Annotated in this window: 61 protein-coding genes, 2 tRNA genes and 1 pseudogene (2 of these 64 cut by a window edge); 35 read left to right on the top strand and 29 right to left on the bottom strand. The window is 38.8% G+C overall.

Annotated features, from left to right (window positions below):
• The 15 genes from H7O61_RS01590 to H7O61_RS01520 form a co-directional block, all read left to right on the top strand.
• A protein-coding gene (locus H7O61_RS01590; protein WP_187874934.1) for an N-6 DNA methylase crosses the window boundary here: on the top strand, positions 1–827 show its 3' portion. The gene continues 805 nt to the left of window position 1, outside the view; 827 of the gene's 1,632 nt are visible here — the last part of the coding sequence; its start codon lies off the left edge, out of view; its stop codon occupies positions 825–827.
• Positions 820–1,917, top strand: coding sequence for a restriction endonuclease subunit S (locus H7O61_RS01585; protein WP_187874933.1), 1,098 nt, complete (start codon positions 820–822; stop codon positions 1,915–1,917). Before H7O61_RS01590 ends, H7O61_RS01585 begins: the two co-directional genes overlap by 8 nt.
• 264 nt (positions 1,918–2,181) lie before the next feature.
• Positions 2,182–2,259, top strand: a tRNA-Pro gene (locus H7O61_RS01580).
• Between the two features lie 92 nt (positions 2,260–2,351).
• Positions 2,352–4,379 (top strand): RNA degradosome polyphosphate kinase, encoded by a 2,028-nt coding sequence (locus H7O61_RS01575; protein WP_187874932.1) that lies wholly within the window; start codon positions 2,352–2,354, stop codon positions 4,377–4,379.
• Positions 4,380–4,415: 36 nt separating this feature from the next.
• Complete coding sequence (locus tag H7O61_RS01570) at positions 4,416–5,471, top strand: quinone-dependent dihydroorotate dehydrogenase (RefSeq protein WP_187874931.1); 1,056 nt, start codon at positions 4,416–4,418, stop codon at positions 5,469–5,471.
• Positions 5,468–6,802 (top strand): zinc protease PqqE, encoded by a 1,335-nt coding sequence (pqqE, locus tag H7O61_RS01565; protein WP_187874930.1) that lies wholly within the window; start codon positions 5,468–5,470, stop codon positions 6,800–6,802. The genes H7O61_RS01570 and pqqE overlap by 4 nt, the downstream gene beginning before the upstream one ends.
• Positions 6,803–6,816: 14 nt before the next feature.
• The gene (dapA, locus tag H7O61_RS01560; protein ID WP_187874929.1) at positions 6,817–7,719 is read left to right on the top strand and encodes a 4-hydroxy-tetrahydrodipicolinate synthase; all 903 of its coding nucleotides are present in this window, start codon (positions 6,817–6,819) and stop codon (positions 7,717–7,719) included.
• Positions 7,716–8,504 (top strand): enoyl-ACP reductase, encoded by a 789-nt coding sequence (locus H7O61_RS01555; protein WP_021302254.1) that lies wholly within the window; start codon positions 7,716–7,718, stop codon positions 8,502–8,504. Before dapA ends, H7O61_RS01555 begins: the two co-directional genes overlap by 4 nt.
• Before the next feature lie 9 nt (positions 8,505–8,513).
• Positions 8,514–9,122, top strand: coding sequence for a hypothetical protein (locus H7O61_RS01550; RefSeq protein WP_187874928.1), 609 nt, complete (start codon positions 8,514–8,516; stop codon positions 9,120–9,122).
• Entirely contained in the window at positions 9,119–9,658 is a 540-nt protein-coding gene (gene pgsA / locus H7O61_RS01545) for a CDP-diacylglycerol--glycerol-3-phosphate 3-phosphatidyltransferase (protein ID WP_162966364.1), read from the top strand. Before H7O61_RS01550 ends, pgsA begins: the two co-directional genes overlap by 4 nt.
• Before the next feature lie 255 nt (positions 9,659–9,913).
• A complete protein-coding gene (locus H7O61_RS01540) occupies positions 9,914–11,356 on the top strand; it encodes an amino acid permease (protein WP_187874927.1) in 1,443 nt (480 codons plus the stop codon).
• A gap of 44 nt (positions 11,357–11,400) precedes the next feature.
• Positions 11,401–12,831: a Do family serine endopeptidase gene (locus H7O61_RS01535; RefSeq protein WP_033744920.1), complete on the top strand. Its 1,431-nt coding sequence runs from the start codon at positions 11,401–11,403 to the stop codon at positions 12,829–12,831.
• Between the two features lie 21 nt (positions 12,832–12,852).
• On the top strand, positions 12,853–14,073 hold the full coding sequence (locus tag H7O61_RS01530) for a bifunctional 2-C-methyl-D-erythritol 4-phosphate cytidylyltransferase/2-C-methyl-D-erythritol 2,4-cyclodiphosphate synthase (protein ID WP_187874926.1): 1,221 nt from the start codon (positions 12,853–12,855) through the stop codon (positions 14,071–14,073).
• A gap of 22 nt (positions 14,074–14,095) precedes the next feature.
• Positions 14,096–14,992: an OriC activity response regulator gene (locus H7O61_RS01525; RefSeq protein ID WP_000697563.1), complete on the top strand. Its 897-nt coding sequence runs from the start codon at positions 14,096–14,098 to the stop codon at positions 14,990–14,992.
• 234 nt (positions 14,993–15,226) lie between these two features.
• Complete coding sequence (locus H7O61_RS01520) at positions 15,227–16,093, top strand: 5'-3' exonuclease (protein ID WP_187874957.1); 867 nt, start codon at positions 15,227–15,229, stop codon at positions 16,091–16,093.
• Positions 16,094–16,147: 54 nt separating this feature from the next.
• Here the strand turns inward: H7O61_RS01520 and H7O61_RS01515 are convergent, their stop codons facing one another.
• The gene (locus H7O61_RS01515) at positions 16,148–17,398 is read right to left on the bottom strand and encodes a hypothetical protein (RefSeq protein WP_187874925.1); all 1,251 of its coding nucleotides are present in this window, start codon (positions 17,396–17,398) and stop codon (positions 16,148–16,150) included.
• 167 nt (positions 17,399–17,565) lie between these two features.
• Here H7O61_RS01515 and H7O61_RS01510 point away from each other — a divergent pair, with 167 nt between their 5' ends.
• The 4 genes from H7O61_RS01510 (at position 17,566) to fur (ending at position 20,606) form a co-directional block, all read left to right on the top strand.
• On the top strand, positions 17,566–18,441 hold the full coding sequence (locus tag H7O61_RS01510; protein WP_187874924.1) for a DnaJ C-terminal domain-containing protein: 876 nt from the start codon (positions 17,566–17,568) through the stop codon (positions 18,439–18,441).
• Between the two features lie 9 nt (positions 18,442–18,450).
• Positions 18,451–18,822, top strand: a complete 372-nt coding sequence (locus H7O61_RS01505) for a heat shock protein transcriptional repressor HspR (protein WP_000332997.1) — start codon at positions 18,451–18,453, stop codon at positions 18,820–18,822.
• A complete protein-coding gene (locus H7O61_RS01500) occupies positions 18,819–19,994 on the top strand; it encodes a replication-associated recombination protein A (protein ID WP_187874923.1) in 1,176 nt (391 codons plus the stop codon). The genes H7O61_RS01505 and H7O61_RS01500 overlap by 4 nt, the downstream gene beginning before the upstream one ends.
• Positions 19,995–20,153: 159 nt before the next feature.
• Positions 20,154–20,606 (top strand): ferric iron uptake transcriptional regulator, encoded by a 453-nt coding sequence (fur, locus tag H7O61_RS01495; protein ID WP_001253271.1) that lies wholly within the window; start codon positions 20,154–20,156, stop codon positions 20,604–20,606.
• A gap of 20 nt (positions 20,607–20,626) precedes the next feature.
• Here fur and H7O61_RS01490 read toward each other — a convergent pair whose 3' ends face one another.
• From H7O61_RS01490 to rpsO, 13 genes are all read right to left on the bottom strand, one after another.
• Complete coding sequence (locus tag H7O61_RS01490) at positions 20,627–21,124, bottom strand: DUF2147 domain-containing protein (RefSeq protein ID WP_000780296.1); 498 nt, start codon at positions 21,122–21,124, stop codon at positions 20,627–20,629.
• On the bottom strand, positions 21,121–21,657 hold the full coding sequence (locus tag H7O61_RS01485) for a YhcH/YjgK/YiaL family protein (protein ID WP_001930343.1): 537 nt from the start codon (positions 21,655–21,657) through the stop codon (positions 21,121–21,123). Before H7O61_RS01485 ends, H7O61_RS01490 begins: the two co-directional genes overlap by 4 nt.
• 29 nt (positions 21,658–21,686) lie before the next feature.
• Positions 21,687–22,544, bottom strand: coding sequence for a flagellar motor switch protein FliY (gene fliY, locus H7O61_RS01480; RefSeq protein WP_078252213.1), 858 nt, complete (start codon positions 22,542–22,544; stop codon positions 21,687–21,689).
• 3 nt (positions 22,545–22,547) lie between these two features.
• A complete protein-coding gene (gene fliM / locus H7O61_RS01475) occupies positions 22,548–23,612 on the bottom strand; it encodes a flagellar motor switch protein FliM (protein ID WP_000763588.1) in 1,065 nt (354 codons plus the stop codon).
• Positions 23,605–24,372 carry an RNA polymerase sigma factor FliA gene (locus tag H7O61_RS01470; RefSeq protein ID WP_079343167.1) on the bottom strand — a complete coding sequence of 256 codons (768 nt, stop codon included), beginning with the start codon at positions 24,370–24,372 and terminating at the stop codon, positions 23,605–23,607. Before H7O61_RS01470 ends, fliM begins: the two co-directional genes overlap by 8 nt.
• Positions 24,350–24,664, bottom strand: a complete 315-nt coding sequence (locus H7O61_RS01465; RefSeq protein WP_000868001.1) for a hypothetical protein — start codon at positions 24,662–24,664, stop codon at positions 24,350–24,352. Before H7O61_RS01465 ends, H7O61_RS01470 begins: the two co-directional genes overlap by 23 nt.
• Before the next feature lie 4 nt (positions 24,665–24,668).
• A complete protein-coding gene (gene ylxH, locus H7O61_RS01460; RefSeq protein WP_187874922.1) occupies positions 24,669–25,553 on the bottom strand; it encodes a flagellum site-determining protein YlxH in 885 nt (294 codons plus the stop codon).
• Positions 25,550–26,920, bottom strand: a complete 1,371-nt coding sequence (flhF, locus tag H7O61_RS01455; protein ID WP_187874956.1) for a flagellar biosynthesis protein FlhF — start codon at positions 26,918–26,920, stop codon at positions 25,550–25,552. The genes ylxH and flhF overlap by 4 nt, the downstream gene beginning before the upstream one ends.
• Complete coding sequence (gene folK, locus H7O61_RS01450) at positions 26,917–27,405, bottom strand: 2-amino-4-hydroxy-6-hydroxymethyldihydropteridine diphosphokinase (protein ID WP_165508613.1); 489 nt, start codon at positions 27,403–27,405, stop codon at positions 26,917–26,919. The genes flhF and folK overlap by 4 nt, the downstream gene beginning before the upstream one ends.
• Entirely contained in the window at positions 27,405–28,478 is a 1,074-nt protein-coding gene (locus H7O61_RS01445) for an aminopeptidase (RefSeq protein ID WP_187874921.1), read from the bottom strand. The genes folK and H7O61_RS01445 overlap by 1 nt, the downstream gene beginning before the upstream one ends.
• 13 nt (positions 28,479–28,491) lie before the next feature.
• Entirely contained in the window at positions 28,492–29,004 is a 513-nt protein-coding gene (gene aroQ, locus H7O61_RS01440; protein WP_000699286.1) for a type II 3-dehydroquinate dehydratase, read from the bottom strand.
• Positions 29,005–29,114: 110 nt separating this feature from the next.
• Entirely contained in the window at positions 29,115–30,419 is a 1,305-nt protein-coding gene (locus H7O61_RS01435) for an O-antigen ligase family protein (RefSeq protein WP_187874920.1), read from the bottom strand.
• Positions 30,420–30,448: 29 nt separating this feature from the next.
• Positions 30,449–30,721: a 30S ribosomal protein S15 gene (gene rpsO, locus H7O61_RS01430; RefSeq protein WP_053577092.1), complete on the bottom strand. Its 273-nt coding sequence runs from the start codon at positions 30,719–30,721 to the stop codon at positions 30,449–30,451.
• Positions 30,722–30,856: 135 nt separating this feature from the next.
• Between rpsO and flhA the strand changes: the two genes are divergently transcribed.
• The 3 genes and pseudogenes from flhA (at position 30,857) to H7O61_RS08020 (ending at position 34,723) form a co-directional block, all read left to right on the top strand.
• Positions 30,857–33,058 (top strand): flagellar biosynthesis protein FlhA, encoded by a 2,202-nt coding sequence (flhA, locus tag H7O61_RS01425; RefSeq protein ID WP_180415352.1) that lies wholly within the window; start codon positions 30,857–30,859, stop codon positions 33,056–33,058.
• 30 nt (positions 33,059–33,088) lie between these two features.
• Complete coding sequence (locus H7O61_RS01420) at positions 33,089–34,132, top strand: 3',5'-cyclic-nucleotide phosphodiesterase (RefSeq protein WP_187874955.1); 1,044 nt, start codon at positions 33,089–33,091, stop codon at positions 34,130–34,132.
• Between the two features lie 331 nt (positions 34,133–34,463).
• Positions 34,464–34,723, top strand: a pseudogene (locus tag H7O61_RS08020) (hypothetical protein).
• A gap of 177 nt (positions 34,724–34,900) precedes the next feature.
• Here the strand turns inward: H7O61_RS08020 and hsrA are convergent.
• The 14 genes from hsrA to H7O61_RS01350 form a co-directional block, all read right to left on the bottom strand.
• Entirely contained in the window at positions 34,901–35,572 is a 672-nt protein-coding gene (gene hsrA, locus H7O61_RS01415) for a response regulator-like transcription factor HsrA (RefSeq protein ID WP_001264984.1), read from the bottom strand.
• A 357-nt stretch (positions 35,573–35,929) separates the two neighbouring features.
• A complete protein-coding gene (locus H7O61_RS01410) occupies positions 35,930–37,042 on the bottom strand; it encodes a metallophosphoesterase (RefSeq protein WP_187874919.1) in 1,113 nt (370 codons plus the stop codon).
• A gap of 161 nt (positions 37,043–37,203) precedes the next feature.
• Positions 37,204–37,644: a ribosome maturation factor RimP gene (locus tag H7O61_RS01405; protein ID WP_079339428.1), complete on the bottom strand. Its 441-nt coding sequence runs from the start codon at positions 37,642–37,644 to the stop codon at positions 37,204–37,206.
• The gene (gene rbfA, locus H7O61_RS01400) at positions 37,637–37,972 is read right to left on the bottom strand and encodes a 30S ribosome-binding factor RbfA (protein WP_000991153.1); all 336 of its coding nucleotides are present in this window, start codon (positions 37,970–37,972) and stop codon (positions 37,637–37,639) included. Before rbfA ends, H7O61_RS01405 begins: the two co-directional genes overlap by 8 nt.
• Entirely contained in the window at positions 37,972–40,803 is a 2,832-nt protein-coding gene (gene infB, locus H7O61_RS01395) for a translation initiation factor IF-2 (protein WP_187874918.1), read from the bottom strand. The genes rbfA and infB overlap by 1 nt, the downstream gene beginning before the upstream one ends.
• Complete coding sequence (locus H7O61_RS01390) at positions 40,800–41,054, bottom strand: DUF448 domain-containing protein (protein WP_187833681.1); 255 nt, start codon at positions 41,052–41,054, stop codon at positions 40,800–40,802. The genes infB and H7O61_RS01390 overlap by 4 nt, the downstream gene beginning before the upstream one ends.
• Positions 41,041–41,922: a homoserine kinase gene (gene thrB, locus H7O61_RS01385; RefSeq protein ID WP_079295135.1), complete on the bottom strand. Its 882-nt coding sequence runs from the start codon at positions 41,920–41,922 to the stop codon at positions 41,041–41,043. The genes H7O61_RS01390 and thrB overlap by 14 nt, the downstream gene beginning before the upstream one ends.
• Before the next feature lie 53 nt (positions 41,923–41,975).
• Positions 41,976–42,449, bottom strand: a complete 474-nt coding sequence (locus tag H7O61_RS01380) for a tRNA threonylcarbamoyladenosine biosynthesis protein TsaB (protein ID WP_187874917.1) — start codon at positions 42,447–42,449, stop codon at positions 41,976–41,978.
• A 21-nt stretch (positions 42,450–42,470) separates the two neighbouring features.
• Complete coding sequence (lpxC, locus tag H7O61_RS01375) at positions 42,471–43,358, bottom strand: UDP-3-O-acyl-N-acetylglucosamine deacetylase (protein WP_187874916.1); 888 nt, start codon at positions 43,356–43,358, stop codon at positions 42,471–42,473.
• On the bottom strand, positions 43,355–43,942 hold the full coding sequence (gene minC / locus H7O61_RS01370) for a septum site-determining protein MinC (RefSeq protein ID WP_187874915.1): 588 nt from the start codon (positions 43,940–43,942) through the stop codon (positions 43,355–43,357). Before minC ends, lpxC begins: the two co-directional genes overlap by 4 nt.
• A 2-nt stretch (positions 43,943–43,944) precedes the next feature.
• The gene (locus tag H7O61_RS01365) at positions 43,945–45,267 is read right to left on the bottom strand and encodes a M23 family metallopeptidase (protein ID WP_187874914.1); all 1,323 of its coding nucleotides are present in this window, start codon (positions 45,265–45,267) and stop codon (positions 43,945–43,947) included.
• Positions 45,268–45,276: 9 nt separating this feature from the next.
• Complete coding sequence (locus tag H7O61_RS01360) at positions 45,277–46,233, bottom strand: outer membrane beta-barrel protein (protein ID WP_187874913.1); 957 nt, start codon at positions 46,231–46,233, stop codon at positions 45,277–45,279.
• An 8-nt stretch (positions 46,234–46,241) separates the two neighbouring features.
• Positions 46,242–47,111: an outer membrane beta-barrel protein gene (locus tag H7O61_RS01355; protein WP_187874912.1), complete on the bottom strand. Its 870-nt coding sequence runs from the start codon at positions 47,109–47,111 to the stop codon at positions 46,242–46,244.
• A complete protein-coding gene (locus H7O61_RS01350; RefSeq protein ID WP_001876931.1) occupies positions 47,101–47,823 on the bottom strand; it encodes a hypothetical protein in 723 nt (240 codons plus the stop codon). The genes H7O61_RS01355 and H7O61_RS01350 overlap by 11 nt, the downstream gene beginning before the upstream one ends.
• Positions 47,824–47,970: 147 nt before the next feature.
• Here H7O61_RS01350 and panB point away from each other — a divergent pair, with 147 nt between their 5' ends.
• The 9 genes from panB to H7O61_RS01305 all read left to right on the top strand — a co-directional run bounded on the left by panB (position 47,971) and on the right by H7O61_RS01305 (position 53,406).
• Complete coding sequence (gene panB / locus H7O61_RS01345; protein WP_187874911.1) at positions 47,971–48,783, top strand: 3-methyl-2-oxobutanoate hydroxymethyltransferase; 813 nt, start codon at positions 47,971–47,973, stop codon at positions 48,781–48,783.
• Positions 48,784–49,794, top strand: coding sequence for a Holliday junction branch migration DNA helicase RuvB (gene ruvB / locus H7O61_RS01340; protein WP_187874910.1), 1,011 nt, complete (start codon positions 48,784–48,786; stop codon positions 49,792–49,794). It abuts the gene before it with no gap.
• Between the two features lie 67 nt (positions 49,795–49,861).
• Positions 49,862–50,344, top strand: a complete 483-nt coding sequence (tatB, locus tag H7O61_RS01335) for a Sec-independent protein translocase protein TatB (RefSeq protein ID WP_187874909.1) — start codon at positions 49,862–49,864, stop codon at positions 50,342–50,344.
• Positions 50,337–51,071, top strand: coding sequence for a twin-arginine translocase subunit TatC (gene tatC, locus H7O61_RS01330; protein WP_000461191.1), 735 nt, complete (start codon positions 50,337–50,339; stop codon positions 51,069–51,071). The genes tatB and tatC overlap by 8 nt, the downstream gene beginning before the upstream one ends.
• Positions 51,072–52,109 (top strand): tRNA preQ1(34) S-adenosylmethionine ribosyltransferase-isomerase QueA, encoded by a 1,038-nt coding sequence (gene queA, locus H7O61_RS01325; protein ID WP_187874908.1) that lies wholly within the window; start codon positions 51,072–51,074, stop codon positions 52,107–52,109.
• Positions 52,106–52,642, top strand: a complete 537-nt coding sequence (gene rsmG, locus H7O61_RS01320; protein WP_187874907.1) for a 16S rRNA (guanine(527)-N(7))-methyltransferase RsmG — start codon at positions 52,106–52,108, stop codon at positions 52,640–52,642. The genes queA and rsmG overlap by 4 nt, the downstream gene beginning before the upstream one ends.
• Positions 52,636–52,866: a PP0621 family protein gene (locus tag H7O61_RS01315; RefSeq protein WP_000944425.1), complete on the top strand. Its 231-nt coding sequence runs from the start codon at positions 52,636–52,638 to the stop codon at positions 52,864–52,866. Before rsmG ends, H7O61_RS01315 begins: the two co-directional genes overlap by 7 nt.
• Positions 52,867–52,868: 2 nt before the next feature.
• Positions 52,869–53,276, top strand: coding sequence for a hypothetical protein (locus tag H7O61_RS01310; protein WP_021175349.1), 408 nt, complete (start codon positions 52,869–52,871; stop codon positions 53,274–53,276).
• A gap of 42 nt (positions 53,277–53,318) precedes the next feature.
• Positions 53,319–53,406, top strand: a tRNA-Ser gene (locus H7O61_RS01305).
• Between the two features lies 1 nt (position 53,407).
• On the opposite strand, the gene H7O61_RS01300 is transcribed toward H7O61_RS01305, so the two are convergent.
• On the bottom strand, positions 53,408–54,010 hold the full coding sequence (locus H7O61_RS01300; RefSeq protein WP_000291621.1) for an outer membrane protein: 603 nt from the start codon (positions 54,008–54,010) through the stop codon (positions 53,408–53,410).
• Between the two features lie 288 nt (positions 54,011–54,298).
• On the opposite strand from H7O61_RS01300, the gene H7O61_RS01295 reads away from it, so the two are divergent.
• The 4 genes in view from H7O61_RS01295 to H7O61_RS01280 are tightly spaced (at most 12 nt apart) and all read left to right on the top strand, a layout consistent with a single transcriptional unit that may run on beyond the window.
• Positions 54,299–54,673: a chemotaxis response regulator CheY gene (locus H7O61_RS01295; RefSeq protein WP_000772151.1), complete on the top strand. Its 375-nt coding sequence runs from the start codon at positions 54,299–54,301 to the stop codon at positions 54,671–54,673.
• Between the two features lie 12 nt (positions 54,674–54,685).
• Positions 54,686–55,663 carry a 50S ribosomal protein L11 methyltransferase gene (gene prmA, locus H7O61_RS01290; RefSeq protein ID WP_187874954.1) on the top strand — a complete coding sequence of 326 codons (978 nt, stop codon included), beginning with the start codon at positions 54,686–54,688 and terminating at the stop codon, positions 55,661–55,663.
• An 8-nt stretch (positions 55,664–55,671) separates the two neighbouring features.
• Positions 55,672–57,570 carry an ATP-dependent zinc metalloprotease FtsH gene (ftsH, locus tag H7O61_RS01285; protein WP_187874906.1) on the top strand — a complete coding sequence of 633 codons (1,899 nt, stop codon included), beginning with the start codon at positions 55,672–55,674 and terminating at the stop codon, positions 57,568–57,570.
• Between the two features lie 2 nt (positions 57,571–57,572).
• Positions 57,573–57,671, top strand: partial view of a hypothetical protein gene (locus H7O61_RS01280; protein ID WP_000881890.1) — the 5' end (the start) only. Its footprint extends 156 nt past the window's final position; only the first 99 of its 255 coding nucleotides appear in the window; its start codon is at positions 57,573–57,575; its stop codon lies beyond the right edge, outside the window.

The following is a 57,671-nucleotide window of genomic DNA, read 5'->3' as shown; positions in this document are numbered from 1 at the left end:
AAATGCTCAAACTCAACCTCATTTTAAACGACTTGACCCACTCTTTAAAATACGCCATTGAGGGAAACACTTTAACCAACCCCTACCATTCTAAAGAATGCAAAGGGAAAATGGATTACATCGTGAGTAACCCCCCTTTCAAGCTAGATTTTTCCAACGAGCATGCCGAAATTTCGCAAAACAAAAACGATTTTTTCTTAGGCGTGCCTAATATCCCTAAAAACGATAAAAGCAAAATGCCCATTTACACGCTCTTTTTCCAGCATTGCTTGAACATGCTTAGCGATAAGGGTAAGGGGGCTATAGTCGTGCCAACCGGATTCATTAGCGCTAAAAGCGGGGTAGAAAATAAGATTGTCAGGCATTTAGTGGATAAAAAGCTCGTTTATGGGGTGATTTGCATGCCCAGTCAAGTTTTTGCCAACACCGGCACTAATGTGAGCATCATCTTTTTTAAAAAAACGCCAAGCGCAAATGAAGTGGTTTTGATTGACGCTTCCAAACTCGGCGAAGAATACACCGAAAACAAAAACAAAAAAACGCGCTTAAGAGGGAGCGATATTGATTTGATTTTAGAAACTTTTCAAAATAAAACCCAAAAAGCGGATTTTTGCGCTCTGGTTTCTTTTGATGAAATCACAGAAAAAAATTATTCTCTAAACCCCGGGCAGTATTTCACTATAGAAGACACAAGCGAGAAAATAAGCCAAGCAGAGTTTGAAAACTTAATGCAACAATATTCAAGCGAATTGACAAGCCTTTTTGATGAAAGCCAGAGCTTGCAACAAGAAATTTTAGAAACTTTAAAAGGGGTTAGGTTTGAGTGAGTGGCAAACATTTTGTTTAAAAGATTTAGGAAAAATAGTCGGTGGCGCTACCCCATCTACCAATAACCCCAAAAACTATGGCAATAAAATTGCTTGGATTACCCCTAAAGATTTATCCACTTTACAAGGGCGTTACATTAAAAAAGGCAGCCGTAGCATTTCACGCTTAGGATTTAAATCATGCTCTTGTGTATTACTCCCAAAACATGCCATTTTATTTTCTTCAAGAGCTCCCATAGGTTATGTGGCTATTGCCAAAAAAAGGCTATGCACCAATCAAGATTTTAAAAGCATTATCCCTAACAAAAAAATTTATTTTGAATTTTTATACTACTTACTAAAGTATCATAAAAACAATTTTATAAACATGGGTGAAGGAACTACTATTAAAGGAATTTATAATATTGCTTTAGGTCTGTTTAAAGTTAAGATACCCCCTACTTATTACGAACAACAAAAAATCGCCCGCACGCTTTCTATCCTAGATCAAAAAATTGAAAACAACCACAAAATCAATGAGCTTTTACACAACCTCGCTCATAAAGTCTATGAATATTATTTCAAATACAAACCTAAAAATGCAAAGCTAGAACAAATTATTATTGAAAATCCTAAATCTAGTATTATGGTTAAAAACGCCCAAAAAACCCAAGATAAATACCCCTTTTTTACAAGCGGAGATAATATCTTATCCTATCCTAAAGCGATCATTGATGGCAGAAATTGCTTTTTAAACACTGGAGGTAATGCTGGTATTAAATTTTATGTAGGCAAAGCTTCTTATTCAACGGATACTTGGTGTATTGGCGCTAACGAATTTAGCGACTATTTATATTTACTGCTTTCAAGCATAAAAACCTATATCAATCAAAGCTTTTTTCAAGGAACTAGCCTTAAACACTTACAAAAAAATTTGCTTAAAAAATATCCTATTTACATGCCGTCCGTGCATGAAATTAAAAAATTTAATCAAATTATTATGCCTCTACTCACGCTTATATCCATTAACACAAGAACTTCTAAAAAATTAGAACAAATCAGGGACTTTCTACTCCCCCTACTCTTAAAACAACAAGTCAAACCAAAATGAAAAATCTTATAGTAAAACTCATTTCCTTAAGGGGATAGGGGGTATTTTGCGATAATACCCCCTTAACCCCCTTAAGAAACCCCCTAACCCCCAAGACCGCTTTTTCAATAAGCTATCGCTTGACTAGCGTCAAGCTCTTTTATATTTTTATTTTAAAAAATGCTTTTAGCATTTTTTAGGTTTTTGTGTCTAACCCACAACAAATAAAAACCAAAAATAAGCAATAACTAAGAAAACTTATATTAAAATACCCCTTTTTGATTGCGGAGTATGGCGCAGCCTGATTAGCGCGCACCCTTGGGGTGGGTGAGGTCGTGGGTTTGAATCCCGCTACTCCGACCATGACTTTTTAAAAAAGCTTCAATCATTATCATTTCATTATATAATCACACCAAACAAACTGATTTTTAAACATGATGATTAAAGGATTTCTATTGAATCGTTTCTTTAACCGAGAGCTTTCATGGTTAGCTTTTAACACAAGGGTTTTAAACGAAGCCAAAGATGAGAGCTTGCCTTTATTAGAGCGCTTGAAATTTTTAGCCATTTATGACACGAATTTAGACGAATTTTACATGATAAGAGCGGCAGGGCTTAAACAACTCTATGAGCATAAAATCGCCTCTAAAGGCATTGATGGCGCAAGCCCTGAAGAACAATTAGAAAAAATCAAGCATTATTTAGCGCATGAAATTGAAGAAAGGGAGTTAGAATTCCAAAAAATCCAAGCCCTACTCTTCAAAAAAGGGCTTTGTATCACCCCCTATAATGAATTGAATTTGGAGCAAAAAGCTAAGGCTAAAACCTATTTTAAAGAGCAACTTTATGCGTTAGTTTTGCCTTTTAAGTTGGATTCTTCGCACACTTTCCCGCCTTTAGCGAATTTGACTTTCGCGCTTTTTGCCCGCATTAAAGACAAAGAAACCCAAACCATCTCCTATGCGCTCATCAAACTCCCCTCTTTTATCTTCCGTTTTGTAGAGCTAGAAAAAGGCTTGTTTGTGCTGGCTGAAGAAATCGTAGAAGCGCATTTAGAAGAATTGTTTTTAGAGCATGAGATTTTAGATTGCATGGCGTTTAGGGTAACTTGCGATGCGGATATTGCCATCACTGAAGATGAAGCGCATGATTATGCGGATTTGATGAGTAAGAGTTTAAGGAAACGCAATCAAGGCGAAATCGTGCGCTTGCAAACCCAAAAAGGGAGTCAAGAGCTTTTAAAAACCCTTTTAGCGTCTTTAAGGAGTTTTCAAACCCACTCTTACAAAAAGCACAAACTCACCGGCATGCATGCCTATAAAAGCGCGATCATGCTCAATTTAGGGGATTTGTGGGAATTGGTCAATCATAGCGATTTTAAAGCGCTTAAATCGCCCAATTTCACGCCCAAAATCCACCCTCATTTCAATGAAAACGATCTCTTTAAATCCATAGAAAAGCAAGATCTGTTGCTGTTCCACCCGTATGAAAGTTTTGAGCCTGTGATTGATCTAATAGAGCAAGCCGCTAGCGATCCCACCACCCTTTCTATCAAAATGACGCTTTATCGTGTGGGCAAGCATTCCCCCATTGTCAAAGCCTTAATTGAAGCGGCGAGTAAGATTCAAGTGAGCGTTTTAGTGGAATTAAAAGCGCGCTTTGATGAAGAGAGCAATCTGCATTGGGCAAAAGCTTTAGAAAGGGCGGGCGCGTTAGTCGTTTATGGCGTTTTCAAACTCAAAGTGCATGCTAAAATGCTAGTGATCACTAAAAAAACAGACAACCAATTACGCCATTTCACCCATTTAAGCACGGGCAATTACAACCCTTTGAGCGCTAAAATCTATACCGATGTGAGTTTTTTTAGCGCTAAAAATGAAATCGCTAACGACATTATCAAGCTTTTCCATTCCTTGCTCACTAGTAGCGCGACTAATAGCGCATTAGAAACGCTTTTTATGGCGCCCAAACAGATCAAGCCTAAAATCATTACACTCATTCAAAATGAAATGAATCGCCAACAAGAAGGCTATATCATTTTAAAAGCCAACGCCCTAGTAGATAGCGAAATCATTGAATGGCTCTATCAAGCCTCTCAAAAAGGGGTTAAAATTGATCTCATTATTAGAGGGATTTGCTGTTTAAAGCCCCAAGTCAAGGGATTGAGCGAAAATATCAGGGTGTATTCTATTGTGGGGAAATATTTAGAACATGCGCGCATTTATTATTTTAAACATGAGAATATCTATTTTTCTAGCGCGGATTTAATGCCCAGAAATTTAGAAAGGCGCGTGGAATTGCTTGTCCCGGCCACAAACCCAAAGATCGCTAATAAATTGTTGCATATTTTAGAAATCCAATTGAAAGACACCCTAAAACGCTATGAGTTAAATTCTAAAGGCCGTTATATTAAAGTTTCAAACCCTAACGATCCTTTAAATTCACAAGATTATTTTGAAAAACAAGCCCTTAAAACCTTTTAAGGGTTATTGTTCAAATCATAAAAGATAAGGATTTAAATGCTTTATTCGTTATTAAAAAAATATCTTTTTAGCCTAGACGCTGAAGACGCACATGAAAAAGTGTGTAAAATTTTAAGAATGCTTTCTTCATCGCCCTTTTTGTGTGGTTTGATTGATTCTCAATGGGGTTATAAAAACCCAAAGCTTGAAAATGAAATTTTAGGCTTGCATTTCCCTAACCCTTTAGGATTAGCCGCCGGTTTTGATAAAAATATCTCCATGCTCAGGGCTTTAATCGCTTTTGGGTTTGGCTATTTAGAAGCAGGCACTCTCACCAATGAAGCGCAAGTGGGGAATGAAAGGCCAAGGCTTTTTAGGCACATTGAAGAAGAGTCCTTGCAAAATGCGATGGGGTTTAATAATCATGGGGCAATTTTAGCAGCGAGATCGTTCAATCGCTTCGCCCCTTATAAAACCCCTATTGGCATCAATTTAGGCAAAAACAAACGCATAGAGCAAGCGCATGCCCTAAAAGATTACAAGGCGGTTTTAAATAAATGTTTAAACATTGGCGATTATTACACCTTCAACCTTTCTTCGCCCAACACCCCTAATTTAAGGGATTTGCAAAACAAAGCGTTTGTGAATGAGCTTTTTTGCATGGCGAAAGAAATGACCCATAAGCCTTTATTTTTAAAAATCGCCCCGGATTTAGAAATAGATGGCATGCTAGAAGTGGTCAATAGCGCTATTGAAGCAGGAGTGCATGGAATCATTGCGACTAACACCACGATTGATAAAAGCCTGGTGTTCGCTCCTAAAGAAATGGGGGGCTTGAGCGGGAAATGTTTGACTAAAAAAAGCCGTGAAATCTTTAAAGAACTGGCTAAAGCTTTTTTTAATAAAAGCGTTCTTGTTTCTGTGGGGGGGATTAGCGATGCCAAAGAAGCTTATGAAAGGATTAAAATGGGAGCGAGTCTGTTACAAATTTATAGCGCTTTTATTTACAATGGGCCAAATTTATGCCAAAATATTCTTAAAGATTTGGTAAAATTACTCCAAAAAGATGGATTTTTGAGCGTCAAAGAGGCTATAGGAGCGGATTTAAGATGAGATATTTTTCTGTTAAAAGACTTTTGAGGCTTAGTTCTGTCTTGTTAGTCACTTTAGGAGCGAGCATGCACGCACAATCTTACTTACCCAAACATGAGAGTATTACTTTAAAAAATGGGTTGCAAGTCGTAAGCGTCCCCCTAGAAAATAAAACCGGGGTTATAGAAGTGGATGTGCTTTATAAAGTCGGCTCTAGGAACGAAGTCATGGGCAAGAGCGGGATCGCTCACATGTTAGAGCATTTGAATTTTAAAAGCACCAAAAACCTTAAAGCCGGCGAATTTGATAAAATCGTTAAGCGTTTTGGGGGCGTGAGTAACGCTTCTACGAGCTTTGATATTACACGCTATTTCATTAAAACCAGTCAGGCTAACCTAGATAAATCTTTAGAATTGTTCGCTGAAACCATGGGTTCTTTGAATTTAAAAGAAGATGAGTTTTTACCTGAGCGTCAAGTGGTCGCTGAAGAAAGGCGATGGCGCACTGATAATTCCCCTATCGGCATGCTTTATTTCCGCTTTTTTAACACCGCTTATGTCTATCACCCCTACCATTGGACGCCCATTGGTTTTATGGACGATATTCAAAACTGGACTTTAAAAGACATTAAAAAATTCCATTCGCTCTATTATCAGCCTAAAAACGCTATCGTTTTAGTGGTGGGCGATGTCAATTCCCAAAAGGTTTTTGAATTGACTAAAAAGCATTTTGAATCCTTAAAAAACCTTGATGAAAAGGCTATCCCCACCCCTTACATGAAAGAGCCTAAGCAAGATGGGGCAAGAACGGCAGTCGTGCATAAAGATGGGGTCCATTTAGAATGGGTAGCGTTAGGGTATAAAGTGCCTGCTTTCAAGCATAAAGATCAAGTCGCCCTAGACGCGTTAAGCAAGCTTTTAGGCGAAGGCAAAAGCTCGTGGTTACAAAGCGAATTAGTGGATAAAAAACGCCTAGCCTCTCAAGCTTTCTCGCACAACATGCAATTACAAGATGAAAGCGTGTTTTTATTCATCGCTGGGGGTAATCCTAATATCAAAGCTGAAGCCTTACAAAAAGAAATCGTAGCGCTTTTAGAAAAGCTTAAAAAAGGTGAAATCACTCAAGCGGAATTAGACAAGATCAAAATCAATCAAAAAGCTGATTTTATTTCTAATTTAGAAAGTTCTAGCGATGTGGCGGGGCTTTTTGCGGACTATCTAGTGCAAAACGATCTTCAAGGCTTGACCGATTATCAGCAACAATTTTTGGATTTGAAAGTGAGCGATTTGGTGCGTGTGGCTAATGAATATTTTAAAGACGCCCAATCAACCACCGTGTTTTTGAAACCTTAAAAGAGCCTTATAACATGCAATTTCATTCATCTAGCGCGTTAATTACGCCTTTTAAAAAAGATTTGAGCGTTGATGAGGCCGCTTATGAAACCTTGATCAAGCGCCAAATTTTTCAAGGCATGGACGCATGCGTGCCTGTTGGCACGACAGGAGAATCCGCCACGCTCACCCACAAAGAGCATATGCGTTGCATTGAAATCGCCATAGAGACTTGCAAAAGCACTAAAACGCCTTCCAATTCACGCATGAAAGTGTTAGCCGGCGTGGGCAGTAACGCCACGAGCGAGTCGCTTTCTTTAGCAAAGTTCGCTCAAAAAATCGGCACGGATGCGATTTTATGCGTAAGCCCTTATTATAACCGCCCCACCCAGCAAGGCTTGTTTGAACATTATAAAACTATCGCTCAATCAGTGGAAATCCCTGTCATGCTTTATGATGTGCCAAGCCGCACAGGCGTGTCTATTGAAGTCCCAACCGCCCTCAAACTCTTTAGAGAAGTCCCTAACATTAAAGCCATTAAGGAAGCGTCTGGCTCTTTGAAAAGAGTAACAGAATTGCATTACTATGAAAAAGATTTTAAAATTTTTAGCGGGGAAGATTCGCTCAACCACTCTATCATGTTTTCAGGGGGGTGCGGCGTGATTTCAGTGACCGGTAATTTAATGCCCAATTTGATTTCGCAAATGGTCAATTGCGCGCTCAAATTTGAATACCAACAAGCCCTAGAAATCCAAAATAAGCTTTTCCATTTGCACCAAGCCCTTTTTGTAGAAACGAATCCTATCCCTATTAAAATGGCTATGCATTTAGCCGGCTTGATTGAAAACCCAAGCTACAGACTGCCTTTAGTGGCCCCAAGCAAGGAAACGATTCAACTTTTAGAAAAAACTTTACAACAATATGAGGTAATTGCATGAACAATTCCAATCACATGAAAAATAAAACCCTAGTGATCAGCGGCGCGACTAGAGGGATTGGCAAGGCGATACTGTATCGCTTCGCTCAAAGCGGCGTGAATATCGCTTTCACTTACAATAAAAATGTTGAAGAAGCCAACAAAATTATAGAAGATGTGGAGCAAAAATATTCCATTAAAGCCAAAGCCTACCCTCTCAATGTTTTAGAGCCTGAGCAATACACAGAGCTTTTCAAGCAAATTGACGCTGATTTTGACAGAGTGGATTTTTTTATTTCTAACGCTATTATTTACGGGCGTTCTGTCGTGGGCGGATTTGCACCGTTCATGCGATTAAAACCTAAGGGGTTGAACAATATTTATACAGCCACTGTGTTAGCGTTTGTGGTGGGGGCTCAAGAAGCGGCAAAACGCATGCAAAAAATAGGCGGTGGGGCGATCGTGAGCTTAAGCTCTACCGGGAATTTAGTCTATATGCCTAATTACGCCGGGCATGGCAATTCTAAAAACGCCGTAGAAACCATAGTCAAATACGCTGCCGTTGATTTAGGCGAGTTTAACATTAGAGTGAATGCAGTGAGTGGCGGGCCTATTGATACGGACGCTTTGAAAGCCTTCCCTGATTATGTGGAGATTAAAGAAAAAGTAGAAGAGCAATCGCCCCTAAAACGCATGGGCAATCCTAACGATCTAGCCGGAGCGGCTTATTTTTTATGCGATGAAACCCAAAGCGGTTGGCTTACAGGGCAAACAATCGTTGTAGATGGCGGGACTACTTTTAAATAAAGATTTTTCTTGCAAAACATTATCCACATCCACCAAAACAAAGAGTTGCAATTCATTAAAAAATGCTTGTTGTGCTATTTTTTCGCCCCTTTGTGTGGGGCTATCTTGCTAGCGCTTTTTCTTGTTTCAAGCGGGGCTAAATCGTTTCAAGTTTCTAATCTCTTTAATAACCAACTAACTTATATCGTTTTATTGTCTCTTTTTTTGTGCGTGCTTGGGTTTATTGCCGGAGCGATTGGTTTTTACAGGCTTTCTAAAATCACACGCCATCTGAGTTTTTTTGAAAATTTTGCTTTCAGTTTTTTAGCGCTGATTTTATGCGCCCTTTTAAGCTATCTTATCCCTAACGCCAGTAACGCTCTTTCGCTAATCGGTAATGGCGTTTCTATTTTCTATTTGCACAAACTCTATAGAGAATTGAGCCTTTACACGCAAGAAAGGTTTTTTTTAAGCGGGTTTAGGTTATTGCTTTTTAGTTTCATGTTGGCTCTTTTAGGGATTTTAGTGCAAGCGTTAGTTATCCTTTTTTTAACGATCGCTGTGGTTTTAATGTGTGTGGCGCTTGGGTTTTTAGGGCGCGCGTTTTTGAATTTTTCACAAGTCTTTTTGAAAGCATGAAAATTTTAAAACTCCTGCCTAATTTTTTGACGATTTTACGCATTGTCTTATCCTTATTTTTATTATTTTTATTGTTAAACACACGCACTTATTTTAGTTTTTTAACCCCCTTTCACATCAATATGATCTCTTCATTGGTTTTTTTGTTTGCCGCACTCACGGATTTATTGGACGGCTACATCGCTAGAAGCTATAAAGCCAAATCGCGCTTTGGGGAAATCTTTGACCCTTTAGCGGATAAAATCCTTATTTTGAGCGCGTTTTTAGGGTTAGTCCATTTGGATCGTGTGAATGCGTGGATCCCGTTTGTGATTTTAGGGCGTGAATTTTTTATTTCAGGGCTTAGAGTCTTAGCCGCTAATGAAAAAAAGGATATTCCTGTCAATGCACTAGGCAAGTATAAAACCGTGTCTCAAGTCGTGGCGATTGGCGCTTTATTAGCCAATTTAACTTACTCCTATGCACTTGTGGCCATAGCGGTTTTTTTAACCCTTTATTCGGGGATAGATTACACGATTAAATATTATAAATCTTAAGTTTTAGATTGATTTTATAATACTGATAATAAAAAACACAAAAGAATTGATGCCAGTCAAGTGATAGCTTTTTAAGAAAACGAGTTTAATAAAGTAACCAAAACCCCATTTTTTAAAAAATTAAAAATATTAAAATTTAATAAGGCTTATCCAATTTGATTAAAACAAATCCTTATTTTTATTTAAAAAAAATCATTTTATTTTATTTTTGTTATAATTCAAGCTATTTTTATTTTCAATCTAAGGAGGTGTCGCATGGACAATCAAAAGATAACGCATCAAAATACCACGCAAAAACAAGGCGAGCTTAAAAGAGACATGAAAATGCGCCATCTCTTGATGATTGCCTTTGGGGGAGCGATCGGCACAGGGCTTTTTGTAGGCACTGGGGGTAATATTGCGAGCGCTGGCCCTTTAGGGACCTTGATCGCTTATTGTTTTGGAGGGCTTGTGGTTTATTGCATCATGCTCTCTTTAGGCGAATTGGCTAGCGTTTATCCCACTACGGGAAGCTTTGGGGATTATGCGGCTAAATTCATAGGCCCTGGCACGGGCTATATGGTTTTTTGGATGTATTGGCTTGGCTGGGTGATCACGGTGGCGTTAGAATACATCGCTATAGGCATGCTCATGCAACGCTGGTTTGCAAGTATTCCTATCCATTATTGGGTGATCTTGTGCATTGCGTTGGTTTTTTTATTGAACTTTTTTTCGGTTAAAATTTTTGCTGAAGGCGAGTTTTTCTTCAGCCTGATTAAAGTTTTAGCGGTGATCGCTTTTATAGGCATTGGCGCGATTGGGATTATTTATCAAATCTATTTGCATGGGTTTAGTTCTATTTTTGATAATTTCCATTTTGGCGATAAGGGGTTTTTCCCTAATGGGAGCGCAGCGGTTTTTTCTGCTATGCTCGCTGTCATTTTTGCCTTCACTGGCACAGAAGTCATTGGGGTAGCTGTAGGCGAGACTAAAAACGCTAGCGAAGTGATGCCTAAAGCGATTAAAGCGACTTTGTGGCGGATCGTCTTTTTCTTTTTAGGCTCTGTGTTTGTCATTTCTGTTTTTTTACCCATGAATGATTCTTCTATCGCGCAAAGCCCCTTTGTGAGCGTTTTAGAGCGCATCAACTTGCCCTTTATTGGCATGGGTATCCCTTATGTGGCTGATATAATGAACGCTGTTATCATTACGGCGATGTTTTCTACCGCTAATTCAGGGCTTTATGGAGCGAGCCGCATGATTTATGGGCTGTCCAAACAAAAGATGTTTTTTAAGGTTTTTTCCCAGCTCAACCGACAAGGTACGCCCACTTATGCGATGTTTTTTTCCCTTTCTTTTTCCCTCATAGGGCTTTTAGTCCAAATTTATGCCAAAGAAAATGTCGTGGAAGCTTTGATTAATGTGATCAGTTTCACGGTGATTATCGTGTGGGTTAGCGTGTCCATTTCGCAATATTCTTTCCGCAAGCAATACTTAAAAGCCGGGCATTCTTTAGAGGATTTGCCTTATAAAGCCCCTTTCCTGCCCTTTTTGCAACTCATAGGGATCACTGGGTGTATTATCGGCGTGATCGGTTCGGCTATGGATAAGGATCAACGCATCGGGATGATTTTAACGATTATTTTTGCTGTTGTGTGTTACATTGGATACTATTTTACACAAAAAGCTAATGAAAATAACAAAAAAGATTTGATATAATCTTTTTTTAATTTTGAAGTTTAGCACATTTTAAGGAAGTAACCATGATGAAAAAAACCCTTTTTATCTCTTTGGCTTTAGCGTTAAGCTTGAATGCGGGCAATATCCAAATCCAAAACATGCCCAAAGTGAAAGAGCGAATAAGCGTCCCTTCTAAAGAGGATACGATCTATTCTTACCACGATTCTATTAAGGATTCTATTAAAGCGGTGGTGAATATCTCTACTGAAAAGAAGATTAAAAACAACTTTATAGGTGGCGGTGTGTTTAACGACCCCTTTTTCCAACAATTTTTCGGGGATTTGGGCGGTATGATCCCTAAAGAAAGAATGGAAAGGGCTTTAGGCAGCGGCGTCATCATCTCTAAAGATGGCTATATTGTGACGAATAACCATGTGATTGATGGCGCGGATAAGATTAAAGTGACCATTCCAGGGAGCAATAAAGAATATTCCGCCACTTTAGTAGGCACCGATTCTGAAAGCGATTTAGCGGTGATTCGCATCACTAAAGACAATTTACCCACGATCAAATTCTCTGATTCTAATGATATTTTAGTGGGCGATTTGGTTTTTGCGATCGGTAACCCTTTTGGCGTGGGTGAAAGCGTTACTCAAGGCATTGTTTCAGCACTCAATAAAAGCGGGATTGGGATCAACAGCTATGAAAATTTCATTCAAACAGACGCTTCTATCAATCCTGGAAATTCCGGCGGTGCTTTAATTGACAGCCGTGGAGGGTTAGTGGGGATCAATACCGCTATTATCTCTAAAACTGGGGGCAACCACGGCATTGGCTTTGCCATCCCCTCTAACATGGTTAAAGATATTGTAACCCAGCTCATTAAAACCGGTAAGATTGAGAGAGGTTACTTGGGCGTGGGCTTGCAAGATTTGAGTGGCGATTTGCAAAATTCTTATGACAATAAAGAAGGGGCGGTAGTCATTAGCGTAGAAAAAGACTCTCCGGCTAAAAAAGCAGGGATTTTGGTGTGGGATTTGATCACCGAAGTCAATGGCAAAAAAGTTAAAAACACGAACGAATTAAGGAATCTAATCGGCTCCATGCTACCCAATCAAAGAGTAACCTTAAAAGTCATTAGAGACAAAAAAGAACGCGCTTTCACCCTCACCCTAGCTGAAAGGAAAAACCCTAACAAAAAAGAAACCATTTCTGCTCAAAACGGCGTGCAAGGCCAATTGAACGGGCTTCAAGTAGAAGATTTAACCCAAAAAACCAAAAGGTCTATGCGTTTGAGCGATGACGTTCAAGGGGTTTTAGTCTCTCAAGTGAATGAAAATTCCCCAGCAGAGCAAGCCGGCTTCAGGCAAGGCAACATCATCACAAAAATTGAAGAGATTGAAGTGAAAAGCGTTGCGGATTTTAACCATGCTTTAGAAAAATATAAAGGCAAACCCAAACGATTCTTAGTTTTAGACTTGAACCAAGGTTATAGAATCATTTTGGTGAAATGATAGGGGTGGGTTGTTAATCGCATGTCCTTGATTAGAGTGAATGGGGAAGCTTTTAAACTCTCTTTGGAAAGTTTAGAAGAAGATCCTTTTGAAACTAAAGAAACGCTAGAAACGCTTATTAAACAAACGAGCGTTGTTTTATTGGCCGCTGGGGAGTCTAAGCGTTTTTCTCAAACGATTAAAAAACAATGGTTGCGCTCTCACCACACCCCCTTATGGCTCAGCGTGTATGAAAGCTTTAAAGAAGCCCTAGACTTTAAAGAAATCATTTTAGTTGTAAGCGAATTGGATTATGTTTATATCCAACGCCATTACCCCAAAATCAAGCTTATAAAAGGCGGGGCATCAAGGCAAGAATCCGTGCGTAACGCTTTAAAAGTAATTGATAGCGCTTACACGCTCACCAGCGATGTGGCTAGGGGTTTAGCCAATATGGAAGCGCTTAAAAGTTTGTTTTTAACCCTCCAACAAACGAGTCATTATTGCATCGCTCTTTACTTGCCTTGCTATGACACAGCGATCTATTATAATGAGGCTTTGGATAGAGAAGCGATCAAACTCATTCAAACCCCGCAATTAAGCCACACCAAAACGCTCCAATCAGCCCTAAATCAAGGGGATTTTAAAGATGAAAGCAGCGCGATTTTACAAGCTTTCCCTGATCGTGTGAGCTATATTGAAGGCAGTAAGGATTTGCACAAACTCACCACAAGCAGCGATTTAAAGTTTTTTACGCCTTTTTTTAACCCAGCAAAGGACACTTTTATCGGCATGGGCTTTGATACGCATGCGTTCATTAAAGATAAACCTATGGTTTTAGGAGGGGTTGTTTTGGATTGCGGGTTTGGGTTAAAGGCTCATAGCGATGGCGATGCTTTGTTGCATGCGGTTATTGATGCGATTTTAGGGGCGATTAAAGGGGGGGATATTGGCGAATGGTTCCCTGATAATGACCCCAAATACAAAAACGCTTCTTCTGAAAAGCTTTTAAAAATCGTGTTGGATTTTTCACAAAGCATTGGGTTTGAATTGTATGAAATGGGGGCGACTATCTTTAGCGAAATCCCTAAAATCACTCCTTACAAACCGGCGATTTTAGAGAATTTGAGCCAACTTTTGGGTTTAGAAAAATCTCAAATCAGCTTGAAAGCCACCACTATGGAAAAAATGGGGTTCATTGGCAAACAAGAAGGGCTGTTAGTCCAAGCGCATGTGAGCATGCGTTATAAGCAAAAACTTTAAAATGTGATAAAAGGAACGATTAATGAAAATCTTAATCATTGAAGACGATTTAGCGCTAGCTAGGAGTATCTCTCATAATTTGCATGATTTGGGGCATTTTTGCGAGATCATCTCTAGCATTTCAGAAGAAAATAAAGAGCCTTATGATGTGATTTTGGTTTCTTCTAAAGTTTGCACTCAAGGGCGTTGCGAACATTTTGTGCGTTATAATTCCAAGCAAATCATTATCATGATGGCTTCGCATGTCAATGAAGATGGCGTGAATAAACCCATTCAAGCGGGAGCGAGAGATTATATTCTAAAACCTTTTAAAATGGATGAATTGTTGCGTAAGATCCAATACCACAAAGCCTACCAAGAAATGACCGCTCGCCTAGGATTTTATGAAAATTACTTAGACTTTATCCATGCGGAATTGCCCTTGCCTAAAGATTTTTCTTACCGGCCGCCCTTTATCATCCACACGCCCTCTCAAGAGCTTGCGAACGCTTATTTATTGCAATACGCTAAAGAAAGGCAAATGGATTTTTCTTTTTTCTCTCTAAAGGATACCACTTGGAAAGAACTATACAAAAATAAAGACAAACTAGAACGCCCTTTTTACATCATGCATTTAGAAGAGCTTAAAAAAGATGAGCAATTGAAATTGTTAGAATTGGCCCGTTCATGTCCTATTGTTTTGTCCTATACCCATAAAGAACCCCTAGAATTTCCTAAAATTGTGAGCATTGAATGCGGCAACAAACCCCTATCTTTGTTTAGCAACCACACGACTTTCCTTTCCATTCAAGAATATGAAAGAGAAGCGATCAGGCATTTTTCTTCTACTTGCACCGATACAGAATTGGCTAACAAGCTTGGCATTAGCCGCAAAAGCCTTTGGGAAAAACGCCGGAAGTATAACTTACCGCGCAAATAAAAGAAAATCCTTAAGCCCTGTTTTCATTGGGTGTTGATCATAAAATGTAAAAATGCCAAAAGCGTTTTTACAATCAAATACAATCAAAAGAGCTAAAGCAAGCGATAACCTCTCAAAATTTAGCGTATTTAATGAGAATAGAGCTAATTATCATTAAAATAACTTATTATTTGCTATATATTTGCTATAATAGTTTAGCTTTTAAAAAAGAGAAATTCAACTTAAGGATTAACCATTAGACAAGCGTTTAACAAGGCAAGGTTTGCACATTCAAAAACCCTTTTACTAGACATTGATTGCGTGATCCCTAATATTGTTAGGCGTTTGCTCTCTAATAAAACGCTCCCTAAAAGATTCGCCGCTTGCAGCTTGCAAGAAGTGGGCATAATCTTTCTTACCACTCAAATTTTATCCATCATGCGCAAAACCCGTTGCTCTAAAACGCTTTTTTTTATCACTAGGGGCAGAGAGAGTTTCCGCTACCAACTGTGCGATCATTACAAACAAAAACGCCACCAATTTGATGAAGATTTTAGATCTCTTTTAAAAGCTCTAAAGATCGCTTTAGTGGAAAAATACCCTCTAAAAAAAGGGGCTAGAATCCAGGGCGAACATTGTTTTGAATATGAAGCCGATGATATTATCTCTTTTTATAAAAAGAAAGACCCCCAAAATTATGTGATAGCCAGCATGGATAAGGATATTTTGTATTCCAATAGAGGCTCTCATTTCAACCTCAAAACCAACGCTTTTTTTAATGTGAGTCGAAAAGAGGCTCATTTTTTTGCTTATTATCAGTGCGTTGTGGGGGATAAGGGGGATAATATTAAAGGGGTTAAAGGGATTGGCGGCTTCAACTATAAAGATTTTTTAAACGAAGACGCTAAAGAGCATGAATTGTGGGAGCAAATCATTCAAGCGTTCAAAATCAAAGAAGATTTGAGCGATAGCGAAGCCAAAGAAAAGGCTCTATTAAACATGCGTTTAGTCAATATGCACCAGATGACCCACCATGGCGTGATCAAACTATGGGAGCCTGAGTTTAAAAAAGCTTTTTTCCCTAAAAAACCCCAAAGACCTGATTTTAAAAGAATTTCTTAAAACAAAAAATTATCGCTTACTTGTGGCAAGCTCTTTGCTATTGATTGTTGGCATTTAAAACAAAAACTTCCCAAAAAAGACAAAAGAACTATCTCCAAGGCTTTTTCTCATGGCTTTAGAATTATAAGCATACACATACCCCCCACCCATATCAAAAGACAAACTCCTATAAGTCCAAACCCTAAAACTGCTCATCAAAGAATATTCTTGATAATCTCCAAAAGCCACCATTGCGTCTAAACGCACCCTTTTAGTTTTAAGCCCTAAAAAAACATAGCCTGAAATGCTAGAATTAGCAAAATAAATCGCTGGCACGCCGGGCGCGTTGATCCCACGGCCATAGAATTTAGTCCTGTCATTAAAAGTCCATAGATAGCCCTTATTGTTTCTTGCCGGAACGATATAAAAACCCGTTCCAAAATTAAAAATTTGGTATTTAAAAGTTTGATCGATCAAAAACAAGCCGGCATTTTTAGCGCTTGTTGCCGCATCAGTGTTGCCGTATTGATACATGCCATGCACTAGAGTGCGCGAAGTGAAACCCTTAGCTAAAGAAGCGTCATACTCCAACTTACCCCCCACCTGCACTAAAACATTTTGAGTGGGCAAAGGCAAGCGGGTGTCCGTTAAAATAAAAGGAACGAATGTCAAATTTTTATTTTTGTATTCTGCGCCCAAAACAAACACTTCCCCCCCTACATACAAGCGTTTAGACACAGGATCATAAGACGCTAGAGCGTTTAGGGAAGTAGCGATCCGATTCCCTTGCTCTTTATTGATCTGATGCCCGTTATAAAGCATGCTATCCATAAAAATCCCAAAATAACGCATGGAATTTTGCTTAAAAGCCACAGAAACCCCTTGAATATTGCCCCCTATCCAATCAAAATCCACAAAATCGGTATTGAAACGCCCTAAAGCGATTTTAAAACGCTGGTTAGTGTATTGAAGATACGCATCAGAAACATCGCCAGCGCTCAAATAAGGTTTAACATTGTTAGGGTTACCAAAAAAATTCCCTAGACTGATGTAAAGGTTAGCCAAACGCTGTTTGTTATAAATATTCCAAGCCCCAATCGCTCCAATGCCAAAGGACCACCCATTGCTATAAGAAAAATCCACCCCAAGGCGCGCTAAAGCCCCTACATAGCTGTGAGGGTTTTTTTGCGCCCCTTGATTATACAATAGCCCCAGATAGCCAAAAGGTTTGACGGCGATTTCTAAAGCTTTCAAAGACAGACCATTTAAAAAAAGGATCCATAACGCTAAATAATAATATCTTTTCTTATTTTTCTTGTATTGCATTAAAAACTCATCGTGGATTTAAACTCAATATTTTAGTTAAAATTCCTTTTAATTGCGCTGAAACGGGTTTAAAATCTCAATGACCACTAAACATTATCAATAAACTTGATTGACTAACACTAAAGATTTATGATAGTATTCTAATAAAACTATTTTAAAGGTGATCCATGAGCAAGAGTTTATACCAAACTTTAAACGTGAGCGAAAACGCCAGCCAAGATGAAATCAAAAAATCCTACCGCCGTTTAGCTAGGCAATACCATCCGGATTTGAATAAAACCAAAGAAGCCGAAGAAAAATTCAAAGAAATCAACGCCGCTTATGAAATTTTAAGCGACGAAGAAAAACGCCGCCAATACGATCAATTTGGCGACAACATGTTTGGGGGGCAGAATTTCAGCGATTTTGCCAGAAGCCGCAGCGCTAGTGAAGATTTAGACGATATTTTAAGCTCTATTTTTGGGAAGGGAGGCTTTTCGCAAAGATTTTCTCAAAATTCGCAAGGCTTTTCTGGCTTTAATTTTTCTAATTTTTCTAATTTCGCCCCTGAAAATTTAGACATGACCGTTACTTTAAATGTCTCTGTTTTAGATACCCTTTTAGGCAATAAAAAACAAGTGAGCGTCAATAACGAGACTTTTAGCCTTAAAATCCCTATCGGCGTAGAAGAGGGCGAAAAAATCAGGGTTCGCAACAAGGGGAAAATGGGGCGAACGGGTAGGGGCGATTTGCTCTTGCAGATCCATATTGAAGAAGATGAAATGTATAGGCGCGAAAAAGACGATATTATCCAAATCTTTGATTTGCCCTTAAAGACGGCTCTTTTTGGAGGGAAGATTGAAATCGCCACTTGGCATAAAACCTTAACCCTAACCATTCCCCCTAACACCAAAGCGATGCAAAAATTCCGCATTAAAGACAAAGGGATCAAAAACAGAAAAACTTCGCATGTGGGGGATTTGTATTTGCAAGCTCGTTTGATTTTGCCTAAAACTGAAACGCTTTCTAATGAGTTGAAAGCGTTATTAGAAAAAGAATTGTAAGGAGGAATCGTGTGCGATTATGATGAACCGCTTTATTTGATAAGCGTCGTGGCTAAAATCTTAGGCGTGCACCCTCAAACCTTGCGCCAATATGAAAAAGAGGGTTTGATAGAGCCTAGCAGGACTGATGGGAAAATGCGCTTGTATTCCCAACGAGACATGGACAAAATCAAAACGATTTTACGCCTTACAAGGGATATGGGGGTTAATCTGGCTGGCGTGGATATTATCTTGCGTTTAAAAGAAAAGCTTGATGAGTTAGACAACCTGAATAAAGAATTGCAAGACGCTCTGCAAAAACACTCTAAAAACAACAAAACCCCAACGAAAAATTTAAACACCCCTACGAATTTTTACGAATTGATTTTATTTAAAAAATGAGCCTGACTTCGCTTTTAAACCCCACAAGCCTAGAAGATTTTTTAGGCCAAGAGCATTTAATAGGGAAAGACACCCCCTTATTTAAAACCTTACAATCCAAACACTTCCCCCATGCCTTTTTCTATGGCCCTCCTGGCGTGGGTAAAACAAGCCTGGCTCAAATCATCGCTCGCTCCCTAGAGCGCCCCATTCTTTTGTTTAATGCGACGGATTTCAAATTAGAGGATTTACGCCTTAAGCTTAAAAATTACCAAAACACCCTTTTAAAGCCCGTTGTTTTTATTGATGAAACCCACAGATTGAATAAAACCCAACAAGAATTTTTATTCCCCATTATGGAAAAAAATCACGCTTTAATCTTAGGGGCTAGCACGCAAGATCCTAATTACAGCCTAAGCCATGCGATCCGCTCAAGAAGTTTTATTTTTGAATTAACCCCCCTAAAAAAGAGCGATTTAGACAAGCTTTGCACTAAAGCTTTAACATTGCTCAAAAAACAAATAGAGCCTAGCGCTAAAACTTATCTTTTGAATAACAGCGCTGGCGATGCCAGAGCGTTATTAAACCTTTTAGATTTGAGCGCTAAAATAGAAGATCCTATCACTTTAAAAACCCTACAATCCTTACGGCCTCATAGCCTAAATGACGGATCTTATAGCGATGATACGCATTATAATCTTACTAGCGCTTTAATCAAGTCTTTAAGAGGTAGCGATGAAAACGCTTCCATCTATTATCTGGCGCGCTTGATTGCTGGCGGGGAAAACCCGGAATTTATCGCCAGAAGGCTGGTGATTTTTGCGAGCGAAGATATTGGTAACGCTAACCCGAACGCCCTTAATTTAGCCGCTTCTTGCTTGTTTTCAGTCAAACAAATCGGCTACCCTGAAGCGCGTATCATTTTAAGCCAGTGCGTGATTTATCTGGCTTGTTCGCCTAAGTCTAACACGGCCTATAGAGCGATCAATCAGGCTTTGGATTCTATTCAAAAGGGCTTACTCTACCCTATTCCTAAACACCTGCTGCCTAACGCTAAAGACTATCTTTACCCACATGATTATAACGGCTATGTCAAACAAGATTATTTAGAAAAACCCCTAAATCTGGTTTCTTCTCAAGGCATAGGGTTTGAAAAAACCCTTTTAGAATGGCTCGATAAAATAAGAAATTGATCTTATAAGTTGCATTAAAATGCGATAATAGTAATAAAAAATCAACATTTTTTGATTGAATTAAAATAATAATGAGTTTTATCTATGGTTCATCGCATTATTATTGTATAATAATATTCTAGTTATAAAAATCATTTTACGGACAAGGGAAATATCAGCATGAGAAGATTAGAAACTTTAGAATCCATTTTAGAGCGCTTGAGGATGTCTATCAAAAAAAACGGACTCAAAAATTCAAAACAAAGAGAAGAAGTGGTGAGCGTTTTGTACCGCAGCGGCACACACCTAAGCCCTGAAGAAATCACGCACTCTATCCGCCAAAAAGACAAAAACACCAGCATTTCTTCCGTGTATCGCATTTTAAATTTCTTAGAAAAAGAAAATTTTATCTGCGTTTTAGAGACTTCAAAAAGCGGCCGGCGTTATGAAATTGCGGCTAAAGAGCACCATGATCACATCATTTGTTTGCATTGCGGTAAGATCATTGAATTCGCAGACCCTGAAATTGAACACCGCCAGAATGAAGTCGTTAAAAAATACCAAGCCAAGTTGATTAGCCATGACATGAAAATGTTTGTGTGGTGCAAAGAATGCCAAGAGAGCGATGATTAAAAAAATTTAAAGAAGCTAGCTTAAATAGGGCTATCTTTAAGGGTTTTAAGGACTTCGTCCAAGTTAAAACGCTTGAGCTTTAGATTTTTGATTTCTTCATCGCTCAAGCGTTTCCAAGTGAAAGTCTTGCCGACATACCCCCATTTATCATAGCTTGAAGTGAATTCCAAATCCCCGTTTGAATTTTGAGTGACTCTCACATGGTAGGTCTTGCCGTCATAAAAATTATACGCCTTACCGCCTTTATAAGATCGTTCCCCAACCTTAATCAAATCGCTTAAAAACACCACGCCTTTATCGCTGCGATTCCTTAGCTTTGGGTTAGGATTGAGTTTGTCTTTTTTGGCTTTAGAGCCATCCACATCAGAAATACCATAGGCATAGAACTTCCCATTATGCTCAAAAAACTCCACAAAAGAGCTTTTCATGTATAAAAATTCCTGAGTTTGATAAACTCCAGGCAACTCTACAGCCCCTAAAAAACAACAAAAAACTATAACAAGACTCACCAATTTCATAATTTTAATTTGATCAATCCTTTAGGCATTTTAACGACCGCTTTAAAAATCGGCTCTTCCCTATATTTTTCAAAAGACTCTCCATAGAACCTCAACGCATGCGCATCGTTTTCCAAAAAAATAGCCAGCATGCCCGCATGCAAACGCAAAAAAGAAGCTTCACTGACTGGCTCATAAACGATCAAATCTCTTTTTTCATTATAAGGGGTTTTAATGACAGCCCTATTTATATCTACCACCTTAGCCCCCTCAACGCCTTTGATGATCAATTGGAAATCCACATATTGTCGGTGGCTTTCAAAAAAGCCTTTCTCGCCCTCTTTAGCATGCTCTAAACAATAGCTCTGCTCTATGCTAAAAATGCCATGCCCTAAAGGCGCTTGAAATTCTGTATTAATAGCGAGGTTTAAAACCCTTTGATTAGCTTCACTACCCTTTTGCATGACATCTTGCAAATACCCATGCAAAATTTCTAATTCTTGCGTTTTTTTAAACAAATGCCCAAGCGAGCCTAATTCCCCAAAAACAGCCATAATTCCTTCCTTCTTTACTTTAAAATGGTTTAATTTTTCAGTTGCTCTAATCGTTCCTTTTTAGTGCCAATATCCGTGATTTGAATGCCAAAATTCCCATCCACGATCACCACTTCGCCCTTAGCGATCACCTTATCATCTACGAGGATTTCTAAAGGGTCATTCACCAATTGATCCAACTCCACCACGCTCCCTATATCCATAGAAACCACATCTTTTAAAATCATCTTTTTTTGCCCGATTCGCACCTTAACGTTCAATTTCACATCTAAAAGCATGCTGATATTGCGGATTTCTATATTTTCTAAAGACGCGTCGTGGGTTTTAGTCTCTTCAGTAGCGCTCTTTGTCGTTTCTTCTTTTTCTTCTTTATGCGTTTTTTCAAATTGGCCCTCAAACGCTGAAGTGATCAATAAAACGATTTGGCTTTCTTTGATGGCTTCCATTTTAAAAGAAAACACCATCGCCTTAGCGTAATCTTCTTTTTTAGGAAGCTCCTTAGCGATTTCAGCGTTCGTGGTGGTGAAATTGAGTTTAGGGAGCAATTCTTGAGATTTCAAGCTTGTAGCGATCGCGCCAAAAATATTAGAAGCCATTTCTTTAAAAGCGTCTAAATCGTCATTATCCATTTCTTCCTTACTCGCCCCCTCACCTCCTAGCATCAAATCGCTCAAAGCGGTAACTAAATCTACCGGAGCCAGTAATTCAATAGGACTTTCATTTTTTTCAATCGCGCTAATCTTAACCCTTGCATAAGGCAGGCTGATTAAACTCGCTTCTTCATTGTTAGAAACTTCTTTTTCTAATCCCACGCTTGGAGCCTTACCCACTAACCCTTCTAAAGTAGAGACAACCTCTTGAATAAAAATTTTAATAAAATCTTGCATTTCTCACTCTTCTTCTATTTTCATAATATCGCCCACTTTGCCTCTGCGCTGTTCTTCTAGCATTTCTAAAATTTCTTTAGTGCGTTCTTTTTCGCTATAAACCACTTCTTTAATTTGAATGGTTTTCCTATACCCTTGAAACCCCACGCTCGCTAAATAACGCTTTTTTTTATGCACATACACGCTCACTTCATCATTAGCGACTTTATTCAACCGGATAGTATCCCCCACATCTAAATCCAGCATTTCTTTCAAGCTCAATTCCACCGCGCCCAAAAACACCATCATATCCACGCTCACCCCACTCAATAGCGCTTGCAATTCCTTATTACGGCTCTTTTTGGAGTTCGTTTCTGAAAGCATGAAATCCCTACTCCCCATTTTAGAAAGAATGCTCTCAATGGAAATCACCGGGTAGCAAATATTCATCATCCCACGACTATGACCGATGATAATCTCTAAAACCACCATGATAGAAATTTCATTTTGAGCGACGATTTGAACCACATTCGCGCTGGATTCTTTAGCGTCAATGGTAGGATACATCTCCACCACAGGCGACCACACTTCTTTTAAAATTTGCATCACCTGGCGTAAAATCGTGTCCAATAAATTCAATTCAATATCGCTAAACTCCCTATTTTGATCATACGCGCTCCCCTTGCCCCCTAATAGTCTGTCAATCATAGGGAAAGCGATGCTAGGATTAATTTCTAAAACCCCCGTTCCCCCCATAGGTTTCATGGAAAAGACATTAAAACTCGTAGGGCTAGGCAAACTCATCAAAAATTCACCATAAGTCATTTGATCCACGCTATGGAGCTGGATTTCTACAATAGAACGCATGATAGAAGAGACTTGACTGGAAAGATTCCTAGCCATTTTGTCATGGATACTCCTAAAAGAGCGCAATTGCTCCTTACTCACACGATTAGGGCGCTTGAAATCATAGAGGGTTACACTGCGTTGGGGGATAATATCTTTTTTTTGGACATTTTGAATATCCACATTCTCATCAACGACTTCTAAAAGCGCATCAATTTCTTCTTGGCTTAAAATATCAGCCATGATTCACTCCTAAGGATTGGCGCACCTTTTTAATCACTTCTTTGATGATTTGAGAAATGCGCGATTCAGTAATGCCTAAAATCTCTTTAATCTCGCTCAAATTCAACTCTTCAAAGTAATAGAGCTGGATAAGGATTTGCTCTCTTTCGCTCATTTGATTCAATACTTTTTGGACATGCTCTAACAACTCTTCTGCTTCAATCTTTTGAGTGATTTCATCTTGCTCAATCGCATTGAATTGCTCATCTATTGGCACTAACGCATAAATATCTGAAGCCGTTTTGGCTTCTCTAATCTTTTCAATATTTTCACCTAAAGCTTCTGCTAAATGCTCATCGCTAGGCTCTTTCCCATGCTCATTAAGGTATTTGGTGATTTCAGCATCAATGCTTTTAATCAGCTTCCTGCTAGAGCGAGAAATCACGTCTAAAGAGCGCAAGTAATCTAACATCGCCCCATTGACACGAGTCTTCGCATACCCCCAAAAAGAATCGTTTAACGCGCTCTCATAACGCCTGGCTAATTTAATCAATTCTTCAGTGCCAATAGAAACCAGATCGTTAAAATCAATAGAGCTGGGCAAGCGCTCTTTTAAACGAAACGCCATGGCACGCACGGCTGGTAAATACTGGATAGCGAGCGCGTCTTGATGGTGGTGTTGTTGCTTGTCATAGGCGTTCAAAACCTTTTCTATACTTTTTTCGCTCGCTTCAGTTTTTTGAATTTCTTTGGGCATTCTATTTTCCATCATCAAAATCATAATTTCTAATGTAATTTAAAATACTAGCCACTTCTTTTTCTCTGTTTTTAAACTCATGGTTGAAACGAAGCAAACTCTCTTCAGTGCCTTTTTTGTCAAAAAGACAAATATCTAAATCCGTGCAAGCGATAAAAATAGACGCGAACAATAAGGCGATCAAATACCCCCCAAGCGTGGATAACACCGTCCATAATAGAATGCTCTCTGGCTCATTGAATTTCAACACCGAAAACACTAACCCTAAGAAAAACCCCACCACAACAGAAAAATGGATAAAATTTTGAACTTTCATCAGCCTACCCCAAATACTTTAAAAGCCTTTTAAAAAAGCTTTTTAAACCTTCTTTTGGTATTTCTAAAGTGCCGGTTTCTAATTTAGAAACTAAAAGGCTCGCTATCTGGTCAATGGATTGCGAAAACAAATCGTTAGGGGCTATTTTCCTCAAAATCTTTCGCTCTCTCACATAGCGTTTCAATAAGGAGCTGTTTTCAATCGCCCCTAAATAGTGCAATTCTAATGAAGTGATATTGTTTTTAGCCACCTTGAATAGCCTTTCATAAGTCGCCCTGCCTTCTTTAGGTTGGGCTACCATGTTAGCGATAAGGAACAATTCGTCTTTATTTTTAGAGTTGATTTTAATGCATGCATACGCATCGGTAATCGCTGATGGATCTGGTGTGGTGATAATCACCACGCAATCGCTCGCATTCAAAAACGCTTGTGTAGTGGCTCCAATCCCAGCGCCTGTATCAATCACAATATAATCTAAAGAGCTTAAAACCCCCTCTTCATCTACGAATCGATCCAAAGCTTCCGCGCCGCTAATGTATTTTAAAATTTCTTCACCGCTATCCCCAGGGATTAAGCAAAGCCCGGGTTCAATCTCGCAAATGATTTCTTGCAATTTGGCTTCGCCTTTTAAGGCATGCAAGATATTTTTATGGGTTTTCACCCCAAAAATGACATCCAAATTCGCTAAACCAATATCCGCATCAAACACCCCTACCTTATAACCTTTCTTGTATAAAGAGTAAGCTAAATTAGCGCTAATGTTGGATTTCCCCACGCCTCCCTTACCGCTTGTGATAGCGATGAATTTGGTATTCCCCTTATTATCAAAAAAACTTTTGGGGTTTTTAAGATTCATCAAATTATCCAAACGGCTCGCTTGATTGTTCATGCTTGTTCCTTATTAGGGTTACTAAAGCCATCTAGCATGCAATCCACTAAATACTCATTAGTAGCCACTTTCAAATCCATAGGCACTTCCTGCCCGATAGAAAGATAACTGATAGGCTTTTGGCTTTCATGCACTAAAGAAAACAAATTCCCTAACCCCCTACTCTCATCTAATTTCGTAAAGATTAAAGTGTCAATCCCTAACACCCCAAAAGAATCATAAATATCTTTCATGTCTTCATACTTAGTGGTAACTGAAAGCACTAAGGACACATCAATATTATAACCCCCATCTATAAACTCTTTCAAACCGGCAATTTTTTCCTTATCGTATTGCGAATGCCCTGTCGTATCCACTAAAATAAAATCGCAGTATTCCAAAGCTTCAATTTCTTTAGCAAAATCCTTAGCGTCAATCACCGCTTCTATACTCATTTTCATTTTATTAGCATACCAACTCAATTGCTCTAAAGCCCCAATGCGATAATTGTCTAAAGTGATAATGCCCACCTTGTATTTTTTAGCTAGCATTCTAGAATAGCGCGCGGCCAATTTAGCCAAAGTCGTCGTTTTCCCCACGCCTGTTGGCCCTACAAGCATTAAAATGCGTTTTTGCCTCAAATTCAAATCTTCAGGGCGGCACAAGATCATTTTACGCAACACTTCTCTAAAATAGCGCTTGATCGTTACGGAATTTTCCCTCATGCGTAAAGGCATCAATTCCAAGCTCAATTGCATGATCTCATCTAAATGGCTGGATTTCATCCCGCTTTGTTTGGCTAGTTTGTAAATTTCTGCAAATTCTTGAGGGATATTGACAGAATTGGGGTTTTTCTCATCCCAAAACATGTTTTGAATGAGTTTTAAGCTGTCTCTGATTTTACTTAATTGCGCATTAATATCTTTAATTTCTTCTTCTTGTTTGACTTCTCTTTTTTCTCTTTCTTTTTTATGGTTGGCTTCATCTTTTAAGGCTTGCAACAAAGCGTCCTGTTTATTAGCCTCTAAGGGCGTATCTTCTAACGGAGCGTCTTTTTCTAAAGGGGTCTTATTTTTTGAAAAACTATAGTTGCGCTGATTAGATGAAACCCCAGCGAGTTTGCGCATTTCTTCCACAGTGCTTGAAAGCTGCATGACCACGTCTTCTTCATTCAATTCTTCATCATACAAACTCTCTGGAATGAGGGGGGCTTTTTTGTTTTCGCTCTCTTCTTCAACCGCCACAACGATTTCATAAAGCCCAGAAGAAGTGAGCGTTTTTTTACGGATTTCTTGGGTTTTAAACACCAGCGTATCCACCCCATGGTGGCTTTGAGCGATCTTTAAAGCTTCAGCGGCCGTTTCCCCGCTATAAGTATAGAATTTCACCACTCTTCTCTTTTAAAAAGGATTTGTTGCAAAGTTAAAGGCACTAACACCGAATCCCTTTCACTCCATTTAGGGTGAGGTAAAGTCAAATCATTCTGCCTCAAAATGACTTGATTGAAAGCGATAATATCAATATCCAAAGTTCTTGGAGCGTCTTTAAAATCGCGCTTCCTTGCACGCCCAAAACGCCTTTCTATATAAAACACTAGAGCAAAAAAATGGCGCAAACTTAAAGATGTTTTAAGGATAATCGTAGCATTGTAAAAGTTAGGTTGATTAGTGTAACCAAAAGGCGGATTGATATAAATCGGCGAAGAAAAAATTTTCCCGATTCTACTATGATTTTTAAAATATAAAAAACAATTTTTTAATATTTTTAAAGGATTTTTAAGATTAGATCCCAACCCTAAAACCACTCTGTTAGAAAAATCAAGCCTTTTTTTAAAAAGGCTTGGGAAAAAGCGGTTAGTAAGGATCTCTCGCATCACAAAAGCTCGGCCCTAGAATTTTTAATCACCACTAAATCTTCAATGCGCACCCCAAAAAATCCAGGGATATAAATCCCAGGCTCTACAGAAAACACCATGCCATCTTCTAAAATGGTTCCACTGCGCGATGAAATATAGGGAAGCTCATGAATGTCTAAGCCAATGCCATGCCCGGTGCTGTGAGTGAAATACTGCCCATAACCATAATCGCTAATCACTCCCCTAGCCAAGCTGTCCGCTTCTTTACCGGTCATGCCCGCTCTAATGCCTGAAATAGCCTTTTCTTGCGCTTCTTTCACAATGTCATAAATCTTTTGACGCTCTTTATCCTTGAAACTCTGCTCCCTTTTGAACACAAAGTCTTTAGGGTCAAAAAAAGCCGTGCGAGTCCTATCCGAGCAATAGCGTTCGTATTTGATCCCCATATCCAAAAGAATGCTATGATCCGCTTTTAAAAAATCCTTTGCGCTAGGCAAAGCATGGGGCTTGCTCGCGTTCGCATTCAAGGCTAAAATAGGCTCAAAACTCAGATCATAAACCCCCTCTTTAGTCAAAAAGTCCTTAACCTTATGCTGCAAATACCGCTCGCTCAATAATTCTTTTTCATCAAAAATCTTTTTCACATACTCGGCAAAATTTTCAAAAGCTTCAACATTCAACGCTTGAGATTTTTTGAGAAGTTGGATCTCATGCTCGTTTTTAATGATGCGTTTTTGGCGGTGGTAACTAGGCACGCCCTCTAAAACAACCTTATTCCCAACCGCTAAATCCAAACATTTGTAGGTTTGTAAATTCACTTGATTGGGGTCAAAAAAGAGCTTTTTAACCGAACTCTTTGTAATCAAATCAATCGCGCTTTGGACTAAATCGCTGGATTCTATTACTTCCGCTAAAACGCCATTTTTAGGCTGAATGCTTTCTTTAGCTTCTTGGGTGTAGCGAGAATCAGTGATAAAAAACGAGCGATCGTCTAATTGCAAAAACAAAGCGTTATCGCAACTATAAGTGCATTCAAAAAACATCGCGTTTTCATTGAGCGTGAAATGGGCGTCTCTTTCTAATCCTCTCATCAGTAACCCCCTTTTATTTTTGATTATTAATAGGGTTATTAGGGTTATTAGGGTTGTTTTTTTGGGCTTCTTGGAACGCTTTCATCTCGGCTAAAATATTCACCATTGCCATTAAAGCCATGTTGTAACCAAGCGGGCCAAATCCCATGATCACGCCTCCACAAGCCGCTCCGGTGTAAGAATTTTTCCTGAATTCTTCTCTGGCTTGAATGTTAGTGAGATGCACTTCAATAACGGGTTTGCCCGCTAGCATGATCGCATCCGCAATCGCAATAGAAGTGTGCGAAAACGCTCCAGGGTTAATGATAATCCCCTCATAATCGCTGCCCACGCTCTCTTGGATTTTGTCAATGATTTCGCCCTCAAAATTGGTTTGAAAAAACTCTAATTCCACATCCAAATTGCCTTGTTTAACGAAAGTTTGCATGATTTCATGGATTTGGTCTAAGGTTACCATGCCATAAAGTCTTGGGTCTCTGTGTCCTAACATGTTTAAATTAGGCCCTTGAATCACTAAAATTTTCATTATTTCTCCTTGTTTTAATATGGAATGAGACTGCATTATAGCATAAGTTTTTATCTTACCCCTTAAATCCCCCTAAGAACGCATCGCAAGAAACTACCGCTTGACTAGCGTTAAGCCCTTTGATGATAAAAAGCGCTTTTATCCTTTTTTACAAAAACAGCCATCATGACCATTCCTGCAAAAAAACTTCCCGTAATGAAGAAATCAAAGGGGTCAAACCCGATGCCAAAAATAAGATAAAAGGCGAGTGTCATTAGTATAAAAAACGATATTAAAGAGTTTTGCTTTATCCCGCTCCAAAAAATCTTTACAATGACTAACAAGAAAAAAAGCCAAATCAAAAAGCCTATGATCCCCCTAGTGGCTAAGACATGAATGATTTGATTGTCGTATCTTTCATAACAAAGAATCAAATCTTTTGCCCTATAAGACTGCGATAGAGATAAAATCTCTTCTAACCTCTGGCATTTCTCGCTAGCGGCCATGCCAAAAAAGGGTCTTAAACGCAAAACCGTTAGGGCTTCTTTCCAGCGCTCCAAACGCCACCCGATACTGCTATCAGCGTCCTTTTTAGCGTAGCGTTTCAAATCTTCTTCAAAGCTTTGGTTTTGAACCCTAGATTGCTCTATTGCCCCCCTTTTTTCTAAAGCGTTACTCCCCACATACAAAGCGCTCAAAACAAGACTCACAGCGATCATATAACCCAATGGTTTGAGCGATTTTTTGGCGTATAAAATAAAGCAAGACAGGATCAAAAAAGTAGCTACAAAAGCGATTGTCGCGCTCCTTGTAGCGCTTAAAATAACGACTAAAAACCCCACGAAAACAGAAAGAGTGAAAAAAAGTTTTTCTTTTTGATTTTGCGAATAAAGCGCGTAAATATAACAGCCTAAAATGGAAACGCTCACTAAAACCACATACTCCTTAACCGTGCTAAACCCTTGCGCTCTGGGCATGTTAAAATAAATTTTTTGCACTAATGAAAGCAAGCCGTTGATGAAATTTGCCACAGCCATGCTATAAAAAAGGATTTTTTGATTCAATTTGATTCTTAAACGGCTAGAAAAAAGCAAGCATAACGCCCCGCAAGCGTAAGTTAAGGACATGTTTAGAGCGAATAAATTGTAGCGGAAAGTTTGGCTATCATACATGTTAAACATGTTAGGGAAGATGCTTAAAAACACCCCTAAAAAAGCCAGAGTGAGCCATTTAAAGGGCATGGTTTTTAAATAATTAATCGTGAAGATTTCTTTCAAAGACGCTTGGAAACAACACCTAAGAAACAAAAAAACCATTAAAACAATCAACAAGACTTGCGTTAAAGGCTTTTTAAACGAAGTGAGAAAAAAAAGGGCAAAAATCAGAGTGAAAACAGAGTCCGCACTAAAAAAGGCCTTCAAACGCTCTTTCAACACAAACTCGCCACACCCTAAAACCGATAAAATTATCTGTCTTTAATGCCTAACTTTTCAATCAAAACCACATAACGTGCATGGTTAGTGCGTTTGATGTATTTCAACAAGTTGCGTCTTTGAGCGACTAATTTTAAAAGCCCTAAACGACTGGAATGATCTTTAGGGTTAGTTTTTAAATGCTCGGTTAAAAGCCTGATCCTTTCATTCAACAACGCCACTTGCACCTCACAAGAACCCGTATCGTTTTCCTTAGTGGCAAACGCCTTAATGATTTCTTGTTTTTTCTCCAGATTCAAAGCCATAACGACCTCCTAATTGGTAATTTAATAAAGATCGCATTATAGCGTAAAATAAGCTTTTTTGTGTCATACTTTTAAACTTTATATTATAATAAGAGACAAACACACCTACCAAAATTAAGGCATTGATTTTAGATTATGGCAAACGAACGCTCCAAATTAGCTTTTAAAAAGACTTTCCCTGTCTTTAAACGCTTCTTGCAATCCAAAGACTTAGCCCTTGTGGTCTTTGTGATAGCGATTTTAGCGATCATTATCGTGCCGTTACCGCCTTTTGTGTTGGATTTTTTACTCACGATTTCTATCGCGCTATCGGTGTTGATCATTTTAATCGGGCTTTATATTGACAAGCCTACTGATTTTAGCGCTTTCCCCACTTTATTGCTCATTGTAACCTTATACCGCTTGGCTTTAAATGTGGCGACCACTAGAATGATTTTAACCCAAGGCTATAAAGGGCCTAGCGCGGTGAGCGATATTATCACGGCGTTTGGGGAATTTAGCGTGAGCGGGAATTATGTGATTGGGGCGATTATCTTTAGTATTTTAGTGCTGGTGAATCTATTAGTGGTTACCAATGGTTCTACTCGGGTGACTGAAGTGAGGGCGCGATTCGCTCTAGACGCTATGCCAGGAAAGCAAATGGCGATTGATGCGGACTTGAATTCAGGGCTGATTGATGATAAGGAAGCCAAAAAACGGCGTGCCGCTCTAAGCCAAGAAGCGGATTTTTATGGCGCGATGGATGGCGCGTCTAAATTCGTCAAAGGCGATGCGATCGCTTCTATCATTATCACGCTTATCAATATCATTGGAGGGTTTTTAGTGGGCGTGTTTCAAAGGGATATGAGCTTGAGCTTTAGCGCTAGCACTTTCACTATCCTAACCATTGGCGATGGGCTTGTGGGGCAAATCCCTGCTTTAATCATTGCGACAGCGACTGGTATCGTCGCCACTCGTACCACGCAAAACGAAGAAGAGGACTTTGCTTCTAAACTCATCACACAGCTCACCAATAAAAGCAAAACTTTAGTGATTGTGGGGGCGATTTTATTGCTTTTTGCCACCATTCCTGGACTCCCTACCTTTTCTTTAGCGTTTGTAGGGACTCTCTTTTTATTCATCGCATGGCTGATTAGCAGGGAGGGAAAAGACGGATTACTCACTAAATTAGAAAATTATTTGAGTCAAAAATTCGGCTTGGATTTGAGCGAAAAACCCCACAGCTCCAAAATCAAACCCCACGCCCCCACCACAAGGGCTAAAACCCAAGAAGAGCTTAAAAGAGAAGAAGAGCAAGCGATTGATGAAGTGTTAAAAATTGAATTTTTAGAATTGGCTTTAGGCTATCAGCTCATCAGCTTAGCGGACATGAAACAAGGGGGCGATTTGTTAGAAAGGATTAGGGGTATTAGAAAAAAGATAGCGAGCGATTATGGCTTTTTGATGCCTCAAATTAGGATTAGGGATAATTTACAGCTCCCCCCAACGCATTATGAAATCAAGCTTAAGGGCATTGTGATTGGTGAGGGCATGGTGATGCCAGATAAGTTTTTAGCCATGAATACCGGTTTTGTGAATAAAGAAATTGAAGGAATTCCTACTAAAGAGCCGGCTTTTGGAATGGACGCTTTATGGATTGAAACTAAAAATAAAGAAGAAGCCATTATCCAAGGCTATACCATTATTGATCCAAGCACCGTTATTGCGACGCACACCAGCGAATTAGTGAAAAAATACGCTGAAGATTTTATCACTAAAGACGAAGTGAAATCCCTTTTAGAGCGCTTGGCCAAAGACTATCCTACGATTGTAGAAGAGAGTAAAAAAATCCCCACCGGTGCGATCCGATCAGTTTTGCAAGCCTTGTTGCATGAAAAAATCCCCATTAAAGACATGCTCACTATTTTAGAAACGATTACCGATATTGCCCCATTGGTTCAAAACGATGTGAATATCTTAACCGAACAAGTGAGGGCGAGGCTTTCTAGAGTGATCACTAACGCTTTTAAATCTGAAGACGGGCGTTTGAAATTTTTAACCTTTTCTACCGATAGCGAACAATTTTTGCTTAATAAATTGCGAGAAAATGGCACTTCTAAGAGTCTGCTGCTCAATGTGGGCGAATTGCAAAAACTTATTGAAGTGGTTTCTGAAGAGGCTATGAAAGTCTTGCAAAAAGGGATCGCTCCGGTGATTTTGATCGTAGAGCCTAATTTAAGAAAAGCCCTTTCTAATCAAATGGAGCAGGCCAGGATTGATGTGATCGTGCTAAGCCATGCTGAATTGGATCCTAACTCTAATTTTGAAGCCTTAGGCACGATCCATATTAACTTTTAATGGATAAATAATGGATAAAAAAGGAGAATGATGCAAGTTTATCACCTTTCACACATTGATTTAGACGGCTATGCATGCCAGCTTGTTTCAAAACAATTTTTTAAAAATATCCAATGCTATAACGCTAATTACGGGCGTGAAGTTTCAGCGAGAATTTATGAAATTCTAAACGCAATCGCTCAATCTAAAGAGAGTGAATTCCTTATTTTGATTAGCGATTTGAATTTGAATTTAAACGAAGCGCAGTATTTGCAAGATAAAATCCAAGAACACCGCTTGCAAAATAAAAACATTCAAATCCAGCTTTTAGATCACCATATCAGCGGTAAGGAAGTGGCTGAGAGTTTCCATTGGTATTTTTTAGACACGAACTGTTGCGCGACTAAAATCGTGTATGAGTTTTTGAAAAAGCATTATGCGATTTTAGAGCCAAAAAACACAGCATGGCTAGAGCCTTTAGTGGAAATGGTCAATTCTGTGGATATTTGGGACACGCAAGGTTATGGCTTTGAATTAGGCAAGGTGTGCATGCGCATGATTAACCAAAGCTCTGAATTGAATCGTTTCATGTTTGATGATGAAAACCGCGATTATAAATTAAAGCTTTTAGAAGAAGTTAAAAACTATTTGTTTTTAGAAAATGCCCCTGTAGCCTATGATAATGATTTGTTCAAACTTAAAAAAATCGCTTTAGGGGGCGATCCTGATGCAGAAACGATGGACAATATCTCTTCAAACGCGCAAACGCATTTGCTCTCTTTAAAAAAGCATGATTGCAGCGTTTATTACCAAGATAAAAAAGGGTTTTTAAGTTATTCTATGGGGGGTATTAGCGTGTTGGCTAACCTTTTTTTAACGCAAAATCCGGATTTTGATTTTTATATAGATGTGAATTCTAAAGGGAATGTGAGCTTAAGGGCGAATGGGAATTGCGATGTGTGCGAACTCAGTCAAATGTGTTTTAATGGGGGCGGGCATAGGAATGCGAGCGGAGGCAAGATTGATGGCTTTAGGGAGAGTTTCAATTATAGGGATATTAAAGAACAAATTGAAGAAATCTTCAATAACGCTTAAAACTAAGCTGTTTGTAAAAAGCGTTGGTTATAAAAACTAAGAGTTTAAAACTCTTTTTGATAAGGTTTAAAAATTTTCATCCCATCGTTTTATAGCAAAAACTCATTTCTTTAAGGGAATGAGGGATATTTTAAAAACTATCCCCCTACACCCCCCTAACCCCCAAAAGACCGCTTAAAAAGTTATCGCTTGATTTTCGTAAGCTCTCTTAATAATTTGATTATAAAAAATGCTTTTTAATATTTTTAGGTTTTTTAATCCGTAATCACAGCCAATAGTGGTTTAGATTATCTCTCTATGTTATTGTTTTTGTGTTGCGGGTATTTGGAGCATGTTAGGGTTTGGGGTAATAGCGGGTGGTTATCTTAAAAACGAGATGGCCAACCATGAAATGATTAGTCATAGTTTTAATGGTTCTCGCAACGCCACTACACTAAAATTTTAGTGCAAGCTAGAGTTTAGGTAGCGTTTTCTTTGTGTATTTTTCTTGTATCCCATAAAAATCCCACAAAAATAAGACTTTTTCAATATCCAATGAAAACAGAGCCAAAGTTTGCATTTTTGTGTTTTGATGGGTATTTAGATCCATGAATTGATACGAATCTATTTTAGTGTTTTTTAACCAAAATACCCTACCAATCGCAGATAAAATGATTATGCCCCCTAGCTCAACACCAACATGATATGAGTGCCTCTACTATCGTTATTAAAATATTTGATTTTACCCGCTCCACACCCTCATTCTAATCTATTTTTAGCAAAAAGAATTTATTCTTCACACGCCGGTTTTGGGTAGCAAAAACGATAGCCTCTGCGTCTCACGGTTTCAACCGTGGAAATCCCCAAGGGTTTATCCATTTTTTGGCGGATTTGATTGATAGCCACTTCAATGACATTAGGGGTAACCATCTCAGGCTCTTCCCAAATAGCGTCTAAAAGTTGTTCTTTGGAGACGATTTGATCCCTATGTCTGGCAAGATGGGTCAGCACTTCAAAAGGCTTCCCTTTAACTTCAACTTCACGCCCCTTGTAAATAATCTTTTCTTCATCAGGGCTAATGGTCAAATCCCCAATTTCAATCACATTAGAGCCCCAAAACCTCAAACGAGCCTCAATCCTTGCGACTAAAGCCTTAATGCTGCGATAAGGCTTAGCGATGTAATCGTCCGCACCCTGCTCAAACGCATGGACTTCTTCTTCGCTTGTAGGGTTATCAGAAGAAACTAAAACAACAATAGAAGAATGCTTTTCCTTGATTCTAGAAACAAAACTTAAAGCATTTTTATCGCTAACCATAACCAAGTCATAATTCCTAATATCCATAAGATATTCCCCATCCTCTAAACTCTCTGTTACATCAGCCATAAAGCCTTTAACATTTAAGCCTTTTTCAATTTCTCCACCCAAAACAGAATTTTTTTCAATCAGTAGAACGCGCATGGTGTATGGACTCCTGCATTTAAGAGTAATTCAAACACTGATTATATCATAAATTTAAATTAGTTTAAGAAAATTTTAATAAAAGCTTTAGTTAAAATCAGGCTCTTTTGTATTTGGTTGTTGGTTGTAAAAAATGCCTTTAAGCGTTTTTTATGGATAATTTTTAAAATCATTTGCCAAAAATCACCATTTTATTGTATAATTGCAAATCCAACCATTCCTTATGGTTTGGTTGGCACCGCTAAGATTGAAGGGTCACCTCCCCCTCCTTTCCCTTTGTCTTGGCGGTTGTTTTTTAACTCCTTGTTTTAATCCTTATTTTTAACCGCTTGATTACGATTTTAAGATTTTGTTCAACTAAGCTTGATTTTTAGGTAAAAGCCTAAGGTATGCGATCTCGCTAGGGGCTAAAAACCTTAAAGGAACACCCCAATACCCTGCCCCACTGCTCACATAAATTTGAGTGGTGCCGCTGTGCTTGTATAAACCATATAAATAGGTTTGCGCTAACTTGACTAAAAGGCTAAAGGGAAAGATTTGCCCTGCATGGGTATGCCCTGAAAGCACTAAATCTACAGAGTGGCTTTCTTTGAGGCTTCTAATTTGTTTGGGCTGGTGGGCTAAAAGGATCGTGGGCTTACTACTATCACGCTTTTTTAAAGCTTTGTCAATATCAGGGGCAAAATTTTGACGCTTCCTTGCGAAATAATCATACACACCGCACAAATTGATCCCCCCTAAATGCACGCACTCATTCCCTAAAATCGTCAAATTAAGCGTATTAAGAAACGATAAAATCGGTTCTATGCCATGATAATACTCATGATTTCCTGGCACATAAAAAGTGCCATGCGTGCTTTTAAGGTTGTTTAAAGGCAGTAAAAAAGATTTGACTTTTTCAATGTTTTCATCCACTAAATCCCCCCCAATCAGCACCATATCCACTTCTTTTTGATTGACTTCTTCTACAATGTAATCAACAAAATCTTTTTGCAACAAACTCCCCACATGCATGTCTGTGAGTAAAATAATCTTTAATTCTTTATCCAGCTTGTCTAAATAAATAGGGGTTTCTTTGATTTTAGGGCGGGCCAACCCTTCATAAAACCCACGCCAAAAATACCCTAATAACGCCAGATAAAACCCTAACTTTAAAAAGTTTTTTAAACCTTTACGCCTTGAAGGTAAGAAATCTATTTTTTCTATGGAGTAGGAAAACCCGTAAAAACTCAAAGAAAAAACAAACACAATAAAAGACACAAACGAACATGCTGAAGTCAAAACAAACAAATGGCTAGGCATAATATTTCTATAAAAAGCAAAAGCCACCTCGCCTACGCTCAAAAGGATAAAAAACCATAAATAAGCGTGTTGAGAGATTTTCTTTAAGGTTAAAAACGACTTCAACATCCTAAAAGAACTATAATTCAAAAGACACAAAACCAATAAAAACGCTATGGAGATCAGCATACCACCCTTTTTGTAGTCATAATGTTCTACTATATTAGCATATTAACGCTAATATCCCCTTAGGGCTAATATCCTATTTAACGCCTCATCATTCTCAGTAGTTTTTTATAATCCAAATTATTCTTACGATTAACGCTATTTTTAATATTCAAAAAATAATCTCACCACTCAAAAAGCGTTTTAACTTTTTTTAAATCCTTATACTCCACGCTTTTAATAGCGTGATCCTCTAATTCAAAATCCGCGCTCAAATCGTTAGCGTCTTTAAGGACCGCTTGAAAGCTTTCTTTATTTGTGAGTTTGACTTCCACTTTTTCGCCTAAAGAAAGCTTGAAATGTTTGGGGTTTTTAAGCGTTCTTTCTAACCCCATAGAGCTCACTTCCAAAACATAAGCGTCTTGAATAAAATCGCACACATCTAATAAAGGCGAAATCACCTCGCTCACTTGTTGGCAAATATCCAAGCTAACCGCCCCATTAGGGTTTTTAAGGCTCACTCTTAAAACATGCTGCTCATTTTCTTTAACCAAACTCACATCATAAAGCAAGTATCCCAAGCTTTCAATCACGCCCTCTATTTTCTCTTCTATTCTTTTAGTCATTATCTTTCCCTTTAGCGATTTCATTAAATATGGCGTCTAGGCGGAGCTGCTTTTCTAAACTATTGTCTAAAACAAAACTGAGTTTTGGGCATTTAAACCACCCGCTCGCTTGCAAAACAAACTGCCTGATCAAGCCCTCAGCTTTTTTCAATTTAGAAAGGATTTTATGATCTGATGAAAGCACAAACACCAAAGCGTGGTGTTTCCCTTTAGAGCATTCCACCTTAGTAACGCTTAAAGAATTCAATTCGCCATCATTCAAACTCGCTAAAGCTTCTTGCAACAATTCTAAAAGATTGGATTCTAAGCGTTCTTTATGAGCATTCATTAGAGGGTTCTTTTTTTATGGATTTCTTTATAGGTTTCAAACACATCGCCCACTTTAATTTCATTATAATTTTCTAACATGATCCCGCACTCATAGCCCTTAGAAACTTCTTTCACATCGTCTTTAAAGCGTTTCAAAGAAAGGATTTCGCCGGTATGAATCACCACGCCATCCCTAATCAAACGCGCCTTAATGCCACGAGCGATCACCCCATCGCTCACCACACACCCGGCTATCGTGCCTACTTTAGGGATATTAAAGGTTTCTCTCACTTCCGCTTGTCCGGTATGCTCTTCTTCAATGATAGGACTCATCAAGCCTAATAACAACGATCGCATTTCTTCAATCAAGGCATAAATCACCGTGTAAGTTTTAATGCTCACATTGTATTCTTTAGCCTTATTTTTCACATTACCAGTGGGGCGGATGTTAAAGCCTAAAATCACCGCATGCTCACTGCTAGAAACCAGGCTCAAATCATTCTCAGTAATGCCCCCCACCCCTGAGTGGATCACTTGAATCGCTACTTCTTCGTTATTAAGCTCCAACAGGCTGTTCTTGATGGCCTCTAGGCTTCCTTGCGTATCCGCTTTAATGACTACAGGAATATTTTTCAATTCCTTATTAGCGACCATTTCTGAAAGCTCATCAAAAGACACTTTAGTGCTTTTACTCAACGCTTTTTGGCGTAAATAAGTCGCCCTCTTTTGAGCTTGCAAGCGTGCGATAGAATCGTTTTCTACCCCTATTAAAACAGATCCCGCAGGCGGCACTTCGCTCAAGCCTGTGATGAGAGCCACCATAGAGGGTTTTAAATTTTGAATGCTCTTGCCTTGATCGTCAGTCATCGTTCTTACTTTACCAAACGCCGTTTCGGCAAAAAAACTATCCCCCACGCTCAAAGTCCCGCTTTGGACAATCACAGTGGCCACTGCCCCACGCCCTTTTTCCACGCTCCCTTCTAAAACAACCGCTCTAGCGCTGCCCTCTTCTATGGCTTTCAATTCCATAATATCCGCTTGGATAAGAATGGTTTCTAACAGATTGTCAATGCCATCGCCCGTTTTAGCTGAAACAGGGATAAACTCATGCTCTCCGCCCCAATCCACAGGGTTATAGCCAAGCTCAGCGCATTCGGCTTTGAGTTTGTCCGGATTCACATTAGGCTTATCCATTTTATTCATCGCAAAAATCACAGGCACATTAGCGGCCTTTGCATGCTCTAACGCTTCAATAGTCTGCTGCTTCACGCCATCATCAGCCGCTATCACAATCACTGCAATATCTGTTACTTGAGCCCCACGATTACGCATCTGGCTAAAGGCTTCATGCCCTGGAGTGTCAATGAAAGACACCCATTTGTTATTTTTTTCTACCATGTAAGCGCCAATGTGCTGAGTGATCCCCCCAGCTTCCGTGTGAGCGACTCTTTTATCACGGATTTTATCCAGTAGTGAAGTTTTACCATGATCCACATGCCCCATGATAGTAACCACAGGCGGGCGCTCTTTTTTCACCCCCTCTAGCACTTCTTCTACTTCAAATTCTTCTAAAGTGTTTTGAACAGAAATTTCTAAATGGAACTCTTCGGCTAAAATTTCTATGCTATCCTTATCCAAAAAGTCGTTTTTAGTTACCATAAGCCCTAAATTAAAGAGGGTTTTAATCACATCAGCCAGATTCAAATTCGCTTTTTGCGCGAATTCATACACGCGCACTTCTTCAGGGATTGCAATCGCGCTTTGGATCACTTTTTGGCTGTTATCGTTACGGAATACGCGCTTTTTCTTGGATTGTCGTTTGATCCCGCCCTCATTCATCCAAGGGTTTTTCCTTTGGACGCGCACCCTATCGTTGATATTTTGGCGTGCTTCTTTTTCTTCTTCTTCCTTATTGAGGTTATCTTGTTCATGCAAATCAAACAATAAGATTTCATCGGTTTCATCATCATAAATATCATTGTCCTTAAAATCCCTTACATCGCTAAAATCAATTTTATGGGATTTGTTGTTTTTGGCGGTGGGGGTGGCTTTGGGCTTACTGGGTTTTTTAGTTTTTTTAGTCTCTTGCTTGTCTTTTTCTTGCCATTCTTTTTTAATGTCTTCAAAAATAGCCGCCGCGCTTTGAGTGGGTTTTTTGCTTTCTGTTACGCTGTTTTCAATTTCATTTTCTGTTTCATCGTTGCGTTTAATCACCCTAAAACCCGTGTATCTTTTAATATTCTCATGGCGTTTGATCTCTTGCTCTTGCTTTTTAACTTCGCTGATTTCTTTTTTAGCGTTGCTGACATTACTAGCACTGTTAGCGTTGCTTTGGGTGAGCTTGTTTAGGGCTTCTCGGCTTTTTTGGATTTCTTGGAGCTTTTGCTTGGCTTTTTCTATTTGAGAGTGGCTAACCGCTTTAGGGGTGTTTTCTACAGGGGGCGTTTGGTTTTCAAAAGTGTTGACAATCTCTATTCCTTTCTTTTTGATAATAGGCGCAGGAACTTCTTTTTTCTTTTCTTTAGTTTTTTTGGGCTTTGGCTGGCTTTTTGTTTCTTCTTTTTTAGGCGTTTTGGAAGCCTTTTTAGCAAGCGGCTTAGACGCTACGGCTGTATTCAAATCGTCTTTATTGTCTTGTTCAAGATTTTTAGCGGGTTGATTGGCTTGTATTTGTTCTTTAATGCCATCCACAATGTATTTGTATAGCTTACCGGCTTGCTCTGGGGTCATTTTAGAATTTGTCTTAAGCTCTAAACCAATGTCTTTGGCTTGCTCGATCACGTTTTTAAGCTCTTTTTGAGTCTTACCAAGCTCGGTTACAAATTTTTTTAAATCAACCATATCACTCATGCTATGCTTCTCTCCTTAATCCAATTAATAACATTTTTGGTATCTTTTGGGGCGTTCTTTATTTTTGAAATCGCTTTCAACAACTTTTTTTCTCCATTTTTCAAACAATTTTCACACACATAAAAACTACGACCTTTGCCATCAAACTCCACAATTTGATTTTCAAAGCTTTTCAAACGCAACAAATCCTTTTGAGGTTGGCGCATTCTGCACGCCACACACATGCGGATTTTAATTTCAGTCTTTCTCAATAAGGACTCCATCATTGTCAAAATCTAAAACCGCTACCCTAAATTTAGGGAATTTCTTGCTCAAAACCTGCTTTAATTTAGGGGCGTCTTCTTCATAACACATGTTAAAAAACGACGAACCGCTCCCTGAAAGCGTGCTCATTAAGGCGTTATTTTCTAAAGCGAGCTTTTGGATCGCAAACAACACGGGATAAGTTTGCATGCGCTTATACTGGTGCATCCTGTCTTTAGCGCAACAACGCAATAAATCCCACTTCCCTTGCGCAATCGCCATCGTCATCAAACTCGCATGCGAAAGGTTAAACACGCTTTCTTGCACGCTGTAACGCTTGGGCAAAAGGTGGCGCGATTGCTTGGTAGAAACGGCCCTATTAGGGATCACCATCACCGCTTTTAAAAAAGAAGGGATTTTGGTTTTTAGACTTATCACTTTCTTTTTTTCCACAAACGCCGCATTATACCCTCCAAACACCGCCGGAGTGATATTATCCGGGTGGTTTTCATAAATTAAAGCGGTATTGACAATATTTTCTCTATCAAAAGCAAACCCTAAAAACGCAAACGCTGAAGCGACCGCCCCCACAATCATCGCCGAGCTAGACCCCATGCCCCTTGTAATAGGGACTTTATTATGCAATAAAAATTTAAACGAGCCGTCATTCCCATGCTTTTTTAAAATCTCATAAAACACTTTAGTGAAAATATTGTTGGTTAAAAACTTAGGGATCCCCTCACCCTCCCCAACCAATTTCACCGCATGGAAGCTGCTAGGCTCAATAAAAAAACGATTGCGTAAATTCAAACTCAAACCCAAGCAATCAAAACCGGGGCCTAAATTCGCACTTGTTGCAGGAACACTCACTACCAAATTTTAAACCCCTATTGTTGATACCCTTTCATTTTTAAAACTAGCATTATACACTAAATAGGAGGCAAAATGTAAAACGGCGTGTTCAATTGGGTGAATTTGTCTTTCTCTAAAAAAGAGGGCAGCTTGAAATCTTTTGGCACAATTTTCAAATCCTTAAAATCGATCAAGCTTTCCCTTTCTTTTGAAACAAAGTATTTATTGGCATACGCCAAAATGGGCGTGTTGTCGTTAAAATCAAAGCCTGTGGTGGAATAGAGTTCAAAGTCATGGACTAAAGCCAAAGTGTGTAAGAAAACATGCGTGAGTTTTAGGCTAGTGAAACTCCCTGGCCCTTTAGCGTAATAAACCCCTTTAATCGCCGGTAAAGTAGGGTTTTTAAAATCTTCAAATAATTGCGAAAAAACTTCCACTAAAGCCTCGCTTGTTTTTGCTTTAGAAGTGTAAGAAGTGCATAAAAAATTGTTTTGATACACCCCAAGCAAGACCTTCTCGCCTAAAGAGATAAGCGCTAAATCCAATTCCAAAAAATAAACCCTAATTCAGGATTAAGCGAAAGCCTTTTGCAACGCAAATTCTTTAGCCGGATCTGTAGCGATCAAAACCTCGTAATTTTTAGCGTCCGCTAAAATGGCTTTAACCAACATGGAATTGAGCTTATGACTCCCTGAAAAAGAAGTGTATTTGCCCATCACAGGCATGCCCAAAACCATTAGATCCCCCATAGCGTCTAAAATCTTGTGGCACACGAATTCCTTTTCGCATCTCAAACCCTCTTTATTCAAAATGCTGTTTTCATCCAGCACGATGCAATTATTCAAGCTCCCCCCTTTAGCCAAACCAATGGATCGCAAGTAATTCACTTCTTGCAAAAACCCAAAGGTGCGAGCTTTAGCGACTTGCTCTTTGTAAGCGGTTTTACTAAAAACGAAATGGTGGGCTTGCTTGGCGATAACCGGATGGTTAAAATCAATCGCAAAATTCAAAGAAAGCTGGCTGTCTGGCTCAATTTTAACAAATTTATCGCCCTCTCTAACCTCAACGGCTTGCTTGATTTCCATCACTTTTTTAGGAGCGTCTAATTCTTTAATCCCTGCTTCATCTAAAAGCATACAATAAGTCAAAGCACTCCCATCCATGATAGGGATCTCTTCGTTATCCACAGAGATTTTAAGATTGTCAATACCATACGCATGGACAGCTGAAAGCAAATGTTCAATCGTAGAAATTCTAGCGTTATCCTTACCCAACACGGTTGCCATTTTGGTATCCACGATGTTTTCAGGTTTTAAGGGGAGCTTCACGCCCAAATCAGAGCGGTAAAAAACAATGCCTTGATTTTCTTCTAAAGGCTCTAAAACAAGCTTCACAGGAACGCCCTTGTGTAAGCCTATCCCTACTAATTCCACAGAGTGGTTAATGGTTGTTTGTTTCATAATACTTCCTTTATGTCTAGTATATCGTCATTTTTAGTGATTATTTTAATATTTTTATTTACCAAAAGCCGTTCAACCTCTTTTAGAGATAAAATTTTATTTTGAAAAACGATTTGAGCGTTCTTGACTTCTTTCAAAATCAAGCACTCTCCAAAGCACACAATCGCCCCTTCACAAACCCCATAAACTGACACACAGCCTTCTGAAATAATCTTGGCTCCATTGTGGATATTGCCCAAAAAAATAAGATGATTAGCACTATAAATCTCTTCCCCACTCCTAATATTACGCTCATAAATCGTTGTTTTAGGTTCTGTTTTAGAATGATTGGGTGTTGGATGATTGGTTTCTTCTTTTATAGACATGGTTTTGATATGACGCCCGTTTAAAGGGCGATTCGTTTCTAAAAACAAAAGTTGGTGTTTGTGCAAAATGGCTTTGACTTCTGGTTCAATATCATATTTAAATATAATAAGAAAATACTGCAAAAGGGCATGGTTTTTTTCTAAAAATCCTATGACCGCTTCAGGCTCTTGCTTTTCAATTTCAAACGCATGCACATTTTTTTGATTCGTTTTTAACATGACTATCCTTTCATTAAAAGCCGTTTGGCTTGCTCTATGGGGGCGATGATATTGGTTTTTATCCATTGCTCATTAAGCCATTCATTGGGCCGGACAAACACCCCTTGCAAAAGCATCCCTAAATGCAACCCGCTCCCTAATTTCAAACCACTACTCCCCACGCTTTTATCATCTTTTAAATGGGCTAAAAAAACGCACAAACCTAACCCATAGCAATTGATTAAACTATTACCATAAAAATCGAACTCCCCCTTAAAAACCCTCTTCACCGATGGATCAAACGCTAAAGATAAATCCTTACTGGGCATCAAATCCACCCCTAAATGCAAGAATTTAAACAACACCTGATTATCCTTTAAAAACCGCCGATTTTCTAAAAAATTGCTTATCATTTTAAAAGATCCATTCAAGGGTTTTAGCGCTTGAAAATGGGAAAAATCCTTATCAAAATCCCCTTGCTCTAAAGCGATCTTTTGGATTTTTTCTAAATCTTTTAAGCGCACGTTGGAAAACATTTCCAATAAAGTTTGCTCAGTGTGATTTTGAAATTTTTCTTGCTTTGCAATCTTATCTTTTAAGGCGCTTAAGTCTATATCTTTTTCCCTCAAACGATGGGTTTTTCGTTTGAACAATAAAGGGGTGGTATTAGAGTTATAAGCTTTATCTTTAGCGACAATGAACGCCTTAAAATCCTTATTTTTATAAGACCAAGGCACTAGAGCGATAAAAACATTACGCTGTTTGAATTCTACAAGCCTGAAAGCTTTAAAATCCTTTTTTTTGACGTGCACAAACGCTTGAGACAAATTCTTATCCAAAGCTTCAAAGACAACTACCGCGCTCCCTCCATAAGCGATGCTTGGGGAACGAGATAAAATCGTGATTAAGGGTTTTATCGTATCAATACACACTTCTTGTTTGAAAGACGCCTTATTGCCATTGAAAAAATTAGCATAGCTCCAATCATTAGCTTGAATTTCATATAAAAGGCACTTGTCTTCTAACCCCATGATTTCAGGCCTAATTAAAGGCACTTCTAAAGACTTGGGTTTATCCAATACCAGACTTTCTTTTTTATATAAGATCAAATTGTCTTTTGTGGTTACTTTTATCTCATAGCGTTTGATGCCCTTTGGGGCTGCTATTTTAATCTTAATGGGTTTTTTTAGATCCCAAAAAAGCGCTTCATTATTGTCATTGAGCACACCCTCTTTGTTGCTTAAACTAAAACTTAAAGCTTTGGTTTTTGTGATTAAAGCGTTAAAAATCAAATAACCCCCTAAAATCAAAACGACTAACGCTAAAATTTTAAACCCTAACCCCAAAATCAAGCCTCAAAAAATGAACGCATAATTCACTAATAAAAAACTGGATCGCTTGAACTGGTTGTTAGCCGAAACCAACAAACGCTCATCATCTTCTTTATTTTGATAAACCGCTCCCTCTTCCACTCCCATTCTCAAATAGCTAATCGGTAATTTTGTGCCAATCTCTAAGCGGTGTTTCCTATAAAGCGTTAAACTCACGCCCACATTAAAAGTGTAATCCACTTCAATCAAAGATTTCCATAAAAAATTAGGGCTTGAATAGCCCCCCACCACCAAATTCCTCCCGTTTTGATTAGGCTTGTCTTGATAGAGCATAAGCCCTATCCCAAAACCCGCATAAATGCCTAAAAAATGCTTTTTAGTCTTAAAATCTAAAGGCATATCAAATAATAAATCCGTATTCATAGCCCCTAAAACATAAAAAAACGAGCCTACATGTTGCTTGAGCGCATTTTCTTTTAACGCTCCACCCCCAAGCAATAAATCCCCATAAAATCGTGTCCCAAAATAAGGCACAAAGTATTTTTGATACCCGAATTTAGCGCTAATCATAGAAACAGGAGCGTTAATATTGATATTGTTTTTAAACGCGCTAGGGGCATTCGCGCCATATCTGTCTAACATTTCCCCTTGATAAGACAAGTTAAGTTCCCCATAAGCATACCCACCCCCTAAAAAAACCCCACTCTTATCATCGGCTATGGAAAAAGATTTGAGCAATTTTTCTTTTTTCTTGGAGGAAATTTTAGGATAAGATCGATCAATATATTCTTCTTCAAACTTATCCTTATTTATCTCTTTATTTATCTCTTGGGGCGAAACCCCTTTTTCGGTGAGTTGTTGCTTTAAATGGTTTATTTTTTCGTCTAATTGTTGGTTTTCTTCTTCTAAATTGTCATAATCTGCCGCTTGAAGTCCCAGTATGAGCACGATATGAATCAAACAATATTTAAATTTCAACATCTTAGCCTTTACAATAAATAGTTGTAACTAATATAATAAATATTAGTGCTTTTAAAATAATATAAAAAGGTTTGCGAAGTTTCTTTTAAGGGAGGCATTTTTAAGGCTAATTCAAAGCGGTGTTTGAGGTTAAGCGTCATGCTCACCCCTAAATTTAACACTAACCCAAAAGCGTTAGGCTGTGAATACCCTTTAACCTCTTTTAGATTTTGATACATCCCATTCCACCCCACTCCAACGCCTCCAAATATCCCTAACGCAAACCTTTTTTCTTTGTCAATAGGCTTATCCATCAACAGATCAATATTCAAGCTTGCGGTTTGATAAGAGGCTAAAGAATCGTTTTTAAACCCTTTCATCGCCCCCCCTAAATATTCCCCATAAAAGCGTAAGGCGCTAATCCCGTTAGCAAAATACTTTTGATACCCACTCCTTAATCCATACAACAAAGGAGAAGCTTGAATGTTGTTTAAAGGTTCAAAGCTCTCATAAGATCGAGCGTAAGAATGAGCGTTAATGCCTATATCGCCAAGAATTACGCCTATAAAAAAACCGCTCTTATTTTTAGCCATTCGTTGGAATAAGATGGATTCATTTTTTTCATGCAATTCCCCTTTGAGCATGTAAAGCTGGCGTTTTTTCTTATGGATTTCTTCAAGCAGGCTTTTTTCATCAATCTTTTTTGCAATCCCCTTTTCTTCTTTAAACTCTAGCGTTTGGGCGCGTTTTTCTTCCAAAAGAACGGGAGCGTCTTTAGGGGTGTTTTCTTCAGTCGTGTTCGTTTCAGTCATGTTTTCTTTGGTGATATTCTCTTCAGCGTGCAAGCTTAAAATAAAACCAAAGCATAAAATGAGATTTCTTATTTTTTTAGAACACATATTGATACCCAATGCTTGCTATAGCTCCCCACCAAGTCTCTTTTGAAGAATTGGATTGTAAAAAAGGGAAATTATTTAAAATTTTAAATTCAAATTCAATGCGGTTTTTTTCTAATACCGTTAGAGCCAATCCTGCGTTAAAAGACATCCCCCATTCCGCCGTATAATTCACCCCATGCGCTACAACCCCCAAGCCTAAACCCATATACCCCCCCATATAAAGGTATTTCCCCACAAAAGGCAAAGGAAAGTCTAATAAAAAATCCCCATTCAGCATAACCGATTGAAACCCCACGCTCCCAAAGCCCGCTTTTTTAGGAGCCCCTCCATAATATTGGATATAAATGCGCCTGCCAATAATATTGGGCTTAACCAAGCGTGCAAAAAACGACGGCCTAAAGGTTTGATAGCCAAAACGCAAGCCGTAAGCGAACAAATAATTTAAAATATTCCCGGTGATACTGGAGCTATTGGTTTTGACCATGATTTCATGGTTATAAAAAAACCCGGTATTGATCCCTAAAATAAGCCCGCTTTTAGCGTTCGCCCTCTTTAAATCTCTGATTAATTCTTCAACTTCTTTGTCTTCATAGGCTTTATAATACTTGATATACTTGTAGTATTTGGGGTCTAGGGTGTCATAATCAAGCGCATTCAATCCTGCACAAAATCCCATTAAAGACCATAAAATAGCTCGTTTTTTAAGACCCAAAATCGCCAAATCCCTTGAATTGTTTGTTAAAAGTTTCTTTCAATTATACTAAAATAATTAAAATGACCGGTTAAAATGGAGTAAAATTTTTACCCACCTAACAAAGTCATGCTACAATGCCACTATATTTAACACTTAGGATTTTTAATGAGCATGCAAACCGCCCCAATTAAAAAAATCACCCTTAGTCACCTCCAAGCTAAAAAAAATCAAGAAAAAATCATCGCCATCACCGCTTATGACGCACTGTTCGCTCAAATATTTGATCCGCTAGTGGATGTGATTTTAGTGGGCGATAGTTTGAACATGAGTTTTTTCAATCAAAACGACACTTTAAGCGCGAGTGTAAAAATGATGCTCTATCACACCAAAGCCGTGTGCACGGGTGCTAAGACTCCTTTTATCATCACAGACATGCCCTTTGGAAGCTATAAAGATGAAAAAACAGCCCTAAAAAACGCCATTAGGGTTTATAAAGAAACCCAAGCGAGCGCGATCAAATTAGAGGGAGGGAAAGAAAAAGCGAAACTGGTTAAAACGCTCACTAATGAGGGCGTTATTGTGGTAGGGCATATTGGCTTGATGCCTCAATTCGTGCGTCTTGATGGGGGCTATAAGATTAAGGGCAAAAATGAAGAGCAACAAAAAAAGCTTTTAGAAGACGCCTTGAGTTTAGAAGAAGCCGGAGTGGGTTTGTTGGTTTTAGAGGGCATAACCACCCCTATCGCTCAAACGATCACGCAAAAAATCAAAATCCCCACGATCGGCATAGGGAGCGGCAAGGATTGCGACGGGCAGATTTTAGTGTGGAGCGATATGTTAGGCTTTTTTGATAGCTTTAAGCCTAAATTCGTGCGAGAATACCTTAAAGGGAAAGAATTGGTTCAAAACGCTATCAAGCAATACGCTGATGATGTGAAAAAGGGAAACTTCCCTAACGAATTAGAAAGTTATCATTAAATGAAAGAACGGATAGTCAATTTAGAAACTTTGGATTTTGAAACTTCTCAAGAAGTGAGTTTGCGCCCTAGTCTTTGGGAAGATTTTATCGGTCAAGAAAAGATTAAAAGCAACTTGCAAATTTCTATTTGCGCGGCTAAAAAACGCCAAGAAAGTTTGGATCACATGCTCTTTTTTGGCCCGCCCGGTTTGGGTAAAACTTCAATCAGCCATATCATCGCTAAAGAAATGGAAACCAATATCAAAATCACCGCCGCTCCCATGATAGAAAAAAGCGGTGATTTAGCCGCCATTTTGACTAATTTGCAAGCTAAAGACATTCTTTTTATTGATGAAATCCACCGGCTTAGCCCAGCGATTGAAGAGGTTTTATACCCGGCTATGGAAGATTTTAGACTGGATATTATCATAGGCTCAGGCCCGGCCGCTCAAACTATTAAAATTGATTTACCCCCTTTCACCCTTATTGGCGCTACCACTAGAGCCGGAATGCTCTCTAACCCCTTAAGAGACAGATTTGGCATGAGTTTTAGAATGCAATTTTATAGCCCTAGCGAACTTTCCCTCATCATCAAAAAAGCCGCTGCCAAACTCAACCAAGACATCAAAGAAGAAAGCGCTGATGAAATCGCTAAAAGGAGCAGAGGCACACCAAGGATCGCTTTAAGGCTTTTGAAAAGGGTGCGCGATTTTGCGCTCGTTAAAAATTCAAGCTTAATGGATTTAAGCATCACTTTGCATGCTTTGAATGAATTAGGCGTGAATGAATTGGGCTTTGATGAAGCGGATTTGGCGTATTTATCTTTGTTAGCTAACGCTCAAGGACGACCGGTAGGTTTGAACACGATTGCAGCGTCTATGAGAGAAGATGAAGGCACGATTGAAGACGTGATTGAGCCTTTTTTACTCGCTAATGGTTATTTGGAGCGCACGGCTAAAGGCAGAATCGCCACGCCTAAAACCCATGCGCTTTTAAAAATCCCCACTTTAAACCCCCAAACTTTATTTTAATCTTGTTTAGAAAGAAAATTACACTACAATAACGATAAAATTTTAAAGGGTGTGAAAGTAGATCATTATGTTTGGCATGGGCTTTTTTGAAATCCTTGTGGTGTTGATTGTAGCGATTATTTTTTTAGGGCCAGAAAAATTCCCCCAAGCTGTCGTGGATATGGTGAAATTTTTTCGCGCGGTTAAAAAAACGCTCAATGACGCTAAGGACACTTTAGATAAAGAAATCAATATTGAAGAAATCAAAAAAGAAACCTTAGAGTATCAAAAACTCTTTGAAAACAAAGTGGAGAGTCTTAAAGGCGTTAAGATTGAAGAATTAGAAGACGCTAAAATAACTGCAGAAAATGAGATTAAAAGCATTCAGGATTTGATGCAAGATTACAAACAAAGCCTAGAAGACAACGCACCCCCTAACCATTCCAATAAAGAAGTTTCTAATGAAGAAGCCTTAAATAAAGAAGTTTCAAGCGATGAACCTCTTAAAGAAGTCCAATTAACAACTGATAACAACGCCAAAGAACACGACAAAGAAAAAGAGCATGTTTGAAGATTTAAAACCGCATTTACAGGAATTAAGAAAGCGTTTGATGGTTTCTGTAGGAACGATTTTAGTGGCGTTTTTGGGGTGCTTTCATTTTTGGAAAAATATTTTTGAATTTGTTAAAAATTCTTATAAAGGCACGCTCATTCAGCTCTCCCCTATTGAAGGGGTCATGGTAGCGGTTAAAATCAGTTTTTCAGCCGCTATCGTCATTTCCATGCCCATTATTTTTTGGCAATTGTGGCTCTTTATCGCTCCAGGCCTTTATAAGAATGAAAAAAAAGTGATTTTGCCTTTTGTGTTTTTTGGGAGCGGCATGTTTTTAATTGGGGCGGCGTTTTCTTATTATGTGGTGTTTCCTTTCATCATTGAATACTTAGCCACTTTTGGGAGCGATGTGTTTGCGGCTAATATTTCTGCGTCCAGTTACGTGAGCTTTTTCACACGCTTGATTTTAGGCTTTGGCGTGGCGTTTGAACTGCCTGTTTTGGCGTATTTTTTAGCCAAAGTGGGCTTGATTACCGATGCGAGCTTGAAAGCGTATTTCAAATACGCTATTGTAGTGATTTTTATTGTAGCAGCTATTATCACTCCCCCTGATGTGGTGAGTCAAATCTTTATGGCGTTACCCTTAGTGGGGCTTTATGGGCTTTCTATTTTAATTGCAAAAATGGTCAATCCGGCTCCTAAAGACGACGAAAGCGATCACGAAAATAACACCAAAGAGAATTAGTTGAAAGAATTTGATTTAGAAAGCTATGATTATCATTTGCCTAAGGAATTGATCGCAAACTACCCCGTTTTGCCCAAAGAAAGGGCTAAACTACTCGTCTATGAAAGGCGTTCGCAAACAATCACGCACACCACTTTTGAGCATGTTTTAGACTTTTTCCCTAAAAACGCCCTTGTGGTGTTGAACGACACTAAAGTGATTAAAGCCAGGCTTTTTGGATCTAAGCATGCCTTTTTGCCATCAAAAACGACCGAAGTGTTTTTCCACCGCTTTTTTAAAAATAATACCGCCCTGACTCAAATCAAGGGCAAGATCAAAGTGGGGGACAAAATCTTTTTTGATGCAAATTATCACGCTGAAGTCTTGGAATTGCTTCATAACGGCCAGCGCTTGATCGCTTTTTATGACAATCAAACCCCCTTAAATCAAGAAAATATCTTAAAACTTTTAGAGCAATACGGGCATATGCCCTTACCCCCTTATATTAAAAGAGCGGATGAAGGTTTGGATGCACATGAATACCAGAGCGTGTTCGCTAAACACATCGGCGCGGTGGCTGCCCCTACAGCGTCATTGCATTTTTCTCAAAATACCTTAGAAAAATTATTGAAAGATTTCAAGCACGCTTTTTTGACCTTGCATGTGGGGGCCGGGACTTTTCTTGGCGTAGAAACTAAGGATATTAGAGAGCATCAAATCCATACAGAAGTTTTGCATATTCCTAAAAAGAGCCAAGAAATTTTGCAAGAATCCCAAGAGGTTTTATGCATCGGCACGACCGCTTTAAGGAGCGTGGAATACTTCAAACGCTTAAAAAACCCTAATCAAGAATCGTTTGAATGCGACATATTCTTGCATCTTGCTAACCCTATTCAATATGTTAATCATTTGCTCACTAATTTCCATTTGCCCAAATCAAGCCTTTTAATGCTTGTGAGCGCAATGATAGGCTTAGAAAAAACCAAAGAAATCTACAAAATAGCCATAGAAAAGAAGTATCGTTTTTATTCTTATGGCGATGGGATGCTGATTTTATGAACCCCTTATTGCAAGATTATGCACGCATCCTTTTAGAATGGAATCAAACGCACAACTTGAGCGGTGCAAAAAATTTAAGCGAGTTAGAACCCCAGATCACAGACGCTCTAAAACCCTTAGAATTTATCAAAGATTTTAAAAGCTGCTTGGATATTGGGAGCGGAGCAGGACTTCCTGCTATCCCTTTAGCCCTTGAAAAACCTGAAGTCAAATTCATTCTTTTAGAGCCAAGAATAAAAAGAGCGGCTTTTTTAAACTACCTTAAAAGCGTTTTGCCTTTAAAAAATATTGAAATCATTAAAAAGCGTTTAGAAGATTATCAAAATCTTTTACAAGTGGATTTAATCACTTCTAGAGCGGTCGCTAGCTCTTCTTTTTTGATAGAAAAAAGCCAACGCTTCCTAAAAGATAAGGGGTATTTTTTATTTTATAAAGGCGAGCAGTTAAAAGATGAAATCGCTTGTGAAGACACTGAATGTTTTGTGCATCAAAAACGAGTTTATTTTTACAAATCAAAGGAAAGTTTATGTTAAGAATTTTAATCCCCCTACTCATTATCGTGTGGGTTTTATGGCGTTTGTTTTTGAGACAAAAACCCCTTAAAGACAACCACTCTTACACGCAACAAACCCCTAAAGAATTAGAAGATCACATGATTGTATGCTCTAAATGCCAAACCTATGTCTCTAGCAAAGACGCTATTTATAGCGGGGCGGTAGCCTATTGCAGTGAAACTTGTTTGAAGGATAAGAGATAAATATGCTTATTTTAGGACACCCTTTAATCCCTAGCGATCGTTTTATTTTCATTAAAAACACCGATGCTATTCATTCCAGCGCCAATAACGATATAGTGTGTTTTGAAGCACACCCAAAAAATTTGGAATTAGCTAAGTATTGCTGTGAAAATGGCGTCCATTTTAGCGTGATCTTTTTATCGCACAAGATAGAAACGGACGCCTTTTTTTTATTCAACGCTTTCAAACCGCTCTATTGTATTTTTAAGGATATTAAGCAAGCCATACTCGCCCAACAACACGCCACTAATTACTTATTAGATAGCAAAATCTTGTTTTCTATGGATTTAAACGATACAGAGTCGTGGGAAATTTGCGCTAAAAATCAAATAGATGGCGTGATTTCTAAAGATTCACTCCTTTTAAAATAAGCCCTTTTTAAACAAATCTTAGTTATAATAAGCCCCTTTTAAGGGGAGATGTCCGAGTGGTTGAAGGAGCACGCCTGGAACGCGTGTAAGGTGCAAGCCTTCGAGGGTTCGAATCCCTCTCTCTCCGCCATTTAAAAATGCCACGAATGCGAAACAAAAAACAAAAAGCTCCTTTCAAACAAGCTACGCCTTTCAGGGGTTAGAAAGATTTTCATGCCAATTTCCACATCCACCTTATGATACAAAACGATCGTGCGAAACTGCACCCCAAATTTCCCGATAGCCCTAAAATAAGTGTTGTGAAAATTGAAATCTTTTAATGAATCCCAAGTATTCACCACCAAATCTTTGACTTTATTGTTGAGTATCCATGTGTTGGCGGCCAGTTGCAAGCCAAAGAAAAAAGCCCAGCGGTTGATAGGGTTTTTAGCGTAAGCGACCATGAAATCCCCTCCCACCCCATAAGTGAACATGTTCGCTTGCAAAGTAGAGTCATTATTAAAAAGCACATTACCATAATCTATAAAGAAATAATACCTAGAATAAGCCCAATCGTTTTTAGGATTCACTTCATAGCCTTGAAGGATTGAAGCCCCTTGTAAAAGCTTGTTGGTGTTTAAAGGGCGCATAAATACCGTGCCTATTTGATAAGAAGAAGACATGTAACTCAAATTTTCAGCATTTAAAATATTTAAAAAACTTATACCCAGTATTAAAATTCTTAAATAATACACTTACTTGTAAAATCCTTGTCTTTCTTTTTTCAAACCATCCAATGACCCTTTATCGCACTCAAAAGTTATTTTATTACTTTTAAACTATTATGATAGCAAACAAACTGAATTTTTTTACAAATGAGAACACTCATTAAACGCTCCATTTAGCCAATGATTATTGTCGGTCAAGGTAATTTTAATCAAAACATGCTATTATTTGGAATGATTTATTATTATAAGGCGTTAGAGACGCTTTGGCGTTTAAAAAGAGCCTAATTTAAATGCAATCTTAAAAGGAGAAGCACTTTGAAACTACTAGTAGTAGATGATAGCTCAACTATGAGAAGAATTATTAAAAATACACTTTCACGCTTAGGCTATGAAGATGTTTTAGAAGCTGAGCATGGAGTGGAAGCTTGGGAGAAACTAGACGCTAATGCGGACACTAAGGTGCTTATTACAGATTGGAACATGCCTGAAATGAACGGGTTGGATCTCGTTAAAAAGGTGCGCTCCGATAGCCGTTTTAAAGAAATCCCTATTATTATGATCACCACAGAGGGCGGTAAGGCTGAAGTCATTACGGCTTTGAAAGCGGGCGTGAATAACTACATTGTGAAGCCTTTTACCCCCCAAGTTTTGAAAGAAAAATTAGAGGTTGTTTTAGGGACAAACGATTGAGTGTTAAAGCCAATGTATTATGAGTTTTTCTTTATCTTCCCTAAGGAGCAAGAGCTTTTTGAGAGCTTTCTTTTAGACACTACGCACCTAGCCTTAGAAGAATCAAGCTTAGAAAGTTTAAAAGCGTTTGACGATAAAGAAACCATTGAATTTATAAGCCAATCCAATTGGCATTATTTCGCCACTCATGATCTTTTAAAAGAACATTTAAAAGAAAAACCCCCGCATCTCAAAAATTTCGTTATTTTACGCTCTCAAAAGGATTTGAATCACTCGCTCATTCCAGCATTAGAAGCGTTTTGTTTGAACTTAAAGCAAAACTTGCAAAGCGAGTTTGATTTTTTCTACCTTTCACGCAATTTGGCTTCAAAAGACTGGCTAGAAGCCTACAAACAAGCTGTTTTGCCGGTGCAATGCGCCAAATTTTACATACACCCTAGCTGGCATCAAAAACCAAGCCATGCCGCTATAGACGATTGCATAATGATCGATCCGGCTTTGGCCTTTGGATCAGGCCATCATGAAAGCACTTCTATGTGTTTGGAATTGCTCTCTAACCTTGATTTAAAACGCAAAAACGCTTTAGATGTGGGCTGTGGGAGCGGGATTTTAAGCATCGCCCTAAAAAAACAAGGCGTTAGCGCTTTAGTAGCTTGCGATACGGATAGTTTAGCCGTTGAAGAGACTCTAAAAAATTTTAGCCTGAATGAAATACCCCTATTAGCACAAGATAAAGTCATTTATGGATCTACGCAAAAAATTGAAGGGCGTTTTGATATCATTGTGGCGAATCTTGTCGCTGATGTGATCAAGAGTTTGTATAGTGAATTTGTGCGGCTTTGTAACCACACTCTTATTTTATCAGGGATTTTAGAAACCCATTTAAACTCTGTTTTACAGATCTATTATAATGGGTTTGAGGTTTTAGAGCAACGAAAGCGTAACGAATGGGTCGCTCTAAAATTGCTTAAAAAACAATCAATAAATTAAGGATTATAATGAAACCAACGAACGAACCTAAAAAACCTTTTTTTCAAAGTCCCATTGTCCTTGCGGTTCTTGGAGGGATTTTACTCATCTTTTTTCTACGCTCTTTCAATTCTGATGGCAGTTTTTCGGACAATTTCTTAGCTTCTAGCACTAAAAATGTGAGCTATCATGAAATCAAACAGCTCATCAGCAATAATGAAGTGGAAAATGTGAGTATCGGTCAAACTTTGATCAAAGCCAGCCATAAAGATGGTAATAATCGTGTGATTTATATCGCTAAACGAGTGCCTGATTTGACCTTAGTGCCTTTGTTAGACGAGAAGAAAATCAATTATTCTGGTTTTAGCGAGTCTAACTTTTTTACCGACATGCTAGGGTGGCTCATGCCTATTTTAGTGATTTTAGGGCTATGGATGTTTATGGCAAACCGCATGCAAAAAAATATGGGTGGGGGTATTTTTGGCATGGGGAGCGCGAAAAAACTCATTAACGCTGAAAAACCTAATGTGCGTTTTAATGACATGGCGGGCAATGAAGAAGCCAAAGAAGAGGTGGTAGAAATCGTAGATTTTTTAAAATACCCCGAACGATACGCCAATTTAGGGGCTAAAATCCCTAAAGGCGTGTTATTAGTAGGGCCTCCAGGAACCGGTAAAACTCTTTTAGCCAAAGCGGTAGCCGGCGAAGCGCATGTGCCGTTTTTCTCTATGGGAGGGAGCAGTTTCATTGAAATGTTTGTGGGCTTAGGGGCAAGCAGGGTTAGGGATTTGTTTGAAACCGCTAAAAAACAAGCCCCTAGCATCATTTTTATTGATGAAATTGATGCCATAGGTAAAAGCCGAGCGGCAGGAGGCATGATAAGTGGGAATGATGAAAGAGAGCAAACCTTAAACCAGCTCTTAGCCGAAATGGATGGTTTTGGGAGCGAAAATGCGCCTGTAATTGTCTTAGCCGCAACGAACCGCCCTGAAATCTTAGATCCGGCCTTAATGCGTCCAGGACGCTTTGACAGGCAGGTTTTAGTGGACAAGCCTGATTTTAATGGCAGGGTAGAAATCTTAAAAGTGCATATTAAAGGCGTGAAACTCGCTAACGATGTGAATTTGCAAGAAGTCGCCAAACTCACTGCAGGGCTTGCAGGAGCGGATTTAGCGAATATCATCAATGAAGCCGCGCTTTTAGCAGGAAGAAACAACCAAAAAGAAGTCAGGCAGCAACATTTAAAAGAAGCGGTTGAAAGAGGGATTGCAGGGTTAGAAAAGAAAAGTAGGCGCATCAGTCCTAAGGAAAAGAAGATCGTCGCCTACCATGAAAGCGGGCATGCCGTGATTTCTGAAATGACTAAAGGGAGCGCTAGGGTGAATAAAGTCTCTATCATTCCAAGGGGTATGGCGGCTTTGGGCTACACCCTTAACACGCCCGAAGAAAACAAATACTTGATGCAAAAACACGAACTCATCGCTGAAATTGATGTGCTTTTAGGCGGAAGAGCGGCTGAAGATGTCTTTTTGGAAGAAATTTCTACCGGTGCGAGCAACGATTTAGAAAGGGCGACTGATATTATTAAAGGCATGGTGAGTTACTACGGCATGAGCAGTGTCAGTGGGCTTATGGTGTTAGAAAAACAGCGGAACGCCTTTTTGGGAGGTGGTTATGGAAGCAGTAGGGAATTTAGCGAAAAAACCGCAGAAGAAATGGATCTTTTCATTAAAAATTTGCTAGAAGAGCGCTATGAGCATGTCAAACAAACCTTGAGCGACTATAGAGAAGCGATTGAAATCATGGTCAAAGAATTGTTTGACAAAGAAGTCATTACAGGCGAAAGGGTGCGTGAAATCATCAGCGAATACGAGACCGCCAATAATTTAGAAAGCCGTTTGATCCCTTTAGAAGAGCAAGCGAGTTAAGAGTGCTAGCTTACAAACAGATTTTTGATAAGGGTTTAAAGCCTTATTACAAACATTCTGTTTGTTTAAAGTTTTTTTTTAGGTTTTGTTTTCTAAAAACT

This window comes from Helicobacter pylori, from assembly GCF_014496965.1.
Lineage (GTDB): Bacteria > Campylobacterota > Campylobacteria > Campylobacterales > Helicobacteraceae > Helicobacter > Helicobacter pylori_CZ.
The sequence above is the reverse complement of the archived record's forward strand: the minus strand, read 5'-3'. Positions and strand labels throughout refer to the sequence as shown.

What these genes read in the sequence shown, in the direction of transcription:
- H7O61_RS01570 (WP_187874931.1), top strand. Translation starts at nt 4,416, where the DNA reads ATGCTTTATTCGTTATTAAAAAAATATCTTTTTAGCCTAGACGCTGAA.
- pqqE (WP_187874930.1), top strand. Translation starts at nt 5,468, where the DNA reads ATGAGATATTTTTCTGTTAAAAGACTTTTGAGGCTTAGTTCTGTCTTG.
- dapA (WP_187874929.1), top strand. Translation starts at nt 6,817, where the DNA reads ATGCAATTTCATTCATCTAGCGCGTTAATTACGCCTTTTAAAAAAGAT.
- H7O61_RS01555 (WP_021302254.1), top strand. Translation starts at nt 7,716, where the DNA reads ATGAACAATTCCAATCACATGAAAAATAAAACCCTAGTGATCAGCGGC.
- pgsA (WP_162966364.1), top strand. Translation starts at nt 9,119, where the DNA reads ATGAAAATTTTAAAACTCCTGCCTAATTTTTTGACGATTTTACGCATT.
- H7O61_RS01540 (WP_187874927.1), top strand. Translation starts at nt 9,914, where the DNA reads ATGGACAATCAAAAGATAACGCATCAAAATACCACGCAAAAACAAGGC.
- H7O61_RS01535 (WP_033744920.1), top strand. Translation starts at nt 11,401, where the DNA reads ATGATGAAAAAAACCCTTTTTATCTCTTTGGCTTTAGCGTTAAGCTTG.
- H7O61_RS01530 (WP_187874926.1), top strand. Translation starts at nt 12,853, where the DNA reads ATGTCCTTGATTAGAGTGAATGGGGAAGCTTTTAAACTCTCTTTGGAA.
- H7O61_RS01525 (WP_000697563.1), top strand. Translation starts at nt 14,096, where the DNA reads ATGAAAATCTTAATCATTGAAGACGATTTAGCGCTAGCTAGGAGTATC.
- H7O61_RS01515 (WP_187874925.1), bottom strand. Translation starts at nt 17,398, where the DNA reads ATGCAATACAAGAAAAATAAGAAAAGATATTATTATTTAGCGTTATGG.
- H7O61_RS01510 (WP_187874924.1), top strand. Translation starts at nt 17,566, where the DNA reads ATGAGCAAGAGTTTATACCAAACTTTAAACGTGAGCGAAAACGCCAGC.
- H7O61_RS01500 (WP_187874923.1), top strand. Translation starts at nt 18,819, where the DNA reads ATGAGCCTGACTTCGCTTTTAAACCCCACAAGCCTAGAAGATTTTTTA.
- fur (WP_001253271.1), top strand. Translation starts at nt 20,154, where the DNA reads ATGAGAAGATTAGAAACTTTAGAATCCATTTTAGAGCGCTTGAGGATG.
- H7O61_RS01490 (WP_000780296.1), bottom strand. Translation starts at nt 21,124, where the DNA reads ATGAAATTGGTGAGTCTTGTTATAGTTTTTTGTTGTTTTTTAGGGGCT.
- H7O61_RS01485 (WP_001930343.1), bottom strand. Translation starts at nt 21,657, where the DNA reads ATGGCTGTTTTTGGGGAATTAGGCTCGCTTGGGCATTTGTTTAAAAAA.
- fliY (WP_078252213.1), bottom strand. Translation starts at nt 22,544, where the DNA reads ATGCAAGATTTTATTAAAATTTTTATTCAAGAGGTTGTCTCTACTTTA.
- fliM (WP_000763588.1), bottom strand. Translation starts at nt 23,612, where the DNA reads ATGGCTGATATTTTAAGCCAAGAAGAAATTGATGCGCTTTTAGAAGTC.
- H7O61_RS01470 (WP_079343167.1), bottom strand. Translation starts at nt 24,372, where the DNA reads ATGATTTTGATGATGGAAAATAGAATGCCCAAAGAAATTCAAAAAACT.
- H7O61_RS01465 (WP_000868001.1), bottom strand. Translation starts at nt 24,664, where the DNA reads ATGAAAGTTCAAAATTTTATCCATTTTTCTGTTGTGGTGGGGTTTTTC.
- ylxH (WP_187874922.1), bottom strand. Translation starts at nt 25,553, where the DNA reads ATGAACAATCAAGCGAGCCGTTTGGATAATTTGATGAATCTTAAAAAC.
- folK (WP_165508613.1), bottom strand. Translation starts at nt 27,405, where the DNA reads ATGCGAGAGATCCTTACTAACCGCTTTTTCCCAAGCCTTTTTAAAAAA.
- H7O61_RS01445 (WP_187874921.1), bottom strand. Translation starts at nt 28,478, where the DNA reads ATGAGAGGATTAGAAAGAGACGCCCATTTCACGCTCAATGAAAACGCG.
- aroQ (WP_000699286.1), bottom strand. Translation starts at nt 29,004, where the DNA reads ATGAAAATTTTAGTGATTCAAGGGCCTAATTTAAACATGTTAGGACAC.
- rpsO (WP_053577092.1), bottom strand. Translation starts at nt 30,721, where the DNA reads ATGGCTTTGAATCTGGAGAAAAAACAAGAAATCATTAAGGCGTTTGCC.
- flhA (WP_180415352.1), top strand. Translation starts at nt 30,857, where the DNA reads ATGGCAAACGAACGCTCCAAATTAGCTTTTAAAAAGACTTTCCCTGTC.
- H7O61_RS01420 (WP_187874955.1), top strand. Translation starts at nt 33,089, where the DNA reads ATGCAAGTTTATCACCTTTCACACATTGATTTAGACGGCTATGCATGC.
- hsrA (WP_001264984.1), bottom strand. Translation starts at nt 35,572, where the DNA reads ATGCGCGTTCTACTGATTGAAAAAAATTCTGTTTTGGGTGGAGAAATT.
- H7O61_RS01410 (WP_187874919.1), bottom strand. Translation starts at nt 37,042, where the DNA reads ATGCTGATCTCCATAGCGTTTTTATTGGTTTTGTGTCTTTTGAATTAT.
- H7O61_RS01405 (WP_079339428.1), bottom strand. Translation starts at nt 37,644, where the DNA reads ATGACTAAAAGAATAGAAGAGAAAATAGAGGGCGTGATTGAAAGCTTG.
- rbfA (WP_000991153.1), bottom strand. Translation starts at nt 37,972, where the DNA reads ATGAATGCTCATAAAGAACGCTTAGAATCCAATCTTTTAGAATTGTTG.
- infB (WP_187874918.1), bottom strand. Translation starts at nt 40,803, where the DNA reads ATGAGTGATATGGTTGATTTAAAAAAATTTGTAACCGAGCTTGGTAAG.
- lpxC (WP_187874916.1), bottom strand. Translation starts at nt 43,358, where the DNA reads ATGAAACAAACAACCATTAACCACTCTGTGGAATTAGTAGGGATAGGC.
- minC (WP_187874915.1), bottom strand. Translation starts at nt 43,942, where the DNA reads ATGTTAAAAACGAATCAAAAAAATGTGCATGCGTTTGAAATTGAAAAG.
- H7O61_RS01360 (WP_187874913.1), bottom strand. Translation starts at nt 46,233, where the DNA reads ATGTTGAAATTTAAATATTGTTTGATTCATATCGTGCTCATACTGGGA.
- H7O61_RS01355 (WP_187874912.1), bottom strand. Translation starts at nt 47,111, where the DNA reads ATGTGTTCTAAAAAAATAAGAAATCTCATTTTATGCTTTGGTTTTATT.
- panB (WP_187874911.1), top strand. Translation starts at nt 47,971, where the DNA reads ATGAGCATGCAAACCGCCCCAATTAAAAAAATCACCCTTAGTCACCTC.
- ruvB (WP_187874910.1), top strand. Translation starts at nt 48,784, where the DNA reads ATGAAAGAACGGATAGTCAATTTAGAAACTTTGGATTTTGAAACTTCT.
- tatB (WP_187874909.1), top strand. Translation starts at nt 49,862, where the DNA reads ATGTTTGGCATGGGCTTTTTTGAAATCCTTGTGGTGTTGATTGTAGCG.
- tatC (WP_000461191.1), top strand. Translation starts at nt 50,337, where the DNA reads ATGTTTGAAGATTTAAAACCGCATTTACAGGAATTAAGAAAGCGTTTG.
- rsmG (WP_187874907.1), top strand. Translation starts at nt 52,106, where the DNA reads ATGAACCCCTTATTGCAAGATTATGCACGCATCCTTTTAGAATGGAAT.
- H7O61_RS01315 (WP_000944425.1), top strand. Translation starts at nt 52,636, where the DNA reads ATGTTAAGAATTTTAATCCCCCTACTCATTATCGTGTGGGTTTTATGG.
- H7O61_RS01310 (WP_021175349.1), top strand. Translation starts at nt 52,869, where the DNA reads ATGCTTATTTTAGGACACCCTTTAATCCCTAGCGATCGTTTTATTTTC.
- prmA (WP_187874954.1), top strand. Translation starts at nt 54,686, where the DNA reads ATGTATTATGAGTTTTTCTTTATCTTCCCTAAGGAGCAAGAGCTTTTT.
- ftsH (WP_187874906.1), top strand. Translation starts at nt 55,672, where the DNA reads ATGAAACCAACGAACGAACCTAAAAAACCTTTTTTTCAAAGTCCCATT.